The sequence below is a fragment of the Taklimakanibacter lacteus genome, assembly GCA_003576695.1.
Taxonomy (GTDB): Bacteria; Pseudomonadota; Alphaproteobacteria; order Rhizobiales; family Aestuariivirgaceae; genus Taklimakanibacter; species Taklimakanibacter lacteus.
In genome coordinates this window covers 56,804-114,474 of record QOZQ01000017.1, presented here as the reverse complement: position 1 = coordinate 114,474, position 57,671 = coordinate 56,804, and the positions used below count along the sequence as shown (strand labels likewise).

General features: G+C 63.5%; 50 protein-coding genes (1 of these 50 cut by a window edge). 21 read left to right on the top strand and 29 right to left on the bottom strand.

What is annotated here, in order from left to right:
• The 4 genes from hlyD to DT068_RS27270 form a co-directional block, all read left to right on the top strand.
• Window positions 1-440: the 3' end of a secretion protein HlyD gene (hlyD, locus tag DT068_RS27285; RefSeq protein ID WP_119393062.1), read on the top strand. Its footprint begins 568 nt before the window's first position; 440 of the gene's 1,008 nt are visible here — the last part of the coding sequence; the start codon falls outside the window, past its left edge; its stop codon occupies window positions 438-440.
• Window positions 441-446: 6 nt separating this feature from the next.
• A complete protein-coding gene (locus DT068_RS27280; protein ID WP_119393061.1) occupies window positions 447-2,168 on the top strand; it encodes an ATP-binding cassette domain-containing protein in 1,722 nt (573 codons plus the stop codon).
• Window positions 2,169-2,586: 418 nt separating this feature from the next.
• On the top strand, window positions 2,587-3,729 hold the full coding sequence (locus tag DT068_RS27275; RefSeq protein ID WP_119393060.1) for an ABC transporter permease: 1,143 nt from the start codon (window positions 2,587-2,589) through the stop codon (window positions 3,727-3,729).
• A 1-nt stretch (window position 3,730) separates the two neighbouring features.
• Complete coding sequence (locus DT068_RS27270; RefSeq protein ID WP_119393059.1) at window positions 3,731-4,837, top strand: ABC transporter permease; 1,107 nt, start codon at window positions 3,731-3,733, stop codon at window positions 4,835-4,837.
• 224 nt (window positions 4,838-5,061) lie between these two features.
• On the opposite strand, the gene DT068_RS27265 is transcribed toward DT068_RS27270, so the two are convergent.
• The 3 genes from DT068_RS27265 to DT068_RS27255 are packed head-to-tail and all read right to left on the bottom strand — an operon-like array spanning window position 5,062 to window position 8,828.
• Window positions 5,062-5,766 (bottom strand): glutathione binding-like protein, encoded by a 705-nt coding sequence (locus DT068_RS27265; protein ID WP_119393058.1) that lies wholly within the window; start codon window positions 5,764-5,766, stop codon window positions 5,062-5,064.
• 27 nt (window positions 5,767-5,793) lie between these two features.
• Window positions 5,794-7,314 carry a glycerol-3-phosphate dehydrogenase gene (glpD, locus tag DT068_RS27260; RefSeq protein ID WP_119393057.1) on the bottom strand — a complete coding sequence of 507 codons (1,521 nt, stop codon included), beginning with the start codon at window positions 7,312-7,314 and terminating at the stop codon, window positions 5,794-5,796.
• A gap of 11 nt (window positions 7,315-7,325) precedes the next feature.
• A complete protein-coding gene (locus DT068_RS27255) occupies window positions 7,326-8,828 on the bottom strand; it encodes an FGGY-family carbohydrate kinase (RefSeq protein ID WP_119393056.1) in 1,503 nt (500 codons plus the stop codon).
• Window positions 8,829-8,991: 163 nt separating this feature from the next.
• Between DT068_RS27255 and DT068_RS27250 the strand changes: the two genes are divergently transcribed.
• Window positions 8,992-9,990: an LLM class flavin-dependent oxidoreductase gene (locus DT068_RS27250; protein ID WP_119393073.1), complete on the top strand. Its 999-nt coding sequence runs from the start codon at window positions 8,992-8,994 to the stop codon at window positions 9,988-9,990.
• Window positions 9,991-10,030: 40 nt separating this feature from the next.
• On the opposite strand, the gene DT068_RS27245 is transcribed toward DT068_RS27250, so the two are convergent.
• Together DT068_RS27245 and rocD are read right to left on the bottom strand one after the other, a co-directional pair.
• Window positions 10,031-11,338, bottom strand: a complete 1,308-nt coding sequence (locus DT068_RS27245) for an aspartate aminotransferase family protein (RefSeq protein ID WP_119393055.1) — start codon at window positions 11,336-11,338, stop codon at window positions 10,031-10,033.
• 176 nt (window positions 11,339-11,514) lie between these two features.
• Window positions 11,515-12,717 (bottom strand): ornithine--oxo-acid transaminase, encoded by a 1,203-nt coding sequence (rocD, locus tag DT068_RS27240; RefSeq protein ID WP_438816461.1) that lies wholly within the window; start codon window positions 12,715-12,717, stop codon window positions 11,515-11,517.
• A gap of 128 nt (window positions 12,718-12,845) precedes the next feature.
• Here rocD and DT068_RS27235 point away from each other — a divergent pair, with 128 nt between their 5' ends.
• The 4 genes from DT068_RS27235 (at window position 12,846) to DT068_RS27220 (ending at window position 16,669) form a co-directional block, all read left to right on the top strand.
• Entirely contained in the window at window positions 12,846-13,748 is a 903-nt protein-coding gene (locus DT068_RS27235) for a MurR/RpiR family transcriptional regulator (protein WP_119393053.1), read from the top strand.
• Complete coding sequence (locus tag DT068_RS27230; RefSeq protein WP_119393052.1) at window positions 13,745-14,383, top strand: cysteine hydrolase family protein; 639 nt, start codon at window positions 13,745-13,747, stop codon at window positions 14,381-14,383. The genes DT068_RS27235 and DT068_RS27230 overlap by 4 nt, the downstream gene beginning before the upstream one ends.
• The gene (locus tag DT068_RS27225) at window positions 14,383-15,153 is read left to right on the top strand and encodes an N-formylglutamate amidohydrolase (RefSeq protein ID WP_162914500.1); all 771 of its coding nucleotides are present in this window, start codon (window positions 14,383-14,385) and stop codon (window positions 15,151-15,153) included. Before DT068_RS27230 ends, DT068_RS27225 begins: the two co-directional genes overlap by 1 nt.
• Before the next feature lie 121 nt (window positions 15,154-15,274).
• Window positions 15,275-16,669: a Fic family protein gene (locus DT068_RS27220; protein WP_368905302.1), complete on the top strand. Its 1,395-nt coding sequence runs from the start codon at window positions 15,275-15,277 to the stop codon at window positions 16,667-16,669.
• Window positions 16,670-16,708: 39 nt separating this feature from the next.
• Here DT068_RS27220 and DT068_RS27215 read toward each other — a convergent pair whose 3' ends face one another.
• Window positions 16,709-19,750: an aminotransferase class III-fold pyridoxal phosphate-dependent enzyme gene (locus DT068_RS27215; protein ID WP_119393071.1), complete on the bottom strand. Its 3,042-nt coding sequence runs from the start codon at window positions 19,748-19,750 to the stop codon at window positions 16,709-16,711.
• A gap of 231 nt (window positions 19,751-19,981) precedes the next feature.
• Between DT068_RS27215 and DT068_RS27210 the strand changes: the two genes are divergently transcribed.
• Together DT068_RS27210 and ade are read left to right on the top strand one after the other, a co-directional pair.
• Window positions 19,982-20,401, top strand: coding sequence for an Lrp/AsnC family transcriptional regulator (locus DT068_RS27210; protein WP_119393050.1), 420 nt, complete (start codon window positions 19,982-19,984; stop codon window positions 20,399-20,401).
• A 33-nt stretch (window positions 20,402-20,434) separates the two neighbouring features.
• Complete coding sequence (gene ade, locus DT068_RS27205) at window positions 20,435-22,219, top strand: adenine deaminase (protein WP_119393049.1); 1,785 nt, start codon at window positions 20,435-20,437, stop codon at window positions 22,217-22,219.
• 123 nt (window positions 22,220-22,342) lie between these two features.
• Here the strand turns inward: ade and DT068_RS27200 are convergent, their stop codons facing one another.
• The 3 genes from DT068_RS27200 to DT068_RS27190 are packed head-to-tail and all read right to left on the bottom strand — an operon-like array spanning window position 22,343 to window position 26,643.
• Window positions 22,343-23,419: an ABC transporter ATP-binding protein gene (locus DT068_RS27200; RefSeq protein ID WP_119393048.1), complete on the bottom strand. Its 1,077-nt coding sequence runs from the start codon at window positions 23,417-23,419 to the stop codon at window positions 22,343-22,345.
• On the bottom strand, window positions 23,416-25,587 hold the full coding sequence (locus tag DT068_RS27195) for an ABC transporter permease (protein ID WP_119393047.1): 2,172 nt from the start codon (window positions 25,585-25,587) through the stop codon (window positions 23,416-23,418). The genes DT068_RS27200 and DT068_RS27195 overlap by 4 nt, the downstream gene beginning before the upstream one ends.
• Window positions 25,588-25,611: 24 nt before the next feature.
• Complete coding sequence (locus DT068_RS27190) at window positions 25,612-26,643, bottom strand: ABC transporter substrate-binding protein (protein WP_119393046.1); 1,032 nt, start codon at window positions 26,641-26,643, stop codon at window positions 25,612-25,614.
• 139 nt (window positions 26,644-26,782) lie between these two features.
• On the opposite strand from DT068_RS27190, the gene DT068_RS27185 reads away from it, so the two are divergent.
• A complete protein-coding gene (locus tag DT068_RS27185; RefSeq protein WP_162914499.1) occupies window positions 26,783-27,586 on the top strand; it encodes an inositol monophosphatase family protein in 804 nt (267 codons plus the stop codon).
• Here the strand turns inward: DT068_RS27185 and DT068_RS27180 are convergent.
• A complete protein-coding gene (locus DT068_RS27180; protein WP_119393044.1) occupies window positions 27,555-28,703 on the bottom strand; it encodes a polysaccharide biosynthesis/export family protein in 1,149 nt (382 codons plus the stop codon). The two genes, DT068_RS27185 and DT068_RS27180, sit on opposite strands and share 32 nt — an antisense overlap.
• Window positions 28,704-29,037: 334 nt before the next feature.
• Between DT068_RS27180 and DT068_RS27175 the strand changes: the two genes are divergently transcribed.
• Window positions 29,038-29,520, top strand: a complete 483-nt coding sequence (locus DT068_RS27175) for an ureidoglycolate lyase (protein ID WP_119393043.1) — start codon at window positions 29,038-29,040, stop codon at window positions 29,518-29,520.
• On the opposite strand, the gene DT068_RS27170 is transcribed toward DT068_RS27175, so the two are convergent.
• The 14 genes from DT068_RS27170 to uraH form a co-directional block, all read right to left on the bottom strand.
• Window positions 29,521-30,093, bottom strand: coding sequence for a transposase (locus tag DT068_RS27170; RefSeq protein WP_162914498.1), 573 nt, complete (start codon window positions 30,091-30,093; stop codon window positions 29,521-29,523).
• Between the two features lie 8 nt (window positions 30,094-30,101).
• Window positions 30,102-31,016 (bottom strand): allantoinase PuuE, encoded by a 915-nt coding sequence (gene puuE, locus DT068_RS27165; protein ID WP_119393041.1) that lies wholly within the window; start codon window positions 31,014-31,016, stop codon window positions 30,102-30,104.
• On the bottom strand, window positions 31,013-32,305 hold the full coding sequence (guaD, locus tag DT068_RS27160; protein ID WP_119393040.1) for a guanine deaminase: 1,293 nt from the start codon (window positions 32,303-32,305) through the stop codon (window positions 31,013-31,015). The genes puuE and guaD overlap by 4 nt, the downstream gene beginning before the upstream one ends.
• A complete protein-coding gene (gene uraD, locus DT068_RS27155; RefSeq protein ID WP_119393039.1) occupies window positions 32,302-32,799 on the bottom strand; it encodes a 2-oxo-4-hydroxy-4-carboxy-5-ureidoimidazoline decarboxylase in 498 nt (165 codons plus the stop codon). The genes guaD and uraD overlap by 4 nt, the downstream gene beginning before the upstream one ends.
• Window positions 32,796-33,980 carry a urate hydroxylase PuuD gene (locus DT068_RS27150; RefSeq protein ID WP_119393038.1) on the bottom strand — a complete coding sequence of 395 codons (1,185 nt, stop codon included), beginning with the start codon at window positions 33,978-33,980 and terminating at the stop codon, window positions 32,796-32,798. The genes uraD and DT068_RS27150 overlap by 4 nt, the downstream gene beginning before the upstream one ends.
• A 208-nt stretch (window positions 33,981-34,188) precedes the next feature.
• A complete protein-coding gene (locus tag DT068_RS27145) occupies window positions 34,189-35,259 on the bottom strand; it encodes a BMP family ABC transporter substrate-binding protein (RefSeq protein WP_119393037.1) in 1,071 nt (356 codons plus the stop codon).
• A gap of 25 nt (window positions 35,260-35,284) precedes the next feature.
• Window positions 35,285-36,160: an ABC transporter permease gene (locus DT068_RS27140; protein ID WP_119393036.1), complete on the bottom strand. Its 876-nt coding sequence runs from the start codon at window positions 36,158-36,160 to the stop codon at window positions 35,285-35,287.
• Window positions 36,161-36,164: 4 nt separating this feature from the next.
• Window positions 36,165-37,250: an ABC transporter permease gene (locus DT068_RS27135; protein WP_119393035.1), complete on the bottom strand. Its 1,086-nt coding sequence runs from the start codon at window positions 37,248-37,250 to the stop codon at window positions 36,165-36,167.
• Window positions 37,234-38,787, bottom strand: coding sequence for an ABC transporter ATP-binding protein (locus tag DT068_RS27130; RefSeq protein WP_368905298.1), 1,554 nt, complete (start codon window positions 38,785-38,787; stop codon window positions 37,234-37,236). The genes DT068_RS27135 and DT068_RS27130 overlap by 17 nt, the downstream gene beginning before the upstream one ends.
• Complete coding sequence (gene xdhC, locus DT068_RS27125; protein ID WP_119393034.1) at window positions 38,784-39,767, bottom strand: xanthine dehydrogenase accessory protein XdhC; 984 nt, start codon at window positions 39,765-39,767, stop codon at window positions 38,784-38,786. The genes DT068_RS27130 and xdhC overlap by 4 nt, the downstream gene beginning before the upstream one ends.
• Entirely contained in the window at window positions 39,764-42,076 is a 2,313-nt protein-coding gene (gene xdhB, locus DT068_RS27120) for a xanthine dehydrogenase molybdopterin binding subunit (RefSeq protein WP_119393033.1), read from the bottom strand. The genes xdhC and xdhB overlap by 4 nt, the downstream gene beginning before the upstream one ends.
• Complete coding sequence (xdhA, locus tag DT068_RS27115; RefSeq protein ID WP_119393032.1) at window positions 42,066-43,544, bottom strand: xanthine dehydrogenase small subunit; 1,479 nt, start codon at window positions 43,542-43,544, stop codon at window positions 42,066-42,068. Before xdhA ends, xdhB begins: the two co-directional genes overlap by 11 nt.
• 81 nt (window positions 43,545-43,625) lie before the next feature.
• Window positions 43,626-44,552 (bottom strand): LysR family transcriptional regulator, encoded by a 927-nt coding sequence (locus DT068_RS27110; protein WP_119393031.1) that lies wholly within the window; start codon window positions 44,550-44,552, stop codon window positions 43,626-43,628.
• Window positions 44,552-44,902, bottom strand: coding sequence for a hydroxyisourate hydrolase (uraH, locus tag DT068_RS27105; protein WP_119393030.1), 351 nt, complete (start codon window positions 44,900-44,902; stop codon window positions 44,552-44,554). The genes DT068_RS27110 and uraH overlap by 1 nt, the downstream gene beginning before the upstream one ends.
• 226 nt (window positions 44,903-45,128) lie before the next feature.
• Here uraH and DT068_RS27100 point away from each other — a divergent pair, with 226 nt between their 5' ends.
• Window positions 45,129-45,665 (top strand): DUF6647 family protein, encoded by a 537-nt coding sequence (locus DT068_RS27100; RefSeq protein WP_162914497.1) that lies wholly within the window; start codon window positions 45,129-45,131, stop codon window positions 45,663-45,665.
• Between the two features lie 88 nt (window positions 45,666-45,753).
• Entirely contained in the window at window positions 45,754-47,004 is a 1,251-nt protein-coding gene (locus tag DT068_RS27095; protein WP_162914496.1) for an NAD(P)/FAD-dependent oxidoreductase, read from the top strand.
• Window positions 47,005-47,234: 230 nt separating this feature from the next.
• On the opposite strand, the gene DT068_RS27090 is transcribed toward DT068_RS27095, so the two are convergent.
• A complete protein-coding gene (locus DT068_RS27090) occupies window positions 47,235-47,708 on the bottom strand; it encodes a GreA/GreB family elongation factor (RefSeq protein WP_119393027.1) in 474 nt (157 codons plus the stop codon).
• A gap of 40 nt (window positions 47,709-47,748) precedes the next feature.
• On the opposite strand from DT068_RS27090, the gene pepN reads away from it, so the two are divergent.
• The 6 genes from pepN to DT068_RS27060 all read left to right on the top strand — a co-directional run bounded on the left by pepN (window position 47,749) and on the right by DT068_RS27060 (window position 55,081).
• Complete coding sequence (pepN, locus tag DT068_RS27085; RefSeq protein ID WP_119393026.1) at window positions 47,749-50,388, top strand: aminopeptidase N; 2,640 nt, start codon at window positions 47,749-47,751, stop codon at window positions 50,386-50,388.
• A gap of 41 nt (window positions 50,389-50,429) precedes the next feature.
• Window positions 50,430-50,768, top strand: a complete 339-nt coding sequence (locus tag DT068_RS27080; RefSeq protein WP_119393025.1) for a type II toxin-antitoxin system PrlF family antitoxin — start codon at window positions 50,430-50,432, stop codon at window positions 50,766-50,768.
• Window positions 50,765-51,274 carry a type II toxin-antitoxin system YhaV family toxin gene (locus DT068_RS27075; protein WP_119393024.1) on the top strand — a complete coding sequence of 170 codons (510 nt, stop codon included), beginning with the start codon at window positions 50,765-50,767 and terminating at the stop codon, window positions 51,272-51,274. Before DT068_RS27080 ends, DT068_RS27075 begins: the two co-directional genes overlap by 4 nt.
• Window positions 51,274-52,014, top strand: coding sequence for a carbon-nitrogen hydrolase family protein (locus tag DT068_RS27070; RefSeq protein ID WP_119393069.1), 741 nt, complete (start codon window positions 51,274-51,276; stop codon window positions 52,012-52,014). The genes DT068_RS27075 and DT068_RS27070 overlap by 1 nt, the downstream gene beginning before the upstream one ends.
• 173 nt (window positions 52,015-52,187) lie before the next feature.
• Window positions 52,188-54,506 (top strand): PAS domain-containing sensor histidine kinase, encoded by a 2,319-nt coding sequence (locus DT068_RS27065; protein WP_162914495.1) that lies wholly within the window; start codon window positions 52,188-52,190, stop codon window positions 54,504-54,506.
• Window positions 54,507-54,517: 11 nt separating this feature from the next.
• Complete coding sequence (locus DT068_RS27060; protein WP_119393022.1) at window positions 54,518-55,081, top strand: nucleotidyltransferase family protein; 564 nt, start codon at window positions 54,518-54,520, stop codon at window positions 55,079-55,081.
• Here the strand turns inward: DT068_RS27060 and DT068_RS27055 are convergent.
• From DT068_RS27055 to DT068_RS27040, 4 genes are all read right to left on the bottom strand, one after another.
• Window positions 55,062-55,667, bottom strand: coding sequence for a DUF1062 domain-containing protein (locus tag DT068_RS27055; protein ID WP_119393021.1), 606 nt, complete (start codon window positions 55,665-55,667; stop codon window positions 55,062-55,064). The genes DT068_RS27060 and DT068_RS27055 overlap by 20 nt on opposite strands.
• A 333-nt stretch (window positions 55,668-56,000) precedes the next feature.
• Complete coding sequence (locus DT068_RS27050; RefSeq protein WP_119393020.1) at window positions 56,001-56,543, bottom strand: periplasmic heavy metal sensor; 543 nt, start codon at window positions 56,541-56,543, stop codon at window positions 56,001-56,003.
• Window positions 56,543-57,004 carry a hypothetical protein gene (locus tag DT068_RS27045; protein ID WP_119393019.1) on the bottom strand — a complete coding sequence of 154 codons (462 nt, stop codon included), beginning with the start codon at window positions 57,002-57,004 and terminating at the stop codon, window positions 56,543-56,545. Before DT068_RS27045 ends, DT068_RS27050 begins: the two co-directional genes overlap by 1 nt.
• A 10-nt stretch (window positions 57,005-57,014) precedes the next feature.
• Window positions 57,015-57,614, bottom strand: a complete 600-nt coding sequence (locus DT068_RS27040; RefSeq protein ID WP_368905293.1) for a sigma-70 family RNA polymerase sigma factor — start codon at window positions 57,612-57,614, stop codon at window positions 57,015-57,017.
• Window positions 57,615-57,671: the final 57 nt, after the last annotated feature.

Here is a 57,671-nt window from a genome sequence, read left to right as displayed (position 1 = left end):
CCAGCTTCGCCGGCGCCGAGGCCAATCTCTCCGCCGCCCGGACAGCGCTCGAGGACACGAGCCTCAGGGCGCCGGCCGCCGGCGTGATCCTGTCGCGGCTGCGCGAGCCCGGCGCCATCGTCGCGACCAGCGACATCGTCTTCGTGCTCTCGCTCGATCGCCCGGTCTGGGTCAGGAGCTACATTCCGGAGCCGCAATTGGGCCTCATCCATCCGGGTCTCGAAGTGACCGTCACGTCCGACTCCGCGCCCGGCAAACCCTATCGCGGCAAGATCGGCTTCATATCGCCCGTTGCCGAATTCACGCCGAAATCGGTCGAGACGCCGGAGCTCAGAACCGACCTCGTCTATCGCCTGCGCATCATCATCGATGAACCGGACCAGGGCTTGCGCCAGGGCATGCCGGTGACGGTGCATGTGCCCGGGCCTTCCGGATCATGACGCGCCATGGAAGACTTTGTCCGGATCGAAGGGGTCAGCAGGACATTCGGCGGGGAGGCGCCGGCGCTCGACCAGATCACCGCTTCGATCAAGGGCGGCGAGATCACCGGCCTTGTCGGGCCTGACGGAGCCGGCAAGACGACGCTCATCCGGCTGATGACCGGGCTGCTCAAACCCGATGCCGGCACGCTCAACGTCCTCGGCTTCGATACGCAACAGGATGCGGCGAGCATCCAGGCGGCGATCGGCTACATGCCGCAGCGCTTCGGCCTCTATGAGGATCTGAGCGTCCAGGAGAATCTCGACCTCTATGCCGATCTGCGCGGGCTGCCGCCAGCCGAGCGCGCTTCCGTCTTCGACGAGCTCCTGACCTTCACCGATCTCAAGCGCTTCACCCAAAGGCTCGCCGGCAAATTATCGGGCGGCATGAAGCAGAAGCTGGGCCTTGCCTGCGCCTTGCTCAAGAAGCCGCGCCTCCTGCTCCTCGATGAGCCGGGCGTCGGCGTCGATCCGATCTCGAGGCGGGATCTGTGGAAGATGGTCAAGGATCTGACCCTAGAAGGCATCGGCGTCGTCTGGTCGACCGCCTATCTCGACGAAGCCGAAGCCTGCACGAGGGTGCTGCTGCTCAACCAGGGCAAGCTCCTCTTCACCGGGCCGCCGAATGAGCTCACCGCCCGGGTCGAAGGCCGCGTCTTCAGGCTCACCGGCATGGAAGGACGAAGGCGGCCCCTGCTCGCCTCGCTTCTCGACCAGCCAGGTGTCATCGACGGCGTCATCCAGGGTGAGGCCATCCGCCTCGTCACGGCGGAGAAGAGCGACAGCAAAGGCCTCGAGAGCGCTCTCGCTTCCCCCGCCAGGCTCGTCAGGACGCCACCCCGTTTCGAAGATGCCTTTGTCGACATGCTAGGCGGCGGTCCCGGCGGAAAGTCGAAGCTCGCGGAGGCGATGAAGCCGCATCAGGATGCCAATCCGCATGTGATCGAGGCGAAGGGCCTCACCAAGCGCTTCGGCGATTTCACGGCAGCCAAGGACATCACTTTCGACATCAGGCGGGGCGAGATTTTCGGCCTGCTCGGCCCCAATGGTGCCGGCAAGTCGACGACCTTCAAGATGCTGTGCGGCCTGCTCAAGCCGACATCGGGCGAAGGCCGGGTCGCCGGCTTCGATCTCAGGCGCGACAGCGCGGAAGCCCGCAACCGGCTGGGCTACATGGCGCAGAAATTCTCGCTCTATGGCGATCTCAATATCGGGCAGAATCTCGACTTCTTCGCCGGCGTCTATGGCCTCAAGGGCGAGGCGAAGCGCGCCCGGATCAGGCTGGTGAGCGACATCTTCGATTTCGCGGTCCATGCCGACCAATCGGCCAAGGATCTGCCGCTCGGCCTCAAGCAACGCCTGGCGCTCGCCTGCGCAGTCATGCATGAGCCCGAAGCGCTCTTCCTCGATGAGCCGACCTCTGGCGTCGATCCGATCACGCGGCGCGAATTCTGGACCCATATCAACGGGCTCGTGGAAAAGGGCGTCACCGTGCTGGTCACCACCCATTTCATGGATGAAGCCGAATATTGCGACCGCATCTCGCTCATCTATCACGGCCAATCGATCGCGCTCGGATCCCCCGATGAGCTGAAAGCCAAGGTCGCCACACAGGACAATCCCGACCCGACGATGGAAGACGCGTTCATCGCCCTGGTCCAGGGCTCCGAAGCGGAGGTGCAGGCATGAGAACGAGAGCTAGTACGCATGCGCCAATACCCTCGCCCCCATCGGAGGAGAGGGAGGGGCCCAATGCGGAGCATTGGGAGGGCGAGGGAGAACGCGCACAATCTCCCTCCGCCGCGCGAAGCGCGGGGAGGGTGGCCGCCCGCAGGGCGGACGGGTGGGGTCTCTCCGTCGACAAGTGTCCAACACCTGGTTTGAACCACTCGCAGATATTTTGCTTGATAGATCTTCCTCGCATAGACACCCCACCCGTCGCGCGTTCCGCGCGCCACCCTCCCCGCCTCTCGCCTTCGCGAAGCCGAGGCTTCGCTTCGGCGGAGCAAGGTCGGCGGTGGAGGGAGAATCGGCGCACGTCACTTAACCTAGCGCCTATGCCCCTAACCCCCGTGGGGGGAGAGGGGATTGTCGGGAAAAGCGGCAGATGAGTTCGCATCAAGGAAACAAAGGCTCCAACCGTGCCCGCCGTCTCGCCGCCCTGGTGCGCAAGGAGACCTATCAGGTCATCCGCGACCCGAGCAGCATCCTCATCGCTTTCGTCCTGCCGCTCATCCTCCTGTTCCTGTTCGGCTACGGCGTCTCGCTCGATGCCAACCGCACCCGCATCGGCGTCGCCGTCGAGGTGATGACGCCGCTGACCCAGGATCTCGCCGCGAGCTTCGCAGGCTCGCGCTATTTCGAGGTCAGGCAGGGGCGCGACCGGCGCGAATTCGAGGACGCGCTGGTCGTCGGCGATGTGCGCGGCATCGTCGTCATCCCGGCGACCTTCGCAACCGATTTCGCCGCGCACAACAACCCGCAAGTGCAGGTCATCGTCGACGGCACCGATCCCAACACCGCCAATTTCGTGCAGAGCTATGCGCAAGGCGTGGTCGCGACCTGGATGCGGCAGCGAGCCAGCGAGACGCCGCGCGAGACCGCCGGCATCACGGTGGAGCAGCGCTTCTGGTTCAATCCCGAGCTGACCAGCCGCTTTTTCCTGGTGCCGGGCTCGATCGCCATCGTGATGACGCTGATCGGCACCTTGCTCACCGCCCTCGTGGTCGCGCGCGAATGGGAACGCGGCACGATGGAGGCGATGATGGCGACGCCCGTCACCGCGCTCGAGCTGCTGGCCGGCAAGATCATCCCCTATTTTATCCTGGCCATGGCGTCGATGACCTTGTGCGTGCTCGTCGCCGTGTTTCTCTTCGGCGTGCCGTTCCGTGGCTCGCTTGTGGCGCTTTATGCGATCTCGGCCGCCTTCCTGCTGCCGGCGCTGGGCCAGGGGCTCCTGATCTCGGCCGCGACCAAGAATCAGTTCCTGGCCTCGCAGCTTGCCCTCCTGTCCGCCTTCCTGCCGGCCTTCCTCCTCTCGGGCTTCCTGTTCGAGATCGGCTCGATGCCGGTCATCATCCAATGGATCAGCCTGATCGTGCCGGCGCGCTATCTGATCCCGAGCCTGCAGACCGTGTTCCTTGCCGGCGACATCTGGCCGCTCTTCCTCAAGAACATCGCCATATTGCTGCTCGCCGGCCTGGTGTTCCTCGGGCTTGCGGCGCGCAGCACCGTCAAGAGGCTCGCCTGACATGTGGCAAAGGCTCACGGCGCTCATCATCAAGGAACTGCTGGCGATCCTGCGCGATCCGCGCGGGCGCACCGTGATCATCGTTCCCCCTATCCTGCAACTCCTCGTCTTCTCCTATGCGGCGACGCTCGAGGTGAAGAATGCCGATATCGTGATCCTCAACCGCGACAGCGGCAAATGGGGCCACGAGCTCATCCAGCGCATCGACGGGGCGCCCACTTTCCGGCGGCTGGTGCGCACCGATGACGAAAGGACCTTGCATGAGCTGATCGACCGCCAGGAAGTCATCGCCGCGGTGCAGATCGGCCCCACATTCTCGCGCGACCTCGAGGCGCGCCGCTCGGGCGATGTGCAGATCATCCTCGACGGGCGGCGGTCGAATGGCGCCCAGATCGTCTCCGGCTACCTGACCCAGATCATCGCATCGCTCGCCGCCGATCTGAGCACGGCGCGCGAGCGGGCGGCCGCCGTCAGCGTGGTGCCGCGCTACTGGTTCAATCCCAATCTCACCTTCATCTGGTTCACCGTGCCGAGCCTCGTCGCCATTATCGCGCTGCTGATCGGCCTCATCGTCACCGCTCTGTCGGTGGCGCGCGAGCGCGAGCTCGGCACTTTCGACCAGCTGATGGTCTCCCCGCTCAGGACGCATGAGATCCTCATCGGCAAGCTGACGCCGCCGATGATGATCGGCCTCTTCCACATCACGCTTTACGTGCTGGCCGCCGTCTTCATTTTCGGCATACCGCTGCGCGGCTCGCTTTTCCTGCTCTATGGCAGCGCCGTCTTCTACCTGGCTTCCGTGGTCGGCATCGGCCTTTTCATCTCATCGCTGTCGCTGACGCAGCAGCAGGCCATTCTGGGCGCCTTCGTCTTCATGGTGCCGGCAGTGCTGCTGTCGGGCTTCGCCACACCGATCGAGAACATGCCCGCCTGGCTGCAACCGGTGACGCTCGTCAATCCGCTGCGCTATTTCCTGGTCGTGGTGAAGGGCGTGTTCCTCAAGGACATACCCTTGAGCGAAGTCGTCCACAACACAGTGCCGCTGGCTCTCATCGCGCTCGGCACGCTGAGCGCGGCCGCGTGGCTGTTCCGCAGCCGACTGGAATGAACACGACCTACCCTCGCCCCGCTTCAGCGTGGAGAGGGAGGGACCCATTGCGCAGCAATGGGAGGGTGAGGGGCCTGTATGAAAATTGCACGCAGGCCCCTCACCCTTCCCGCCGCTGCGCGGCGGGCCCCTACCCTCTCCCCGCTAAAGCGGGGCGAGGGTGGAAGGCCCACCCGCGAGATGTGTGCACATGATATCGGCATTCGTCGGGATAAGGTGAGCAGCTACCTCACCACCGCGGCGGTCTGGCCGAACAGAACCTTCTTTTCCTCATCCGTCATCGGCCGGCCGGATTGCGGATTGATCTTCTGAACCTGGGCATAGGCGGCAATCGTCGCCGGGCGGGCGCGGATGGCCTCGAACCAGCGCTTCATATGCGGGAAGTCGTCGAGATTCTGGCCCTGGCGCTCCCAGGAAACAGTCCAGGGATAGATGGCCATGTCGGCGATCGAATAATCCTTGCCGGCGACGAAAGGACGATCGGCGAGCCTTTTGTTCAGCACGCCATAGAGACGGTTCGTCTCCTTCACATAGCGCTCGATCGCATAAGGGATCTTTTCCGGCGCATAGTTGCGGAAGTGATGATTCTGGCCGGCCATGGGCCCGATGCCGCCCATCTGCCAGAACAGCCATTGCAGCACCTCGGCACGGCCGGCGAGATCGGCGGGAATGAACTTGCCGGTCTTCTCGGCGAGATAGAGCAGGATGGCGCCCGACTCGAACAGCGAGATCGGTTTCGATCCGGAGGCCGGCTTCGTATCGACGATCGCAGGAATGCGGTTATTGGGCGACACGGCAAGGAAATCGCGCTTGAACTGGTCGCCCTTGCCGATATCGATCGGGATGATGCGATAGGCAAGCCCCGCCTCCTCCAGGAACATCGTGATCTTGTGGCCGTTGGGCGTCGTCCAGTAATAGAGGTCGATCATGGCAAGCTCTTCCGAGAGTTGGAGGGATCAGGAGGGAATGTCAGGCGGGGTCTTCACCTTCACATAGGAGGCAAGCCCGCCGATCTCAACCGGCGACAATCTGAGGCCCAGCTTGCTGCGCCGCCAGATGATGTCCTCGACACCCCGCGCCCATTCGGTGTCCATGAGGAAATCGACTTCCCGCTGATAGAGATCGGCGCCCATATGCCGGCCCAGATCGGCAAGGCTCCGAGCGCCGGCCAGCAGGTCATCGCTGCGCGTGCCATAGAGCCGGACATAGCGATCCGCCTGCATTTCCGGCAGAAAAGGGAAGCGCGATCGGAGCGTCCGGCGATAGGCTTCGATGCCGCCCGCGCCAAAATCGCCACCTGGCAATATGTCCTCGCGTGAGCTGCTCTCGGCCGGCCAGGGCATGATCGCGCACAGCTTCTGCATTGCATGTTCCGCAAGTCGGCGATGCGTGGTGAGCTTGCCTCCGAGCACGGTCAGGACAGGCGCCTTCCCGGCCGCATGGTCGATCTCGAAGGCATAATCGCGCGTCAGCGTCTTGAGATCGCCGTCGCGTCCGCCGCCCGTCTCGAACAGCGGGCGCACGCCCGAATAGCTCCAGACGATGTCGGCGCGCGTCACCGGCTTCTTCAGGAACGCATTCACCTCGGCCAGCATGTAGTCGATCTCCTTGTCGGAGATCGTGACTTTTTCCGGTGCATCCTCCCAGGGCTCATCGGTCGTGCCGATCGAGGTGAAGTCGCGCTCATAGGGAAAGGCCTCCATCAGCCGGCCGTCGCCCGTCTGCAAGAAATAGCCATGCTCGCCCTCCCATTGGCGCGGCACCACGATGTGGCTGCCGCGCACCAGGCGAAGCTTGCGGCCGACCGCAATCTTCATCTTCTCCGCCACATCGATGACCCAGGGGCCTGCAGTGTTGACCAGCGCACGCGCCTTCACCTCGACCACTGCCCTATTGTCTTTTTCGAGCGTGATACGCCACAGATCGCCGGCGCGCTCGGCTTTCACGAAACGATGCCGCGCCAGTATGTCGGCGCCACTGCGCTCGGCGCCCAGCAGGTTGGCGATCACCAGGCGGGCATCATCGCCGCGGCAATCGGAATAGACGAAAGCATGGCGATAGCTTGGCTTCAGCGCCTCACCGGCCGCATGCCGATGCAAGTCGATGGCCTCGGAGCGGCGCAGCACCTTGCGGCTGGCGAGATAGTCATAGAACAACAGACCGAGGCGGATCATCCAGCGCGGCCGCTGGCTTGCGACATAGGGCAGGACGAGACGCAGCGGCCAGACGAGATGCGGCGTGCGGCGCATCAGGATCTCGCGCTCGATCAAGGCATCGCGCACCAGCTTGAAATCATAGGTCTCGAGATAGCGCAGGCCACCATGGATGAGCTTCGATGACCGCGACGATGTGCCCTCGGCGAAATCCTGCATTTCGCACAAAGCCACCGCAAGGCCGCGGCCCGCCGCGTCGCAGGCGATCGCCGCACCGTTGATGCCGCCGCCGATCACCAGGAGATCGTAGATTTTTTCCGTCATGTGGTCCGGCTTCAGTCTTTCTTTCGGCCATAGGAGGCAATGAGGAATTCGACCGCCTTCGTCCACTCGCCATAGGAGGTCTCATAAGGCTTCGACGCGTCGGGCTCCACGATCGCGCTTGCGCGCGGCAGAGCGCGCAATTCATCGAGCGACGTCCAGCATCCCGCCCCCAGTCCCGCCATCAGGGCGGCACCGAAAGGCGTCATGGCGTCCGTGGCCGATACCGCGAGCGGCACGCCCAGCACGCTCGCCTGCATCGCGGTGAAGTAGCGCGAGCGGGTCACGCCGCCATCGACCTTCACCAGAGGGAGCTTGCTCCTGCCCGCGATCCCCTCCAGCACGGCGCGGATCTGGTAGCAGATCGCCTCGAGCCCGGCATGGGTGATATGGCCCTGGCTGGTGGCCTCGCTCAGTCCCAGAAGTGCGGCGCGCAGATCGGGCTGCCACCAGGGCGAGGCAAGTCCCTGGAAGGCCGGGATCAGCAGCACGCCGGCATTCGATCCCGCTTTCTCCGCTTGAGCGGCGACAGCGGCGCCGCGGCCTTCGAGCCCGAGGCGTTCGCTCAGCCAATCGAGGATCCTGCCGGCATACATCACGAAGCCTTCATAGGCATAGCTCGGCCTGTCGAGCTGCCAGGCAATGGTCCTGATGATCCCGTCACCCGCTGCCGGCGGTGGTGTGTGGCCGGCATTCATCCACAGGAAGGCGCCGGTGCCATAGGTGACCTTGAGTTCGCGCTCATTGTAGCAGCCATGGCCGAAGAGGGCCGCCTGCTGGTCGCCCAGCACGCCGGTGATCGGAATACGGGCGTCGAGCAACCGCTCGCTGGTCGCGCCGAATTTCGCATCGGAGCGGCGCAGTTCCGGAAATGCCGCAAGGTCGAGCCCGAACAAGGTGCCGAGCTCCTGGTCCCAGCTCAACCGTTCGATATCGAACAGCATGGTGCGCGAGGCATTGCCGGGCTCGGTCGCATAGGTCTGGCCTTCGGTCAGCGCCGAGATCAGCCAGGAGTCGACCGTGCCCCAGCGCAGCCGCCCGTCGCGCAGGCCCTGCGCGATTTCGGGGCGATGACGGGTGAGCCAGAGAAGCTTCGCCGCGGTGAAGGTGGGGTCGAGATCGAGTCCGGTGCGCTTCCTGACGAGTTGACGCGTATCGTCGCTCGTCAATGGCTGCAGCTCCTCCGCCCCGCGGCGGCACTGCCAGACGATGGCGGGCATGACCGGCGCGTTTGTCGCGCGGTCCCACACCACCAGGGTCTCGGTCTGGTTGGCAATGCCGAGCGAGACGATCTCGCCCGGCTTCAGCGCCAGCCGATCGAACAGCTCGCGGACCGCCGCCAGCACATTGGCCAGCATGAGGGCCGCATCCTGCTCGACAAAACCGGGTGCGGGCGATGTGGTGGCGATAGGACGGCTCGCCTCGCCGAGCACGCGCCCCTGCCTGTCGATCGCCAGCACCTTGGTGTTGGTCGTCCCCTGATCGATGCCAAGGATGATCTCGCGCGGCGCGGGCATGATAGACTCGGGAAGGCTCTTCGGGGCTTATGCGGGGCCGGCACCTTGCCATGTCGGCCGCCAAAGCAAAACCCCTGGCGGCATCAGCTATGCGGGAGCGGCATTGCAGATCGAAGGCCGAGCCCCCATTTTTGCCTTTCCCGCCGCCGCCCCAGGTCCCCGCATGATCGCCTACTCCCTTCTCGACCTCTCTCCCATCCCGGAAGGCGCCAGCGCCGCCGATGCGTTCCGTCATACGCTCGATCTCGCCCAGCATGCGGAAGCTTGGGGCTACAAGCGCTATTGGCTGGCCGAGCATCACAATATGAGCGGCATTGCGAGTGCTGCCACCTCGGTGGTGATCGGCCATGTGGCGGGCGGCACCAGGACCATTCGCGTCGGCGCCGGCGGCATCATGCTGCCCAATCATTCGCCGCTGGTCATCGCCGAGCAGTTCGGCACGCTCGAATCGCTCTATCCCGGCCGCATCGATCTGGGGCTCGGGCGGGCGCCCGGCACCGACATGCTGACCGCCCGCGCCCTGCGGCGCGACCTCGCCACCGCCGCCGACCAGTTCCCGCAGGATGTCATCGAGCTCCAGATCTATTTCGACGATCCAGAGCCCAACCAGAGGATCCGCGCCGTGCCGGGCGCCGGACTCAAAGTGCCTTTGTGGATCCTGGGCTCAAGCCTGTTCGGTGCGCAGCTTGCCGCGCATCTGGGCTTGCCTTTCGCCTTCGCCTCGCATTTCGCGCCTGATGCGCTCATCCAGGCGATTGCCATCTATCGCGAGCGCTTCCAGCCCTCGCAGCAGCTCGACCAGCCATATGTCGTCGCCGCTGCCAATGTCATCGCCGCCGACAGCGATGCCGAAGGACGCCGGCTCTTCACCTCACTGCAGCAATCCTTCGTACGTTTGCGGCGTGGCACACCGGGACAATTACCGCCGCCGATCGACGACATCGATGCCTTCGCCGCGCCGCAGGAAAGAGCGGGCGCCGATCATTCGCTCGTCTATTCGTTTGTCGGCGCGCGCGCGACGGTCAAGACCGGCCTCGAGAATTTCCTGGCGCTGACGCAGGCCGATGAGCTGATGGTTACCGGCCATATCTATGATCACCAGGCGCGGCTGCACTCTTTCGAGATCGCCGCTGACGTGCTTCGGGCGCTGGTTAAAAGCTGATTCATTTCAACAGGTTGAATCGGACTCTTAAGAAAATGATTCACCAGCCGGCGAAGGGGGCGATATCGGCATCGCTGACGACACCGGCTTCGACGTCACTGAGCGCGCGATCGAGAAATTCGACCGCCTCATCGACATCCTCACGCGTCAGGATGAGCGGCGGCGTCAGCTCCAGCACATTGGACTCGAGCCCGACATAGTAGAGAACGAGGCCGAGCTCGAAGGCGCGATAGACGGTCTTGGCGGCATAGCGTTTGGCGCGGTCGGCCGAGAGCTCGATGCCAATGGCGAGACCGCGGCCGCGCACATCCGTGATGATGTCGTGGCGCTGCCGGAGCTTCTGCAGGCTTGCGAAAAAATAATCGCCGACCATTGCCGCATTCAAGGCGAGCTCATCGCGCCGGATCGTATCGAGGACGGCAATGCCGGCGGCGGCCGAAACCGGATTGCCATGCAAGGTCTGCATCGCGAAGGCAGCGGCGAAATCGAGAATGCGCGCCGGCGCCACCGCGACGGCGAGCGGCATGCCGCCGCCGAGACCCTTGCCGAGGCAGATGATATCGGGCGTGAAACCTTCATGGCTGAAGGCATGCATCTCGCCACTACGGGCGAGGCCGACCTTCACCTCATCGCTGACGATCAATATGCCATGCCGGCGGCACAGTTCGACGAGACGCTTCAGGAAACCCGGCGGCGGCACGATCATGCCGCCATCCGACTGGATCGGCTCGATGAAGAGTGCGGCGACCTGATCGCCAGGGCATGTCGTCCTCAGGAGATGATCGACCAGCTCGAGCACTTTCTCGCCCGTCACATCACCCATGAATGGACGCGAGGCTGCGGGATAGGGAATGAGGGTGAGGCCCGCATGGCGCGTGGCATGCGCCTGGACGCTGTGGCCCGATATCGCCATCGATGCGGCGGTGCCGCCATGATAGGCGCCGGCAAAGCTGAGGATGCGCGCGCGGCCGGTCGCCGCCGTCACCGCGCGGAACATCGTTTCATTGGCGTCCGACCCCGAATGGCCGAGCCAGACCTTGGCGTCCGCTATTCCGGGCGCCGTCGCCAGCAGCCTTTCGGCAAGCTCTACCGCCGGCAGATTGGCGGATGAGAGCACGCTGGCGCCCGCCGGGTTGCGCACCGCTTTGGTCACCGCCTCGACGAGGGCCGGGTGGCCATAGCCCAGGCCCGCGGCCCCCCAGGCGGCCGAGAGATCGAGCAGTGACCGGCCGGATTGGTCCGTCACCCGGACACCGGCACCGCCGGTCAAAGCCGAAGGGAAGAAGCGCAGCTTCTGCAACGTGCCGATGGCGGCCGCATCGCGCTGATAGAGATCGTTCGCGGCCATCAGCTGGCGCCCGCTCTTTCCACATCCGTCATTCCGGCGAAAGCCGGGATCCATTGAATGGACGCAACCGGGCGGCGCTGCGCCGATGGAAAGAATTTATTGGGTCCCGGCTTTCGCCGGGATGACGGTTGAGGGATAGGAGAGAGGCTTTGCATAGAAGATTTGACGATCTGCTCCTAGCGCAACACGCGACCGATGCGCTCCAGCGCCCAGTCGATATCGGATTTGGTGATCACCAGAGGCGGCGAGATGCGGATCGTATGGTCATGCGTGTCCTTGCACAGGAGCCCCTCCTCGCGCAGCTTCTCGCAGAAAGGCCGCGCGCCGCCGGCATCGGGATCGAGCTCGACGGCCAGCATCAGTCCGCGCCCCCTGACATCGGCGATGATGTTGCTGCGCAGGCTCTTCAGCCCGTCGAGGAAATATCGGCCCATATTGGCCGAGTTCTCGATCATGCCTTCTTCGACCAGCACTTTCAGCGCCATGCGGGCGACGGCGCAGGCAAGCGGGTTGCCGCCGAAGGTCGAGCCATGCTCGCCGGGCTTGATCACGCTCAGCACCTCGGAATTCGAGAGAACCGCCGAGATCGGGTAGAAGCCGCCGGACAGGGCCTTGCCGACCAGGGTGATATCGGCCTCGATGCCCTCATGCTCCTCGGCCAGGAGCTTGCCGGTGCGGCCAAGCCCGGTCTGGATCTCGTCAAAGACGAGCTGCACGCGATTTCTGCGGCAGAGATCGAGCGCCTGGCGGAAATAATCCGGTGGGGGAATGATGACGCCCGCCTCGCCCTGGATCGGCTCGACCAGGAAAGCGACCGTGTTCGGCGTGATCGCGCGCTCGAGCGCCGCCATGTCGCCGAAGGGGATGACGCGGAAGCCCGGCGCGAAGGGACCGAAGCCGTTGCGCGAGGAGGGATCGGTGCTGAAACCGACGATGGTGATGGTGCGGCCATGGAAATTATCGGCGCAGACGATGATCTCGGCCTGGTTCTCGGGCACGCCCTTCTCTTCATAGCCCCATTTGCGCACCGCCTTGATGACCGTTTCGACCGCTTCGGCGCCGCTGTTCATCGGCAGCACCTTGTGCGAATTGGTCAGCGCGCAGATCTCCTCATAGAAGCGGGCCAGCTGGTCGTTGCGGAACGCGCGAGACGTCAGACTCAATCTGCCCGACTGCTCGATCAGCGCCTGGCGGATGCGCGGATGGCCGTGGCCCTGATTGACCGCCGAATAGGCCGAGAGGCAGTCGAGATATTTCCGCCCGTCGGTGTCCCACACCCAGATGCCTTCGCCGCGCTCCAGCACCACGTCCAGGGGCCTGTAGTTGTTGGCGCCCAGCTCCTTCTCGACCTTGATGAGATCGAGCGCCGAATAGTGCATCGTCATCGGACTTCCTCTAAAAGTCCCTGCCAAGCTACCAGACCCCGGCAAGGCGTCAATAAATTTTACAGATTGCTCATTTTCCATTCATTCTGTATTTTTTCATACAACAACCATGAACCCATCCCATGACCCTCAAAAGCAAGCTGATCGACAGCGCGTCTGACTTCACGCCGGCGGAGCGCAAGGTCATCCGTGTCCTCTTGGCCAATTATCCGGTGGCCGGCCTCGCCACCGCCTCGAGACTTGCGCAACAGGCCGAGGTCAGCGACCCGACCGTGATCCGGCTCGCCACCAAGCTCGGCTTCTCCGGCTTCATCGAGATGCAGCAGGCGCTGCTGGCGGAGCTCGAAGCGCATATGAATTCGGCGCTCACCATGCTGGAGAGCCGCAAGCCCGTCATGCCGGCGGAAGGGCTCTATCAATCCTATGCCGAAGCGACGATCGCCGCCCTCAAGACCAGCCAGTCCGACCTGTTGCCGGCCGATTTCAACGAGGCGGCCGACCTGCTGATCAAGGCCAAGAAGCGTGTCTTCTGCATCGGCGGCCGCTTCACCGGATTCCTTGCCGGCATACTCCACCGCCATCTGGTGCAGATGCGGCCCGGCGCCGTCTGGGCCAATGGCTCGCCCGCCGATCTCGCCGAATATGTCGCCGATATCGGCAAGCAGGACGTGGTCGTCGCCTTCGATCTCAGGCGCTACCAGCAGGATGTCGTGCATTTCGCCGAGCAGGCGCACAAGCGCGGCGCCCGCATCCTGCTTCTGACCGACCGCTGGAAATCGCCTATCGCCGCCTTCGCCACAGTGACGTTGACCGGACCGGTCGACACGATCTCGCCCTTCGACACGATGGTGCCGACCATGGTGCAGCTCGAGGCGCTGGTCGCCGCCTTCGCCGCCAAGCTCGACAAGGAGGGCCGCGGCCGGCTCGAGGAGATCGAATATTACCGGCGCCTCAACGGCGTCGTGCTCGATACGCCGAGCGAGACCACATCTTCCGCCAGCAGGAAAGCGAAACCGAAATCATGAAGCCCGCGACCATCACCCGCGATGCACCCTATAGACGGGAGGAGACCGCCCTCCTCTATGTCGATCTGCAGACCATCTACTGCACGCCGGGCCTCGATCCCTCGCATCCCGAGCTCGACGAGAACCATTATTATTTCAAGCGCCTGAAGGCGACGACGATCCCCAATGCGCAGAAGCTGCTCAAGGCGGCGCGCGCAAAGGGCATCCAGGTCACGCACACGATCATCGAGGCCCTGACCAGGGACGGCCGCGACATCTCGCTCGACCATCGCCTGTCGAACATCTTCGTGCCGAAGGGCATGCCGGAGGGCCAGCCGATCAAGGAACTGACCCCCATCGACAATGAGATCATCTTCCCCAAGTCGTCATCGGGCGTTTTCAATTCCACCAACATAGATTATGTGCTGAAGAACCTCGGCATCCGCTATCTCATCATCTCGGGCGTGATCACCGACCAGTGCGTCGACATGGCGGTGCGCGATGCCGCCGATCGCGGCTATCTGGTGACGCTCGTCGAAGATGCCTGCGCCACCTATTCGCAGGCGCGGCACGACACGGCGCTGAAGGCTTTCGGCGGCTATTGCTGGGTGAGCGACACGGAGACCGTTCTCAAGCGCCTTGAGGATATCGCCTAGTGGCCGATCAGCTCGCGCAGGATATCGCCGGCGATCCGCCGGCTTCAGAGACGGTCAATGAAGGTGGCGCATCACCCTATGTGCTCCTGTGCGAGCATGCCTCGAACCACATACCGGCACGCTATGAGGGGCTTGGCCTCGACGCCCAAGAGCTCAGGCGGCATATCGCCTGGGATATCGGCGTGGCGCCGATCGCGCGCGAGCTGTCGCGCGTCCTCGATGCGCCGCTGGTCCTGTCCGGCCATTCGCGCCTCCTCATCGATTGCAACCGGCCGGTCGGCGTCGCGACCTCCATCCCCGAGATCAGCGAGACGACCCGCATTCCCGGCAATGTGGCGCTCAGCGTCGGGGAGCGCGCTTTTCGCGAGAAGACATTCTACTGGCCGTTCCAGAAGGACGTGGCCCGAGTGCTCGACCGCCGCCAGGCCCAAGGCATGCCGACCATCGTCTTCGGCGTCCACAGCTTCACGCCTGTCTTCAAAGGCTTCGCGCGGCCCTGGCATGCGGGCATCCTGTTCCGCAAGGCGCAGCGCCTCGGCAACGCGCTGGTCGCCGCGCTGCAGGAGCCCGGCCTCACCGTCGTCGCCAACGAGCCCTATCGCATCGAGGATGACGGCGACTACACCGTGCCGGTGCATGGCGAGGCCCGCGGCCTCGATGCCGTCCTGATCGAGATCCGCCAGGACCTGATCGGCGACGCGCAGGGCCAGGCGGAATGGGCGAAGCGGCTGGCGCCGGCACTTCAGGCCTGCGTGTCAGGAAGTGCGTAGATAGTCTGTTTCTATTTTGTTCGTTTATAGGCGCAATTTTTATTGCGCATAGACCAGTAATTTGCGCATATGTCGACGTAACTGGCGCATAGATATATACGCGCCATTAATGGAGGCCGGCTTGGCCAAGCGCAAAAGAAACGAGGATTTGCGGGCAATTGAAGCCATTGTGCGCCAGCATCCCAGTGGAATCACGGCACGGGAGATTGCGAACCTGCTTGAGACCGCGACGCCGCGACGTACCTTGCAACATCGTCTCAAGACGCTTGTCGATAACGGCCGACTGATTAAAGAGGGCGAGGGACGGTGGGCGCGGTACCGTCCTCCCCCCACAAAAGCGATCTGGGATGTAACCCTTGAAAACATGGAAGTCCACGCTGAGGGGACAGTGCATCCCCTTTCAGAGAACGGACGGGAGATCCAGCACTATGTGCGACAGCCGGCGGGAGCGCGAAAGCCGGTCGGCTATCATCGCGGGTTTCTCGACTCCTACCGACCCAATGAAAGTTACTATCTGTCGGCAGAGCAGCGAACGCATCTTCGGGAAATTGGTGCACCCAAGATCACCGAGCAGCCCGCCGGCACCTACGCCAAACGAATTCTGAACAGGCTGCTTATCGACCTGTCATGGAACTCAAGTCGACTGGAAGGTAACACCTATTCCCTGCTCGACACTAAGCGCCTCATCGACCTCGGCGAGGAGGCAGAGGGCAAAGCGCGGATAGAAGCTCAGATGATCCTCAATCACAAGGATGCCATCGAGTTTCTCGTCAGCAATGCGGAAGAAATAGGCTTCAACCGTTACACGATTCTCAACCTGCATGCCTTGCTTGCAAACAACCTGCTTTCGGATCCCGATGCGCCGGGTCGCCTGAGATACATTGGTGTCGCCATCGAGGGGGCCGTCTTTCATCCCCTGGAAACGCCACAACTCATTGAAGAGTGTTTTGAGCAGATCCTCGAAGCTGCTTCGACTATAACCGATCCATTCGAGCAAGCCTTCTTCGTGATGGTGCAGCTTCCCTATTTGCAGCCCTTCGACGATGTGAACAAGCGCGTATCCCGTCTCGCCGCGAATATTCCGCTCATCAAGGGAAATCTCCTGCCGCTGTCGTTTGAGGACGTCCCGAAAGAGCTTTACACCCAGGCGATCCTCGGCGTGTACGAGATGAATCGGATAGAGATGTTGCGCGATGTCTTCATCTGGGCCTATCAGCGCTCAGCAGCGCGTTACGCCGCCGTCAGGCAGTCATTGGGAGAGCCTGACCCCTACCGGCTGCGATACCGTGCAGACCTGAAAAATGTTGTCAGCTCGGTCGTTCGCGGTTGCATGAGCAAAAAGCAGGCGACTGCTTACGTTGATACCTGGACACGAGAACACATCGAGGCTGGAGACCAAAAGAAGTTTCGAGAGATAGCAGAGAGCGAGCTTGTCGGCCTGCATGAGGGAAACTTCGCGCGTTACCAAATCAGGCCATCCGAATTTTTGGCTTGGCAAGAGGCTTGGAAACGCTAAGCAGCAGCGCAATCAGCGTTGACGCACTGGCACTCGGCTTCAGGCCACGGCCCTGGTAAAGGCGTGATCGAGGACATCGCAGAGAAGATCGGCATCGGTCTTTGAGAAGATCATCGCCGGGCGCATCTTGACGACATTGTCATAAGGCCCGTCGGTGCCGATCAGCACGCCTTCCTCGCGCGCCAGGTTGACGACGCGGTTGGCAAATTCTGTCGCGTGTTTCCTGGAGGCGCGGTCGGTGACGAGATCGAGCCCCAGAAACAGTCCCATACCGCGGACATCGCCAATGGACTCGTGGCGCTGCTGCAGGCTGCGGAAGCGCGACAGCAGATAATCGCCCATCGCAGCCGCATTGTCGCGCAAGCGGTCGCGGTCGATGATCTCCAGCACCTTGAGGCCGATGGCGCAGGACACCGGATTGCCGCCGAAGGTGTTGAAATATTCCATGCCGTTGTTGAAGGCCCTGGCGACATCAGGCGTGGTGACGAGCGCCGCCAGGGGATGGCCATTGCCGATCGGCTTGCCCATGGTGACGATGTCGGGGACGACGCCTTGCGTCTCGAAGGCCCACATATGGCTGCCGACGCGGCCTAGGCCCACCTGCACCTCATCGGCAATGCACAAGCCCCCGGCATCGCGAATGATGCGATAGGCCTCTTCGAGATAATGCGGCGGAAAGAAAATCTGGCCGCCGCAGCTCGGAATCGATTCGGCAATGAAGGCGGCGGGCCGCTTGCCGGCCTTGCGGATCGCCGCGACCTGGCGGGCGATGCTCTCGGCGAAGCGCCTGCCATGCTCTTCGGCCGGCCAGTCAGCAGGCGCGCGATAGGTGTCCGGCAGCTCGGCTTCCCAGACATGGGCTTTGCGACCTTCGCCGCCAGCGCGCTTGTATTTATAGGGGCTGATGTCGATCAGCTCGGCGCCATGGCCATGATAGGCCCAGTCGACGACGACGATGTCATTCTGGCCGGTCTTGGCGCGCATCATGCGCAGCGCCAGATCATTGGCCTCGCTGCCGGTGCAGACAAAGCTCGCCACCTTGAGATCGCCCGGCAGGGTCGAGCCCAGCACCTCGGCATAGTCGACGATGTTATCGTGCAGGTAGCGGGTATTGGTGTTGAGGCGCGAAGCCTCGCGCGCCAGCACCTCGACGATCTCGGGGTGGGCATGGCCCAGATGCGCGACATTGTTGAAACAATCGAGATAGGCCCGGCCGTCATCGGCAATGAGCCACACGCCTTCGCCACGCACCATCTTGAGCGGCTCGCGGAACGAGATGCTCAAATTGGGCAGGAGGGTACGCTTGCGGGCAGCGACGATCTCATCGCTGGTCCGCCCCGAACGTTGAAAAGTCTCGGGCGTGAGGCCGGCGAAATCATAGGCCGGCGGATAGAGCTTCGCCCACAGATCGAGATAGGCTTCCTCGCCGACGCCCGGAATGGGCTCGGCGTCATCGCTGCCATAAGCAACGAGCTGCAGATGGAGATGCGGCAGCCAGCCACCATTCTCGTCAGCATTGCCCAAAGTGCCGATCCGCTCACCGGCCTGGAGCAGCTGACCTTCCTTGAGATGCGCTGCCGTCTCATGGGAGAGATGGCCCCACAGGCTCGAAAAGCGCACGCCCGGCTCAGGCTCATGCTCGATCAGGATGACGCAGCCATAGCCCAGGGGCTCGCGCTCGATGCGCACATCGGTGACGCGCCCGGCGAGCGGCGTCATGACCAGCGTCCCGGCCTCGGCAAAGATATCGAGACCGAGATGGCGGGTGCGGCGGACATCGCGGATGAGCTTCGATTCGAACATCTTTCCGGCATAGATGGCGCGCCTCTCGCCCCAGGGCCCGATGCCGAGCTCGGCATTCTCGGCCTTGCGCAAGGCCTGCCAGGCAGTCTCGCAGGCGCCGACATCCATCGACGCGGCCGCCTTCACCAGCGGATGCGATGCGTCGCCAAACGGCACCTGGAGGATGCGGTGATTGGAGAGCGGCCGGCCCCAGATCGGGCTCAGGGCCTTGCGGTTGCGGGCGAGCCAGCCGGCAGCCTTGCCGGCGCCCGGCGCCACCTCGAAGCCGCAAGCCTGGCGCAGGATCGCCTTGGCGATGAAGGGATCGATGCGGCGGAAGCGGCGCAGCATGTCCCAGGCCGGCTTCTCGCTGATATTGAGATAGGGATTGCCGGCGACGCGCGGCGCGCGCTCGGCCGAGATGGTGACGGAGGTGACGAGCCGCATGGCGATGAGATCGAAGAGGAGATCGATCTCCTCCACATGCAGCGGCAACTCCCGGTGATAGCCCATCAGCATGTGGGCGACCGCGCCCAGAGGATCATCGGCATCGAGAATGGCATAGGCGGCAGCGACGCCAAGCTCGGCAATGAGGGTGGTGTGGAGCGCATCGCCGAAATCGATGAGGCCTGAAATCTCGCTCCCGTCATCAGAGACCAGCACATTCCAGTCATTGGCGTCATTGTGAATGACGCCGGCGCGCAGCTCATTGAGACGCGGCTCGACCAGGGTCTCGAAGCGGGTGAGGAAATAGTCGCAGATCTCGCGCTGCCCGGGATCATCGATCGCCGTCATACGGGCGCGCGAACGGCCGGCCTTGCGCAGGTCCCAGTCGAGGTCGCGATGGGCGCCCGGATGGCCGAAGCTCTGGAGAGCGCGGTCGAGCCGGCCGAGGAAGCTGCCGAAGCTTTCAAGCAGCGCCGGTGTCTTCGGCTTCTCGGCAAGCGGCGTGCCCGCCAGGTAATCGACGGCGCGGATCAGGTGGCGCTCGCCTTTGGCCCCGTCGATGACCGGCAGTTCCTCGCCCGATTTGGAGACGCGCACGGGCGGCACGGCAAGGCCCGGATCGACCTTCCTGATATGGCCGATCATTGCGACCTGGAATCGCAGCGCCTGCTCGGGCTCGGCGGCATTGACGATCTTGAGCACCGCGCCCTGGCCCGTCCCGGCAAAATGGAAATTCTGGTCGCGCTCGCTGGCGAGACGGGAAACCGGGCCGCTCAGGCCGAAATGCGCTTCCGCGATCTGGCGCGCCAGGCTTTCGCTGATTTCGGGTCCGGGATGGTTGATGATCGACAAGGCGTCCTCCGGGAGGGGTGCGTTGCGGCGGAAGATGTGCCATTCATCGGAATAACTCAACCGTCACTTCGATTGCCCAATCCGCCCTTTTGACCGGTACGGCCGCCATTTGAGCAAATCCCGCCGAAGTTGCAGACTTCGGCGATAAGGATTTGCTCCAATGTTATTTGTCGAGCCTTCTTGACCCCTTGGGATCGAATCGGCTCGATTCGATCCCAAGGGGAAGGCTCGATGACGCCTGACGAAAAAGACCGCGAAATCCTGAGTGTTTTGCGCGACGATGCGCGGATCAGCGCCAAGGCGCTGGCGGCCAAGGTGGGGCTTGCCCGCTCAAGCCTCAGGGACCGGATCGCGCGGCTGGAGAAGGCCGGCATCATCCGCGGCTATCGCGCCGATATCGCCGATGCCTCGCTCGCGGCCTTTGCCTGTCTCCTGGTGAAGCTCAAGCAGACGCCCTCCCCGCAAGTGGTGAAGCGGCTCGAGCGTCTGCCGGAGGTCACACGCTGCCTGTCGCTGGCCGGCGAGATCGATCTTCTTATCGATATCAGGGCGGAATCGCTCGCCCGGCTCAATCAGATCCGTGATCAAATCTCCAACTTCCCTGAAGTGGCTGAAACGACCACTGCCGTGGTCCTCAGGCAAGAGATATAGACATACCGAACGCACTGGAAGGACAATGAATTCATGAAAGCCTGGTCAGAGACAGCGTCCGAGCTCATCGATGTCGCCATGGGGCGAAAACCCGCCGACATGGTCATACGCAAGGGGCGCTGGGTGAATGTGCATTCGGGCGAGATCATCCCCGGCACCGATATTGCCATCATCGGCGGGCGCTTTGCCTATGTCGGTCCTGATGCGAGCCACGCGGTCGGTCCCAAGACGAAGATCATCGAAGCGCAGGGCCGCTATCTCGTGCCGGGCCTGTGCGACGGGCATATGCATGTCGAAAGCGGCATGGTGACGGTGACCGAATTTGCCCGCGCCGTCATCCCGCATGGCACCACGACGATGTTCATCGACCCGCATGAGATCGCCAATGTGCTGGGGCTGCCGGGCGTCAGGCTGATGCATGATGAAGCGGCGGGGCTTCCGATCAATGTCCTCGTCCAGATGCCAAGTTGCGTGCCGAGCGCGCCAGGCCTCGAAAATCCCGGCGCCACGCTGGGCGTCGCCGAGGTGAAGGAAGCGATGGCCTGGCCCAATATCATCGGCCTCGGGGAGATGATGAATTTTCCGGGCGTCATCGCCAAGGATGCCACGATGCTGGGCGAGATCGCCGCCACCCAGGCGGCGCATAAGACAGTCGGCGGCCATTATGCCTCGCCGGATCTCGGCCTCCCCTTCCATGCCTATGTGGCGGGCGGGCCTGCCGATGATCACGAAGGCACGCGTGTCGATGATGCAATTGCGCGCGTTCGCCAGGGCATGCGCGCCATGCTGCGCCTGGGCTCGGCCTGGTATGATGTCGCGGCCCAGATCAAGGCGGTGACCGAGTGCGGGCTCGATCCGCGCAATTTCATCCTGTGCACCGATGACAGCCATTCCGGCACGCTGGTCAATGACGGCCATATGAACCGCGTCTTGCGCCATGCCATCGCGCAGGGACTGAAACCCATCACCGCCATCCAGATGGCGACATTGAACACCGCCCAGCATTTCGGCCTCGAACGCGAGCTGGGCTCGATCACGCCCGGCCGGCGCGCCGATCTCGTTCTCACCTCCGATCTCGTCGCGCTTCCCATCGAGATGGTCATCGCCCATGGCAAAGTACTGGCGGAGAACGGCAAGCTCACCGCCGACATACCGGCCTATGCCTACCCCAGGACGGCGCGCGACACGGTGAAAATGAAGCGCAAGCTCACCGCCGAGGACTTCGACATCGCGGCACCCAAGGGCGCCAACCAAGTGAAGGCCCGCGTCATCGGCGTCATCGAGAACCAGGCACCGACCAGGGCGCTCGAATGCGAGCTGAAAGTGAGCCAGGGCCTGGCTGAAATGGACCGCGCCCGGGATGTCTGCCAGATCGCGCTGGTCGAGCGCCACCGCGCCACCGGCCAAGTGACGAATGCCTTCGTTTCGGGCTTCGGCTACGACAAGGATTGCGCCGTGGCGAGCACGGTCGCGCATGACAGCCACCATATGATCGTCGTCGGCACCAGCAAGGACGACATGGCGGTCGCCGCCAACAAGCTGGGTGAAGTGGGCGGCGGGATCGTGGTGGTGAGCCAGGGCAAGATACTGGCGCTGGTCGAGCTTCCGATCGCGGGGCTCATGTCGGACGAGCGGGCCGAGATCGTTGCCCAAAAGGCGCAAAGGATGGTCGAGGCCATGGCCGAATGCGGCTGCACCCTCAACAACGCCTATATGCAGCACTCGCTGCTGGCGCTGGTGGTGATCCCTGAATTGCGCATCTCCGACATCGGCCTCATCGATGTGACGCGCTTCGCTAAGTCGGAGCTGTTCGCCTAGCGACCCTCTGTCCGTCATCCCGGCGAAAGCCGGGACCCATTGACTAAGTTCACGCGGGTGGCGTTGGGCGCGCGGAAAGAACTTAGGGGATCCCGGCTTTCGCCGGGATGACGAAAAAGGAGGTCAGCTCCGCTCGACCAGCGCCAGCTGCGCCGGGTCGAGTTGCATATAGACGCGTGCGCCGGCGGTAAAGCGCTTGCCGACCGGCTGGATGACGAAGATCGATTGCCCGGCCGCATCGAGCGTATATTCCCAGTGCGAGCCCAGATATGTGGCGCGCGCCACTTTCGCCGGAAGGCTGTCACTCTTGGCCGCCTTGCCGTCGAGCAGCACCCCGCTCGGGCGGATGACCAGGAAGACTTTATCTCCGCTTATTCCATTGGCGGGTAGAACGAGCTTCGACTTGCCGAGGCCGACGGTGACCTTTTTCTTCTTCCGGTCGCGCGCGACGATCTCGCCCGGCACCAGATTGGCGCTGCCGATGAAATCGGCGACGAAGGCATCGGCCGGGCGCTGATAGAGGTCGGCAGGTGTTCCTTCCTGCGCGATCCGGCCCTTGTTCATGACGACGATCTTGTCCGAGACGGCGAGCGCTTCTTCCTGGTCATGCGTCACATAGACGGCGGTGAGGCCGAGCTTGAGCTGGATCTCGCGGATATCCTCGCGCATCTTGCGGCGCAATTTGGCGTCGAGATTGGAGAGGGGCTCGTCGAAGAGGAGGACCTGCGGCTCGAGCACGAGCGCGCGGGCGACCGCGACGCGCTGCTGCTGGCCGCCGGAGAGCTCCGAGGGCAAGCGGTCGTCGAAGCCGGTGAGGCCCACCAAAGCCAGCCCTTCCTGCGCCTTGGCGCGCTGCGCCTCGCGCGACAGGTTCGATTCACGCAGGCCAAAGGAGACGTTCTCCATCACCGTCATATGCGGAAAGAGCGCATAGGACTGGAACACCATGCTGACATCGCGCTCATTGGGCGGCAGCAAGGTGACGTCCTTGCCGCCGATGAAGACGCTGCCCGATGTCGGCATTTCGAGGCCGGCGATCATGCGCAAGGTCGTGGTCTTGCCGCAGCCCGAAGGTCCGAGCAGCGTCACCAGGGTGCCCGGCTCGATGAGAAGATCGATATCATCGACCGCCGTCACGGCGCCAAAACGCTTGGCCACCGCCTGCAGCCGCACCGCCGCCGACCTGCTTTCGATGCTCATGTGGTACCCCTTCCTATTCCGAGCGCAGCCGGCGCCGTGCGGCGCGCGGCGCGGCGCTGCTCGCCCACACCCAGCTGGATCAGCCCGATCGCCAGCAGCATGAACAGGATCAGCACCGAGCTATAGGCGATGGCGACGCCGAAATCCGACACTTCCACCCGCCCGACAATATAAGCGGTGGCGAGATTGTACTGGGCGCTGACCAGGAAGATGACGGCGCTGACCGAAGTGATGGCGCGCACGAAAGCATAGACCAGCGAGGCGACGATGGCGGGCCTCAACAGCGGCAGCACCACGCGCCGGATGGTGGCGAAGCTGCCATGGCGCAGCATCAAAGAGCATTCATCGAGGCTCTTGTCGATCTGCGCCATGGTGGCAAGACCGGCCCTGATCGAGACCGGCATGTTTCGGAAGACGAAGCAGATGATGAGAATGAGACCGGTTCCGGTGAGCTCGATCGGCGGCACGTTGAAGGCGAGGATATAGCTGACGCCGATCACGGTGCCCGGAATGGCGAAGCTCAGCATGGTGATGAATTCGAAGGCCGACTGGCCGATGAAGCGCTGGCGGTTCAGTAGATAGGCGGTGAGAAGGCCGATCACCGCGGTCAAGGGCGCGGCGATGGCGGCGAGCTCGACGGTGGTGAAGAAGGAGGGCCAGGCGCGCCCGCTCCACAACAGACCGTGCTCGGTCCAGTCGATGCCGAAGGCCGTGACATAGTGCTGGAGGGTCGGCGTGTTGTCTATGCCAAGCGACTTTACGAAGCCGCCGATCAGGATGATGCCATAAAGGAGGATGGTGAAGGCAAGCCACGGCATGGTCGCCCAGTAGACGAGGCGCTTCACGCCAACCGGCAGCGGCGCCGGCAGGCCTGAATCGCCCTTGCCGGAAATCGTCGTATAGACCTTCTTGCCGATCCATTGCCGCTGCAGGACGAAGGCCGACAAGGTGAGGAACAGCAGCGCAATGGACAGAGCCGAAGCGCGGCCCGGATCGTTCTGCGAGCCGACAATGGCAAAGAAGATGTCGGTCGACAGAACATCGTAATTGCCGCCAAGCACCAGCGGGTTGCCGAAATCAGCGAGGCTCTCCACGAAGCCGATCAGGAAGGCATTGGCGAGGCCGGGACGCATCAAGGGCCAGGTCACCGTCTTGAAGGTGCGCCAGCGATTGGCCCGCAAGGTCTGCGCCGCTTCCTCCATCGAGGGGCTGATGCCGTCGACGACGCCGATGAGCACCAGATAGGCGATGGGCGTGAAGGCCAGTGTCTGCACCAGGAGCAGGCCGAAGAAGCCATAGATCCACCGGCTCGGTGGAATGCCAAGGAACTCGTTCAGGAGCCAGGTCGCCATGCCGTTGCGGCCGAACAGCAAGATGATGCCGAGGCCGATCACGAAAGGCGGTGTGATGATCGGCAGGATGGCCAGGAGGCGCAGCAGGCCCTTGGCGCGGAACCCGGTACGCTTGTGGAGAAGCGCGAAGCCCAGGCCGAGCAAGGTCGTCGCCAGGCCAACGGCGACCGCCAGAATGAGGCTGTTCCAGGTCACGCTCCACACATCGGCCGAGAACAGGCGCTCCGCCAGCGCGACCAGGGAATAGCCGCCTTCGGGCGTGAGCGCGGCTTCGACGAGAATGAGCGCCACCGGAAAGAAGACGAAAAGGCCGATGCAGGCGACAACCACGGCAATGGAGGAGACGAGGAAGACGTCGCCCCTCATATAGCCCTTGAGGGCAAGGCCCGCCGAAAGGAGCAGCAGGCAGGCGGTTCCGACGACGAAGGCGCCGCTGCCCATGCCGATCTGCGGGCTCGCGGGGCCGAACAGGGTTTCAAGGCTCGAGAAATTCCAGCCTTTGAGGCCGAGGGCGAAGCCCTGCAGCAGCAGATAGGCGAGCGCCAGGCCGCCGCACCAGGTGATGACCCAGGATCGCGGCCCCGAGGAGCGGAAAACCTCGGTCAGCGCGAGGGCGAGCAGGACCGGCACCGGCCACAGCCAGTGCCGGCCATGCGCAATCATCTGCACCATGCCCGAGGCATTGGCGCTTTCGGTCGGGGCGGCGAGCCACGCGAAGGACCAGAAGCCCGCCGCCACGCCATACCAGGGCAACGCCACGAGGCCCAGCCAGGCAATGATCAGCACCAGGAGTATGTGGCGCGATTGCCGGGACATCGCGATATGGCCGACGTGGTTTCGCTACTTCGCGCCGATCTCCTTGTCCCAGCGGCCCAGCAGGCGCTTGCGCTCGGCGGACGAGCCGAATTTCGCGAAGTCATAGTCGATGAGCTTGATATCGGCCATCTTCGGGGCCTGTTCGGGGATAGGTGCCTCCATATTGGAGGGGTTCTGATAGGAGTTGGCCTGCGCCGCGAGCTTCTGCGCCTCCGGCGTCAGCGCCCAGTCATACCATTTCCTGGCGCTGTCCATATTGGGGGCGCCCTTGACGATGCTCATCGAGCCGATCTCGAAGCCGGTGCCCTCGCAGGGAGATACGTTCTTGATGGGCGCGTTCGAGGTGATGGTCGGCGTCACGATGTCATGCTGGAAGGCGATGCCGACCAGGGTCTCGCCGCGCGCCGCGGCCTGCGCCGGGGCGGCGCCCGACTTCGTATACTGGTTGATATTCTCGCCGAGGGCTTTCAGATATTTGAAGGCCTCGTCCTCGCCCATGATCTGCACGAGGGTGGCGATGAATGTATAGGCGGTGCCCGACGAATTGGGATTGGCGACCTGCACCTCGCCCTTGAATTCGGGCTTGATCAGGTCGGCCCAGCATTTGGGCGCTTCCAGCTTCTTCTGCTCGAGGAGATCGGTGTTGTAGCCGTAGCCGAGCGCGCCCAGATAGATGCCGACGGTGCGCTTCTGGGCCGTCTCATGCTGCTTGACGGCCCAGGGATGAAGCTTCGCCAGCATGGGGGAGTCGTAGGCTTCGGTCAGCCCCTCCTCAGCCGCCTGGAGATGCGGGTCGCCGGTGCCGCCCCACCAGACATCGCCCTTGGGATTGGCGCTTTCGGCCTTCACCTGGGCATAGGTCTCGCCCGAGCTCTTGCGCGTCATGGCGACAGTGATGCCGGTCGCCTTCTGGAACTCGTTGACCATGAGCTGGCACCATTCCTCCTGGACCGAGCAATAGACGGTAAGATTCCCGTCGGCGCGCGCCGGACCTGAAAGAATCGTTGCGCCGGCAATGGCCAGCGATAGGAAAAAGGCCTTGGTTGCTTTCTTCATGAGGTTCCTCCCTGGTGCCCGCTCCGGCCCATCTTTATGGTTGCCGGATGTGCTGTCCTCGGCGAATTATGACAGTTGTGTGACAGATTGGACCAGTGGAAATGCCTTGGCTAGTCGAAATTTAGGAGTTCCCGTGGACGTGGATGAGATCGAAAAGCGCTATTGGGCGGCGCAGGGCATCGTGCGCTCGGCCGGCCGGCTCGCGGCCGAGCACTATCACCGGCGCCAGGAACTCGCTGTCGAGCGCAAGGGCACCCAGGACCTGGTCAGCGAGGCCGACCGCCAATGCGAAGACCTGATCGTCGGCGCCCTCAAGGGCCTGTTTCCCGATGACGGGTTTCTCGGCGAGGAGCGCGGCCGGCAGAATGACGGCGCCAGGGCTACCTGGATCATCGATCCGATCGACGGCACCGCCAATTTCCTGCGCGGCATCCCCTTATGGTGCGTTTCGCTCGGCCTCCTCACCGAGGGCGAATTCGTCATCGGCATCATCTACAATCCCATCACCGAAGATCTTTATGCCGCGCGCCGCAACAGGGGCGCCACCCTCAATGGCAAGCCGATCAAGGTCAGCGATGTGGCGGCGCTCGAGGAGGCAAGGCTCGGCATCGGCTTCAGCTATCGCCAGCCGGTGGCCGCGCATGCCGAAGCGATCGGCAGGCTGCTCGACTCGCATTGCGAATACAGCCGGCTGGGCTCGGGCGCGCTCGGCCTCGCCTTCACGGCCGATGGCCGCCTCGACGGCTATTTCGAGGCGCATATCAATGTGTGGGACGTCGCCGCCGGACTGTGCATCATCAAGGAAGCGGGCGGGCGCGTGAACGACTTCCTCGGCGGCGATGGTCTCGCCAAGGGCAACGCCGTCCTCGCCAGCACGCCACGCCTCTATGCGACCCTCGAAGACCTTCTCATCACAAGGCGTTCGCCGAATTCACGGTCCTGATGGCGGCACTTGGCGGCGACAACGCAGAACCCAGAAGCCCCAGGAACTTCTGCAGCGACACCGTCGAGGCATCGGCCACGTAGATCACATCGCGGTCGCGCATGGCGATCGACTGGGCGAAGAAATACTGGTTCGGATCCTTGAGGTTCAGCCGGTAGATCACCGGCACGATGTCGCCCGAAACATTGACGGGCTCGGAGGCGAAGCGTTCCGCCACGGCGCGCTTCTCGAAGCGGAACAGGAACACGCCCGAGGCATCGGCGCGAATATCCGACAGGCCTGATGTCTTGCCGACCGCTTCCATCAGATTGAGATCGCTGACGCCGAATTCCACGACGCCCTTGCGCTCGACCGCGCCAAAGGCCGAATAGGTCCTCGGCCGTCTTTCGACGCTGATCTGGTCGCCGGGGCGCAAATAAATATTGTCGGATGGCGTCTCGAGGACATGATCGAGATAGGACGAGGCGATCTCGCCGCGCCGCGTGATGTTGACGACCGTCTCATAGGGTGGAGACGACGCGCCGCCCGAGCCCGCGATCACATCGACCACCGTATCGCCACGCAGACTCAACGGATAGAGGCCGGCCTTGCCGACGCTCCCCGTCACCGTGACCATCGAGGCGACCTTCTCCTTGCGCGCCACATGCACCTGCGGCTCGACCGCCTTGGCCTCGAGCGCCTTGGTGATGGCCGCTTCCAGCGACTGGGTCGTGCGGCCGGCGGCCCTGATCGAGCCGGCATAGGGGATGGTGATGGTGCCCTTGCCGCTGACCTCGATATCGGGAATGTTGCCGCGATCGGCGGTGCTGGTGCTGGCGAAGACGCCGGTATTGTCGGCTTCCCAGATCGTGACACTGAGAATATCGCCCGGCCCGATCAACTCGCCGCGCGCCGGCTTGCCCTTGCCGAAGCGGTCGCCGAAGCTCTGCACGTCGTGACGCGCAAGATAGCTGGCGACATTGCGATCGACATTGACGAGCGCGAAGCCCGCGGTGTTCTTCTCGAGATAGGCTTTTTCGATTTGCTTGCTTTGCGGCCCTTCACTCGGAAGCGCCGAACAGCCGGACAACGCAACAGCGAATATGGCCGACAAGGCCACGGACGTTTTTAGACGCATTACCTAACTTTCCCCTCGATTGGTGAACCATGGAACTCAGCGCCCGTCCCAGCGCTCATCGGTTCCCCAACCCACTAACTTGATAACATCACAATTTAGCGAGGACCACCCTTCTTTTCACTCGCCCGTTACGTCAGCCGACCCGATCAAAATTCACAGTCAGCAATTTCAACAGCTTGCAGCTTCTAGTGAGTCAATGTGACGTAAATTTGCGCAATTGGCGATTTTGCATGCGCAGTTCCGTGTTCGTGACATGTCAGCCACAGCGGCCTTATGGTCTTTCCCAAGGTTAGCATGTAGTTTCGCACGCATTCCCATTTCGAGACTCACCGCCATGACGCGACTGCTTGCGATCGAACCTCTCACCCGCGCCGCCTTCTCAGGCTTCGGCGATGTGATCGAAATGGAAGGTGCCAATCACTACCCGATCAATCAAGGCTTCGCGGAGCGCTTCCACGACCTCGCGCGAATCGATACGGGCACAGAGGACGGCGAGACGATCATCAGCCTGTTTCGCGGCCGCCCGAGGCCCATGCCGATCGAGATCGGCTTCGTCGAGCGTCATCCGCTCGGCAGCCAGGCCTTCTATCCGCTCCAGGATCACGACTGGCTCATCGTCGTCGCCGAGGAAGGACTGCAAACGCTCCGAGCGTTCCGCGCCAGCGGCCGGCAGGGCATCAATTATGCTCGCAATGTGTGGCACTATCCCCTCCTCGTGCTTGGGCAGGAGAGCGACTTCCTGATCATCGACCGGAAGGGCCCGGGCAACAATCTCGAGGAGGCTCAGCTTCCCGAGGCTGCTCGCCTCGTGCCCTGATCACCAGCGCGCCTTGCGGCCGCGCTTTTTCGGCTTCAACGAGCGACCGAGCTCATATTCGATGCGCGTGTAGAAATCGGCATCGCCGGCGGGCCGGCCGGTGCGCGTCGCGGCGCGGATCATCGCGACATGACGGTCATCGGCCGGGCAATCGAAGCGCGTCTCGCCGATATGCCATTTCCAGTCGGAGGGTTTTTCGACCAGACGGGCACGCACCGGGTTGAAGCTCAGATAAGCGATGGCCGACGCCGCATGCGCGGCATCGAGCGGACAGGACAGATAGCGGCCGCGCCACAGGCCCTGGGGTCCCAGCCCCTTGTAGCGGGCGAAGAGACGGCGCGTCTCGCCCATCATGCGGGCCAAGGCGTCGCCGGTCGAGGGAATGGCAATGAGATGCACATGGTCCGGCATCAGACAGGCCGAAACCAGATTCGCGCCGCGCAGGTTGCGTGCCAGTATGTCGCGATACTCGCCATAGTCGGCATCATCGGCGAAAAGCGTGAGGCCGGAGCGCGCCCGCTGCACGATGTGATGCGGGATGTCGGGAAGGACAATGCGCGCAAGCCTGGCCACGGCACCATTCAGCCTTGCGGAAACTGCTTGTGCCAGTGGCGGGCAATGTCGATGCGGCGCGGGATCCACACGTGCTCATGGCGCTGCACATATTCGATGAAGCGCTGCAGGGCCAATGCCCGGCCGGGACGGCCGATCAGGCGGCAATGCAGGCCCACCGACATCATCTTGGGCGAGCCGCGGCGGCCCTCTTCGTAGAGGCAATCGAAACTGTCCTTGAGATAGGCGAAGAACTGGTCGCCGCTGTTGAAACCCTGCGGCGTGGCGAAGCGCATGTCATTGGCATCGAGCGTATAGGGAATGATCAGATGCCTGCCGCCCTGCGGCCGGTCGATCCAGTAGGGCAGGTCATCGGCATAGGAGTCGGATGAATAGAGGAAGCCACCCTCCTCCATCACGAGCCTGGTCGTGTTCATCGAGCAGCGCCCGGTATACCAGCCGAATGGCCGCTCGCCGGTGAGCTTGGCATGCAGGCGGATCGCCTCATTCATATGCACGCGCTCGTCGGCTTCGGTGAAGTCGCGATATTCTATCCATTTGAGGCCGTGGCTTGCGATCTCCCAGCCAGCCTCCTTCATCGCGCTCACCTGGTCTGGTGAGCGCTCAAGCGCCGTCGTCACGCCATAGATGGTGAGCGGGATCCTGGCGCCCGTGAATATCCGCCACAGGCGCCAGAAGCCGGCCCGCGCGCCATATTCATAGATCGATTCCATGTTCCAGTGGCGCTGGCCGGGCCAGGCTTGCGCGCCGACGATCTCGGACAGGAAGGCTTCCGATGCCGCATCGCCATGCAGGATGTTGTTCTCGCCACCCTCTTCGTAATTGAGCACGAACTGCACCGCCACATAGGCGCCGCCCGGCCATTTGGGGTCGGGAATGGCCCGGCCATAGCCCTTCATGTCACGCGGATAGGAGCTGCTCATGCCAACTTTCTTTCATGCATTTTCTTGCCGGCAATATAGGTCGCGCGAATGGCCCGGTCATCGCCCAGGATCGCCAGCGCGAAGAGCCTGTCCTCCAGCGTCTCGGACAGTTCCTGCCGGCTCGCCAGCACCGGCGTCGCCTTGGGGTCGATCACCGCGATATCCGCCCATTTGCCGGCATCGAGCGCGCCGATCTCCTCATCGAGGCGCAGGACACTTGCATTGCCGCGAGTCGCCAGGTGAAACAACTCGAAGGCTGAAGGCTTGTAACCGGTGAGCATCTGCACCTCGTAGGCGGCGCGCAAGGTCGAGAGCATGGAATAGCTCGAGCCGCCACCGACATCGGTGCCGATCGCGAGGCGCACCGGCCGTGAACCTTGTCGCAGATGCGCCATGCTCATGAGCCCCGAGCCCAGGAACAGGTTCGAGGTCGGGCAATGGGCCACTACCGATCTCGTTTCCGACAAGCGCTGGCATTCGCGCTCGGACAGATGGATACCATGAGCGAAGACGCTGCGCTCGCTCAACAGGCCGAAGCGATCATAGACATCGGTATAATCCGTGTCATTCGGATAGAGCGAGCGGATGCGCACGACCTCGCCTATGCTTTCCGACAGATGCGTCTGCATCAGGGCATCCGGCAGTGACTTCAGGAGCTCGCCTGAGACTTTGAGCTGCGCTTCCGTCGAGGTGACGGCAAAGCGCGGCGATACGACATAGCGCAGACGTCCCTTGCCGTGCCATTGCCGATAGAGCGCTTCGCTCTCCCTGGCGCCTGCTTCGGCACTGTCGCACACGGAAGCCGGCACGTCGCGGTCCATCATGGTCTTGCCGGTAAGGATCGTCATTTGCCGCCTGGCCGCTGCGGCAAACAAGGCAGACGCGCATTCCTTGTGCACCGAGGAGAAGACCATGGCCGAGGTTGTGCCGTGGCTGACCAGGCGATCAAGGAACTTCTCCGCCGCGGCGGCGGCATAGGCTGCATCGCCGTAGCGTGCCTCTTCCGGAAAAGTGAAGCGGGTGAGCCAGTCGAGCAGATCCTTCCCCGGCGCCGCCAGCATGCGGTATTGCGGAAAATGAATATGGGCGTCGATGAAGCCCGGCATGATCAGGCAGTCGCCGAAATCATCGACGGGCACAGCGCGATAGGCTTCCGGGAGATCCTGGCGCGCGCCGCGCCACAGGATGCGACCGTCATCGCCCGAGACGACGGCGCCGTTCGGCACATGCAGGCACTCCTCGGCGGTCACGCCGAAGGTCACCAGCTCACCTGTCACGATGCGGGTCATGCCGATATCCTGTCTTCCAGGCGGAAACGGAATATCCGGGCAATCTGCGCCAAAGCGGTCGCAAATTCCACTTCCGGACTGTTGGCGATGCGCGCCGCGAAAGCACCGAGAATTTGACCTTTGGTCGCGCCCTTGACCGCGAAGATGAAGGGAAAACCGAAACGCTGCTTGTAGGCCTCGTTCAAGGCGGTGAAGCGGTCAAACTCCTCGGGGGTCAGCCGGTCAAGCCCGGCACCTGCTTGCTCGCTGGAGGAGTCCTGCGTGAGTTTCGCTCTGGTCGCGAGGTCGGGATGGGCCCGGATCAGGGTAAGCTGCGCCGTTCGCGGCGCCTCGTGCATCGCCGTTTCGAATGCCGAGATGAGATCCTCGCGCGTCGCGAAGGGATGCCTGTGCCATGCGGCCTCGGCAATCCAGGGCGAATGCTCGGCGACATCGCCGAGCGTGGCGACGAAAGCCGCCTGGGACGTGGCATTGAGCTCGGCAAGCGATGTCATTGGCTGCTGAGCCAAGCGCCCAGCTTGGCGCGCTCCTCGTCCGTCATGCCGGTCTCATTGCCGAGCGGCATGGATTTGTTGCGCACCGCCTGGGCCTCGATCTGCGCGCGGTAGCGGCGCAATTCATCGAGGGTCTCGAGCGCCACACCCTTGGGCGCTTCCTTGAAACCCTGATGCGTCGGCTTAAGCGCATGGCACATGGTGCAGTGCCTGGCGGTGACGCCCAGGACTTCCGAATCCGATACGACCAGGCCTTCACCGATCGTCCGAACCGGCTCAGTGAGCCACAAAGCGGCGGCGAGCGCGCCGAAGATGATCGGCAAGGTCCAGGCGATCTCCTCCATGCCGTCGCCCACCTCATGGCGCACCAGGAAATGGCGCAAGGCAGCGCCGCCGATGACGATGAGACCGACCAGGATCCAGGCCTGCGGATGGTTGGTGATCATCGGATAGTGGTTGCTGATCATCATCAGCAATACCGGCAAGGTCAAATAGGTATTGTGCAGCGAGCGCTGCTTGCCGGTGACGCCGAAGCTTGGATCGGGCGCCTCCCCCCTGATCAGGGAAGCGGTGATCTTCTTCTGGTTCGGAATGATGACGGCAAAGACATTGGCCGCCATCATCGTGCCGATGAAGGCGCCGATATGGATGAGCGCGCCCCGGCCGGAAAAGACATGGGTGAAACCATAGGCAGCGATGAGGATGAGGAAGAAGACGGCGAGCGCGAGCCAGCCCGGGCGATGGACGAGAGGCGAGCGACAGAGCGCATCATAGATGAACCATCCTGCCGCCAGGCTCGTGAGCGAGATCGCGATCGCCTGCCAGGGGCCGAGCGGCAGCACCGCCGGGTCGATCAGATAGGCCGTCGCGTTGAAATAGAACTGGACGATGAGCAGCAGGAAACCCGTCAGCCAGGTGAGATAGGCCTCCCATTTGAACCAGATGAGATCGGGCGGCAGGTCGGCGGGCGCCACCGAATATTTCTGCACATGATAGAAGCCGCCGCCATGGACCTCCCAGGCCTCGCCATAGACGCCGGCCGGAAGGCCTGAGCGGCGCTTCAGCGAGAAGTCGAGAGCGACGAAATAGAACGACGTGCCGATCCAGGCGATGCCGGCGATCATATGCGCCCAGCGCAGCAGGAGATTGAGCCAGTCCGCAATAAATGGATCGAGTGTCATCTAGCGCGCCCCCACTACCCTCACCCTGAGGTGCGAGCGCAGCGAGCCTCGAAGGGTGTGTTGCAGCATGCTCGCTTATCCTGATGGATGCTTCGAGGGCCGCTTCGAGGGCCGCTTCGCGGCCACCTCAGCATGAGGGTACTTAGAGAGGAGACCGGACATCGGCCTTGCGTCCGACATCCGGCCTTTTACGTTCATGCCACACTCTTTATTTCGGCAGCTGGTCGTCAATGCCCTTCACATACCAGTTCATGCCGAGGATATCGCCGTCGGGCAGGCCCTTGCCGGCCTCGCCGACGACGGTGCCGTCCTGCTTGGTGATCGGGCCGGTGAAGGGATGAAGCTTGCCGGTCTTGATCGCTTCCGCGGTCTCGGTCGCCATCTTCACCACGTCATCCGGCAAATTGGTATAGGGCGCGATATTGACCGTGCCTTCCGCCATGCCGTCCCATGAGGATTCCGACTTCCAGGTGCCGTTCAGCACGTCGTTGATGCGGCGAATATAGTAAGGCGTCCAGTTGTCGACGATCGCCGTATATTGCGCCTTGGGCGCGAACTTGATCATGTCGGACGCCTGGCCGAAGCCATGCTTGCCCTGCTCCTCGGCAACCTGGAGAGCCGCAGTCGAGTCGGTGTGCTGCACGATGATGTCGGCGCCCTGGCTGAACAGCACCTTTGCCGCATCGGCTTCCTTGCCCGGATCATACCAGGTGTTGGCCCAGACGATCTTCACCTTGAAATCGGGATTGACCGACTGCGCGCCCAGCATGAAGGCATTGATGCCGGCGACGACCTCGGGGATCGGGAAGGATACGATATAGCCGGCCGTGCCCGTCTTCGACATCTTGGCGGCGATCTGGCCGATCACGTAACGGCCCTCATGGAACTTGGCATTGTACGTCGTGACATTGGGCGCCGTCTTGAAGCCGGTCGCATGCTCGAATTTCACATCGGGGAATTTCTTGGCGACCTTCAATGTCGGCTCCATGAAGCCGAAGGAGGTGGTGAAGATGATGGCGCAGCCTTCGCGCGCCAGGCGCTCGATGGCGCGCTCGGAATCCGCCTCCGCGACATTCTCGACAAAGACAGTCTGGACCTTGTCGCCCAGTTCCTTCTCGACGGCGAGGCGACCCTGATCGTGCTGATAGGTCCAGCCGAAATCGCCGATCGCGCCGACATAGATCCAGCAAGCCTTGACCTTGTCCGCGGCCGAAGCCGAGCCCGCGGAAATACCCACGGCCAGCGCCAGGGCGGCCGCATTTAACAGAAGTTTCTTCATATGGTTCTCCTTACTCCCTGCATTATCATCGATCAGGCACGAATGGCTGCCCGAGGCTTGCCGGCGCATTGCCGCGCGTCAACCGCCGGCTCGCCGAAATCACCACCAGCGCCAGTATGGTGCCAAGATAGGGCAAGCTGTTCAAGAATTGCGGTGGAATGCTCCAGCCGCGCGTTTGGACGACGAAGGACAGGATGGATATGGCGCCGAAGAGATAGGCGCCGATGGCGACGCGCCAGGGCAGCCAGGAAGCGAAGACGACCAGCGCCAGTGCGATCCAGCCGCGCCCGGCCGTCATGTTCTCCACCCATTGCGGCGTGTAGACAAGCGACAGATAGCCGCCGGCAAGACCGGCGCAGGCGCCGCCGAACAGCACGCAGCCATAACGCACCCAGATGACACGATAGCCCAGCGCATGGGCCGAGCTGTGACTGTCGCCGACGGCGCGGATGATGAGGCCGGCCTTGGTGCGGAACAGTACAAAGGCAACAACGGCGGTGAGGATGAATGACAGCGGAATGAGCATGTCGATGCCGAGCCATTTGGGCAGCCGGACGCCCGGCTCACCGACGAAGGATTCGCCGAGAAGGCCGGAAAGGCCGAGCCCCAGAAGCGTCAACGACAGGCCGGTCGCAACCTGGTTGGTCACCAAGGAAAGGGTGAGAAAACCGAAGAGCAGCGCCATGGCCATGCCGGCGAAGATCGCCGCGATGACGCCGAGATAAGGATTGCCCGAGAGGAAGGCGGCGCCAAAGCCCGCGACCGCGCCCATCACCATCATGCCCTCGACGCCCAGATTGAGGACGCCCGAGCGCTCGACCACCAGCTCGCCGGTCGCCGCCAGCAGCAAGGGCGTCGCGGCGGTGACGATGGTGAGAAAGACGGCGAACCAGACATCCATGGGGTCACTCCGCCGGTTGCGTTGCGGCTAAGGCTTGCGGCTTCAGCCAGCGGAAACGATAGAGGATGAGCGTGTCGCAGGCCAATATATAGAAGAGCAATATGCCCTGGAACACCTTGGCGATGCGGTCGGAGAGGCCGAGCGACACTTGCGCCGCCTCGCCACCCAGATAGCTCAAGGCAAGCATCAGGCCGGCGGCCAGCGCGCCCAAAGGATTGAGGCGGCCGAGAAAGGCGACGATGATCGCCGTGAAGCCATAGCCCGGCGAGATCTGCGGCTGCAGCTGCCCCACAACGCTCGCCACCTCGGTGATGCCGGCGAGGCCGGCAAGGCCGCCTGACAGCAGGAAGCAGAACAGGATGGTGCGGGGGCGCGAGAAGCCGGCAAAGCGGGCGGCGCGCGGCGCATTGCCGACAACGCGCACCTCGAACCCCTTCAGCATGCGGCCCATCACGAAAGCGAGGACCAGCGCTGCGAGCACGGCGAAGACGGCGCCCAGATGAATCGATCCCGACAGCATGGGCAGAAGCTGCAAGCCCTCGAAGGTGATCGTCTTGGGGAAGTTGAAGCCTTGCGGGTCGCGCCATGGGCCACGCACCAGCCAGTCGAGCAGAAATTGCACGACATAGACCAGCATCAGCGAGGTGAGGATCTCATTGGCATTGAAGCGTATCTTGAGCAAGGCCGGGATCGCGCCGTAGATCATGCCGCCCAATATGCCAAAGAGCAGCATCATCACGAGCGTCAGCGGCGATTGCCAGGCGGGGAACAGGACGAGGATCATTCCGCCCAGAATGGCGCCGAAAGTGAACTGACCTTCAGCGCCGATATTCCAGACATTGGCGGTGTAGCAGACCGCAAGACCGACACCGATGAGCACCAGCGGCGTCGCCTTCACCACCAGCTGCTCGAGCGACCATATTTGCGTCAAGGGCTCGATGAAATAGACATTGAGCCCGTGCAGCGGCTCGATGCCGCGCAGCGCGAAGATGACGGCGCCGGTGATCACCGTGAGCAGGATGGCGAGAAGCGGTGACAGCAATGCCATCCGCCGGGAACGCTCAGGCCGCTTCTCAAGCACGAGCTGCATGGCGCTCCTCCCGCATCTCATGCTCGCCCGCCATCAGGAGGCCAATCTTCTCACGCGTCAGTTCGGAGGCCGGATAGGCTTCCGACAACTGGCCGCGCGAGATCACCGCGATGCGGTCGGCGATCTCGAATATCTCGTCGAGATCCTGGCTGATCACCAGGACCGCCGAGCCCGCCCGCGCCAGGTCGATCAGGGCCTGGCGAATGGTGGCCGCCGCTCCCGCATCGACGCCCCAGGTCGGCTGGTTGACGACCAGCACCGCCGGGTTGCGGTCGAGCTCGCGCCCGACGACGAATTTCTGCAAGTTGCCGCCCGATAGAGCGCGCGCCTCGGGATCGGGCTTGCCCTTGCGGACGTCATAGGACTTGATCACGCGCTCGGCGACATTGGCGGCCGCGTCGCGGCCGATGGTGCCGGATCGAGTCAGATCCTTGTCGGAAGCATAGCGCGTCAGGATGACATTCTCGGAGAGCCGGAAGGCCGGCACGGCGCCGTGGCCCAAGCGCTCCTCCGGCACGAAGGCCGCACCCATCCGGCGCCGCGCCGTGATCGACAGACGGCCGCAGGGCTTGCCGTCGATCAGCAGCGCCTCATTGCGGGCGAGCGGCTTTTCGCCGGAGATCGCGTCGAAGAATTCCGACTGTCCGTTGCCGGCGACACCGGCAATGGCGACGACCTCGCCGCCGGCGACACTCAGCGAGATGTCGCGCAAGCCGACGCCGAAGGGACCATCCTGCGCCAGGCTGAGCTTGTCGAGCACCAGGCGCGCAGGCCCGGATCTGGGTTTCGCCTTGGGGTGCACGACATGGATATCGCTGCCCACCATCAGCCGCGCCAGGCTTGCCGCCGTCTCCTTGCGCGGATCGACGCAGGCGACAACCTTGCCCTGGCGCAAAATGGTCGCCGACTGGCAGAGCCGCTTCACCTCTTCGAGGCGATGCGAAATATAAAGAATGGAGCAGCCTTCCTTCGCCAGCCGCTCGAGCACCAGGAAGAGCTGGTCGGCCTCCTGCGGGGTGAGCACGGCGGTCGGCTCATCCATGATCAGGAGCTTGGGCTCCTGCAGCAGGCAGCGGATGATCTCGATGCGCTGACGCTCGCCGACCGAAAGATCGCCGACCGTGGCCGACGGCTCGAGCGGCAGGCCATAGTCCCTCGAGATCGTCCTGATGCGCTGCGAAAGTGCCGCGATGTCGAAGGCGCCCGGCAAGGCCAGCGCGATATTCTCGGCGACGGTCAGCGCCTCGAACAGCGAGAAGTGCTGGAACACCATGCCGATGCCGAGCTTGCGGGCTTGGGCGGGGGATCCGATGGTGACGGGCTCTCCCTGCCAGCGCAATTCGCCCGAGGTCGGCTGCAGCGCGCCATAGATGATCTTGACCAGCGTCGACTTGCCGGCGCCATTCTCGCCGAGCAGCGCATGGATCTCGCCCGGCCGCACAAAAAGCGAAACATCGTCATTGGCGCGCAAGGTGCCGAAGATCTTCACAATGTGAAGCGCTTCAAGAAGATGGTCTTTGCCGTCCTTGTCCGTCACCCACCCTGGCCCTTTTTTTGGTTCATTCTATAGGGCGTTTGCGCGTCTGCGGGAAGATTCCGGCCGGTTCTCAACATCTCATCCCGCTCCAGAAGCTCCGCCACGGCAGAGGCGGCAATGATCGCCGGTTCCTTCGCGCGGATGCCGGAGAGGCCAATGGGGCATTTGAAGGCGGCGAAGCGCTCATCTTCTATGCCCGCCTGACGCAGGCGGCTCAGGAACCGGGCGCGCTTGCTGGCGCTGCCGATCAGTCCGACATAGGGAAAGCGCTCGTCACGCAAGGCCCGCTCGGCGATCGCGAGGTCGAGCGCATGGCTGTGCGTCATGATCAGCAGGAAGGTGCCGGATGGCGCCGCGCCAAGCTCGGCGACGGGATCGAGCACGGCAACCGGCACGACATGGGCCGGCATGGCGGCGGGGAACGCATCGGGGCGGGTGTCAATCCAGCGTGTGGCGAAGGGCAAAGGGGCGAGCGCCAGGATGAGGGCGCGCCCGACATGGCCCGCGCCGAAGAGATAAAGCGACCGTCTTTCCTCGCCAAAATGCTCGACCATGATATTGCCGGCCTGCCGGGGCCCGGCTGTGATGATGCGGAGAACGTGATCGGATTGCAAATGACTCTCGGTGGCAAAAGCGCCCAAAGATTCGGCATTTGCCAGTTCCCGTGCCGCCTCCAGCGCGGTCATGTCGAAAACTTCCGTCAGGAGCTCGACCCGCCCGCCGCAGCACTGGCCAAGCTCTGGCCCCAGCGCATGGGCGGTACGGGTGAGCGAGCGGCCCCGCGCCATCTTCTTCTGCGCTTCGGCAAGTGCACGCCATTCAAGCGCGCCGCCTCCGATCGTGCCATGGAACCCTCTCACGGTGAGAACGAGCCTGGCACCCGCTTCGCGCGGTGCTGAGCCTTCGGTGCGCCAGACCGATATCATGGCGCAGGACTCGCCTGCCTCAAGCGCCTGAACGACATGGGGCCAGACCTTCATGGCGACATGGCCTTTACCGCCTTCATGATCGCTTCCGGTGTCGCCGGCGCTTCGAGCGGCGGCATGCAGCCCGGCTTCAGCGAGGCAATGGCATCGGTGATCGCCGAGAAGACCGACAGCGCCAGCATCAAAGGCGGCTCGCCCACCGCCTTGGAGCGGTAGATGGTGCTGGCCGGGTTGCCGGCCGAGGCGAAGAGCTTGACCCGGAAATCCTCCGGCACGTCGGAGGCGCAGGGGATCTTGTAGGTCGAGGGCGCATGGGTGCTGAGCCGGCCTTGCGTATCGAAGACCAGCTCTTCGGTGGTGAGCCAGCCCATGCCCTGGACGAAGCCGCCTTCGATCTGGCCCAGATCGATCGCCGGATTGAGGGAGCGGCCAACATCATGAAGTATGTCGACGCGATCGACGCGCATCTCGCCTGTCAGCGTGTCGATCGTCACTTCCGAGCAGGACGCGCCATAGGCGAAATAGAAAAACGGCTTGCCCTTCACCTTGTCGCGGTCCCAGGTGATGCCGGGCGTCGCGTAGAAGCCCGTCGATGAGAGCTGGATACGGGCCTGATGAGCGCGCCTGGCAAGCTCGGCAAGGGTCACGCTCTGATTGCCGATGATCACCCGTCCCTTGGCGAAGCGGATCTGCGCTGGCTTCACCTTCCATTCGCGCGCGGCGAAATCGACGAGCCGCGCCTTGATGCGTGCCGCCGCCTCCTGCGCCGCCATGCCGTTGAGGTCGGAGCCCGAGGAAGCCGCGGTCGGCGAGGTGTTCGGCACCTTGCCGGTCGTCGTTGCCGTGATCTTGACACGCTCCGGATCGATGCCGAACTCCTCGGCCACCACTTGCGCCACCTTGATATAGAGGCCCTGCCCCATCTCGGTGCCGCCGTGATTGAGATGCACCGAGCCATCGGTATAGAGATGGACGAGCGCGCCCGCCTGGTTGAGATGGATGAGGGTGAAGGAGATGCCGAATTTGACCGGCGTCAGCGCCAGTCCCTTCTTCAGGACCTGGTTCTTCGCATTGAAGGCCCTGACGGCCTCACGCCGCGCGCGGTAATCGCTGGTCTTTTCGAGCTCGGCCACCACGTCGTGGATGATATTGTCCACGACCTTCATGCCATAGGGGGTGCGGTCGCGGCCCGGCGCATAGAAATTGCGCTTGCGCACATCGAGGGGGTCGAGCTCCAGACGATGGGCGATCTGATCCATCATGCGTTCGGCCAGCATCATGCCCTGCGGTCCGCCGAAGCCGCGAAAGGCCGTGTTCGACACCGTATTGGTGCGCAGCCGCCGCGATTTGATCCGAACGGCCGGATAATAATAGGCGTTGTCGGCATGAAACATCGCCCGGTCATTGACGCCGAGCGACAGATCGGCCGAATAGCCGCAGCGCGCCAGAAGGGCCGCATCGACGGCGGTGAGCCTTCCGGTCCTGTCATGCGCTGCCCGATAATCGATGCGCAGGTCATGGCGCTTGCCGGTCATGATCATGTCATCGTCGCGGTCGAGCCGGCATTTGACCGGGCGCCCGGTGATGCGGGCGCCCAAAGCGGCCAGCGCCGCCCATTGCGCCGCCTGGCTTTCCTTGCCGCCGAAGCCGCCGCCCATGCGCCGGCACTCGCAGGTCACGAAGGCGTCCGCCACTTTCAGCATCTTGGCGACACAATGCTGCATTTCGGTCGGGTGCTGGGTCGAGGAATAGACGAGCATGCCGCCGGCTTCTTCCGGCACCGCCAGCGCCACCTGGCCCTCGAGATAGAAATGCTCCTGGCCACCGACATGGAACGAGTCGGAAATCGTCGACTTGGAGGCGGCGATCAGCTTGCCCGGATCACCGCGCCTGAATTCGTAAGGCGGCAGGACATCCTCAGTGCCCTGCTCCAGCGCATCTTCGACCGTGATCGCAGCCAGTTCCCCGGCGATCTCGATCTTCGCCAGCCTTGCGGCGCGGCGCGCGGCATCGCGCGTCTCGGCGATCACGGCGAAGACCACCTGGCCGTGGAACAGGATTTCGCCATCCGCCAGGATCGGATCATCGCCCATGGCAGGGCTGCAATCATTGATACCCGGTATGTCGCCGGCGGTGAGCACCGCGACGACGCCCGGAAAGGCGCGGACTGCGGAGAGGTCGCATACAGTGATGCGGCCCTTGGCCCCCAGCGCCGCATAACCCGGCGCCACATGCAGCGTGCCTTCAGGTTCGCGCATGTCGTCGATATAGACGGCCTTGCCCTGGACATGCAGCTCGGCGGAGTCGTGAGCGAGCGCCAGCCCAACCGTATCCGTCGCGATCCGTTTCACTTTAGCCGGCATGGGCGAATTCCCTCATGCCGGTGATGCGCGTGTTACGCGTCGCCTCGCCCGCCATCTCGGTCAAGGCCTTGATGAGCAGATTGCGCGCCGTCTCGGACCGATAGGCGGCACTGGCGCGGTGATCATCGATGGGCTGGAAATCCTCGGCAAGCCTGTCAGCGGCCGCGGCCCAACCCGCCGGGTCATCGAGCGACAACGACTTCACGGCGGTTTCGGTCTTGAGCGCACGCTTGGGCGTCGCCGCCATGCCGCCATAGGCGATGCGCGCTTCGGTTATCCGGCCCTGCGCGATGCCGAATTTGAACGCACCCAAGACCGAGGAGATATCCTGGTCGAAGCGCTTGGTGATCTTGTAGCAGCGGAAGGCCTCGCCGCGTTTCAGCATCGGAATGCTCACACCGGCGACGACTTCGCCTGGCGAACGATCCTGCTTGCCGTAAGCGATGAAGAAATCCTCGATCGGCAGTGCGCGTGTTTGCCTGCCTTTGCGCAGTTCAAGTCCGGCGCCGAGCGCAATCAATGCCGGCGGCGTGTCGCCGATCGGCGAGCCATTGGCGATATTGCCGCCAACCGTGCCGGTCGCGCGCACCTGTTTCGAGCCGATGCGGCGCAGGAGCTCGGCAAGATCGGGATCGATTGCGGCAAAGCTCGGCTCGGCCTCGGCATAAGTAACGGCAGCGCCGATCCTCACGCTGTCGATCGTCTCGACGATCTCGCGCAGCGAGCGCATGCGGCCAAGGAAGATGATCTTGCGGATCGGCCGCAGCTGCTTGGTGATCCACAGGCCCACATCGGTAGCGCCGGACAGGATCACGGCATCGGGATGCTTTTCGGTAAGGCGCGCCAACGCTTCGTCAAAGGCAGGTGCTGCGAAGAACTCCTCGTCATCGCCGATGAAGAGATCGGTGCCATCATCGAAGCCCGCGAGCGTCTGGGCGATCTCAAGCCTCGCTTCCGACCAGGCATCGTCGGGCTTACCCGTGCAGGCGGCAAGGGCCGCCTCGACGATCGGGCGGTAGCCGGTGCAGCGGCAGAGATTGCCGGCCAGCTGATCGACGACCATCTTACGGTTGGCAACAGCGCCCGACTGATAGAGCGGGAACAGGCTCATCACGAAGCCCGGCGTGCAGAAGCCGCATTGCGAGCCATGATGATCGACCAGCGCCTGCTGGATCGGGTGCAACTTGCCGCTCACGCTCAGATCATCGACGGTGACCAGTTCCTTGCCGTCAATCTGGCCGAGCAGGAGGATGCAGGCATTGACCGGCTCATAGACGAGCCTGCCGTCCTTCAGGGAACCCAGCGCCACCGTGCAGGCGCCACAATCGCCCTCGCAGCATCCTTCTTTAGTGCCGCGGGCGCCCTCTTCCAGCCTCAGATAGTCCAGCACAGTGCGAATCGGTGCGACAGCGGTGAGTTCAACGACTTCACCGCGGCGAAGAAATCTGATGCTGTTCCTCGCCGTCATGGCTTTCTCCAGACTGCTGTCGAATAGCCTAGCATTGCCGCTCCTGTACGAAGAAGGAGAATAAATGCCACAGTCCGTGCGCTATTTTCGTACATTCTCCTTTGCCTGGAAGTGCTTCACCGCGCGATCGAGAAAGGCGCCGGCCGCAAGGCCTGCGGCACTGCCCCTTCGATGTACGATGGTCAGCCGGTCGGGCGGGATGCGGCGATTGGCGAGCGGCACGAAGACCAGGCTGCCGTCGGCGATTTCCTGCTCGATGCCGATGCGCGTCTGGAAGGCGATACAGCGGCCGCGCCGGGCAAGGGCCGCCATCAGGCGCAGCGAATTGCACTCGAAGGCATGCGGCGGCTCGATCCTGGCCGCGGCCTGCAGTTTGTCGAGAATGCCCCGCAGACTCAAACCCCGCGCCGGCCAGGCGACGGGATAGGCGAGGCAATGGGAGAAGAGCAGTCTGCGCTCGCGCGCCAGCGGGTGGTCGCGCCGCATGATGGCGCCCAACGGCATCTCCTTCGTCAGCCTGACATCGAGACCCTCGAGCGTCGCCGGATTGAAGGTGAAGCCGAGATCGGCATCGTGGCTGCGGACGAGGTCGGTCACCGCATCCGAGCCCGCGACCGTCACGGCGATCTCGATGCCCGGATAATCGGCGGCAAAACGGGAGAGGAGATCGGGCAGGGCCGAGACCGAGATGCTCTCGACAGTCGCGATGCGGATGCGGCCGCGCTTGAGGCCGCGCAGCGCGTCGAGGTGATCGAGCGTCGCTTCATGGACCTGCACCGCCGATTTGAGCCCGCCGAGCAGCACTTCGCCCGTGGCCGACAGCGTCAAGCCGCGGCCATGGCGCTCGAACAGAGGCAGATCGAATTGCTTCTCGAGCAGGATGATCTGGCGGCTGATGGCGGAAGCGGCGACATTCAGCATCTGGGCGGCGCCGCGCACCGATCCCGCCTCCGCCACCGCGGCGAAATAGCGATAGGCGATGGGCAGCAGGGACTGGGGACCCGGCATCAGCTGCCGCGATAGGTCGAATAGCCATAGGGCGAGAGCAGCAGCGGCACATGATAGTGCTCGGCCTTGCTGGCGATGCCGAAGCGCAGCGGAATGACATCGAGGAAGGGCGGCTCGGACAAGGCTACGCCATTGGCCTTCAGATAGGCGCCGGCATGGAAGCGCAATTCATACTGGCCGACCTTGAGGTCCTCGCCGTCGAGGAGTGGCGCATCGACCCGGCCATCCTGGTTGCTGACCACGGTCTTGATGAGCGAGGGCCCGTCATCGAGCGCCCACAGCTCGATCTTCAGACCCTTGGCCGGCCGGCCGAGGGCCGTATCCAGAATATGCGTCGTCAATCGCCCCATGCGCGCCTCCAGAAGGTTGCCGCCTCGGAGGTTAGACGGAATCCGGGAAACGCGGAAGGCGCCCAATCGGAGGTGTTCCGTTCAAAATGTGAGTTTCCTCACCGCTTTTCCCCTGTTGCCGATGATATCGTTCCCGGCACGTCGAGCAATCTCCACGATAGAGGAGAGCAGGATGATGAAAGCTTCACTCCCGGCGCTCTTGACCCTTTTCATTCTGACAGGATCCATGTCCGCGAACGGCCCTGCCCTTGCGAGCGAGACGTCTGAGGAATTCGGACACCGAGCTACCCCCGTTTACAGGATCGCGTTCGAGGCACGGCCCAAGAGCCGCCAGCCGTCCGCCCAGATGCTGCGCGAGATTTCGTCCTGGCTCATTGTCGAGTTCGGGCTCTCAGTCGATGCGCTGCCTGACATCGAATTCGCGTCCAAGGCGCGTCTCGGCGGCCTGCGGTTCCGCGGCGTGCCTTCCGATCACATGGACGAGGGGCATGATGTCCTCGCCGTCTATGACGATGAGGCCCGCACGATTTATCTGCCGCGTGGCTGGACCGGCCATACGGCAGCGGAAACCTCGATCCTCGTCCATGAGCTCGTGCATCACGCGCAAAACCTCTCCGGCGACAAGGCCGAATGCCCGCAGGCCAGAGAGAAGCTGGCCTATGACGCGCAGGAGCGCTGGCTGGCAAAATTCGGCAACAGCCTGGAGAAGGAGTTCGCCATCGATCCCTTCACACTTCTCGTTCGCACCAATTGCGGGCTCTGAACGACCAGGACAGGGTTCTGAGGGGAGCCTTGACGGCAAGGGCAAATGGATCGAAGAACGGGGCCCCTCTCCCGGATCACTCTCCTCCATGCCCCCTTCCCATATCACCATCATCGGCGCCGGCATCATCGGCATATCGACCGCGGCGTTCCTGCAGCGCGCCGGGCACAAGGTCACCGTCATCGACCGGGTGGCGCCGGGCGAGGGCTGTTCCTTCGGCAATGCCGGCGGCGTCGCCTTCGCCGAGGTGGTGCCGACCATCCGTCCACGCGTCCTCCTCAAGATCCCGGGCTGGCTGCTCGATCCCCTGGGGCCTCTCACCATCCGCTGGTCCTATCTGCCCAAGGCGCTGCCCTGGTTCCTGGCCGCCGGACGCAATGCGCTGCCCCACCGGGTGCGCCGCATCACCGCCGGGCGGGCCGCGCTCGGTCTGCGGGCGGTAAGCGATTTCGACACCTTGCTGCATGCGGCGGGTGCGACCGATCTCCTGGTCAAGAAGGATAGCCTTCGCCTCTATGACACCGAGGCGCAGTACCGGGCGGAAGAACCCGAGCGCATCGTCAAGCGCGAGCATGGCTATGACATGACCCGCCTGTCGCCCGGCGAGATCGCCGAGATCGAGCCTGATCTGGCGCGCGACTTCGCCTGCGGCGCCTTTCATGGCGGCTGGTACTATGTGCGCAACCCGAGGACCGTCGTCACCACGATCGCCGAGCATCTGGTCCGCAATGGCGGCGAGATCCTGCAGGACGAGGTGGTCCAGGTCACGCAGGACGGAACGCGGGCAACAGCCCTCACACTGAAAGCCGGCGGCGAGCGCAAGCTCGACCGGCTGGTGATCTGCGCCGGCGCCTATTCGAATTTCTTCGCCCGGCAGTTCGGCGACAAGGTGCTGCTCGAAGCCGAGCGCGGCTACCATCTCGTCATCCCCGATCCCGGCATCACGCTCGGGCGCTCGCTCACTTATGTGGCATCACCCATGGCCATGACGCCCATGGATGTGGGGCTCAGACTCGCCGGCACCGATGAATTCGCCGGCCTCGATGCGGCGCCGAACTGGAAGCGCGCCGATGTGCTGTGGCCCTTCGCCAAGCGCTGCCTGCCCAAATTGCGCGCCATCGACGAGAATGCGTCGCGCTGGATGGGGCGCAGGCCCGGCACGCCCGACGGCCTGCCGGTCATCGGCCCGTCGCGCAAGGTTTCAAATGTCTGGTACGGTTTCGGCCACAGCCATATGGGCCTGACCTGGGGCCCGACCACCGGCCGCCTGTTGAGCGAGATGCTCAGCGGGGCCAAGAGCAATACGGATCTCTCAACCTTCCGTGTCGATCGGTTCTGACGTGTTCAGCATGACCTGCGGTCTTTTACCCTCGCCCCGCTTTAGCAGGGAGAGGGAGGGACCCATTGCGCAGCAATGGGAGGGTGAGGGGTTTGCTGGGAAGTTTACTCGATACTTTGATCAGGAGTGTATGGGCGGGAAGCAAAACTGTAACAACCATGCCCCTCACCCTTCCCGCCGCTTCGCGTCGGGCCCCTCCCCTCTCCCCGCTGAAGCGGGGCGAGGGTAAGTCAGATCGCCGTGATCGCGGTCACTTCACCATTGCCGCCGGGCAATTCCGCTTCCTCGCCGACTTCGAGGCCGAGCAAGCCCCGCGCCATCGGCACGGTATAGGCGATCAATCCCTTTTCGAGATCAGCCTCGTCCTCGCCGACGATGGAGAAAGTCTGCTCGCGGCCGTCATCGCGCTTGATGGTGACGCGCGTGGCGAAGGCGACTTTCTGCGGCGCCTTGGGCGGCTCGACCGGCTGCGCGGTGGCGCGGCGCTGCGTCCAGTAGCGCAGATCGCGCGAGGCGCGCGCGATACCGGCGCGATCGGTTTCATGCTGGGCATGCGCCAGAAGCTTGCGGGCCGTCTCGATCTCTTCGTCGATGAGCGCAAGACCGCGCGGGGTCACGAAGTTCGGATTGGGGCTGATCGGATGCTCCGGCAGTTCCTCAACGGCATCCTGTCCATCTTGCTCTTTGACGAAAGCCCGGCTCATAATCGACGACTCTCTTTCAACCCCCAAGACACTATAGCATATGAACAATATAAGCCCGCAGACCGTTTATTTGAAGGATTACAAGCCGGTTCCCTATCTGGTCGACGCGGTTCACCTTGATTTCAGCCTGAGCCCCGAAGCGACCCGGGTCGCCTCCCGCCTCACTTTCAGGCCCAATGAAGCGGCCGGCGCACCCGATGCACCCCTGGTGCTGGACGGCGAGAAGCTCGAGCTCAAATCGATCAGCCTAGATGGCAAGCCGCTCGATCCGTCACGCTACAGCGTCAACGCCACGAGCCTCACCATCGCCCAAGTGCCGCAAAAGCCCTTCACACTCGAGGTCGTCACGATCTGCAAGCCTGCGGCCAATACCGAACTATCCGGACTCTATGTCTCGAACGGCATCTTCTGCACGCAATGCGAGGCGGAGGGCTTTCGGCGCATCACCTATTTCTACGACCGGCCGGACGTGATGGCGCGCTACAAGGTGCGCATCGAGGGTCCCACCGCGACCTGCCCGGTGCTCCTGTCCAACGGCAATCCCGGCGCTGCCGGCGCCATCGCCGGCACCGACCGGCATTTTGCCGAATGGGACGATCCGCATCCGAAGCCTTCCTACCTCTTCGCCCTCGTCGCGGGCGATCTTGCCCATGTCGCCGACAGCTATGTGACGAGCTCGGGCCGCAAGGTGGGCTTACGCATCTATGTCGAGAAGGGCAAGGAGGACCGCTGCGGCTGGGCGATGGAGTCGCTCAAGACCTCTATGCGCTGGGACGAAGAACGCTTCGGCCTCGAATATGACCTCGACATCTTCATGATCGTCGCCGTCTCCGACTTCAATATGGGCGCCATGGAGAACAAGGGGCTCAATGTCTTCAACGACAAATACATACTGGCCCTGCCCGAGACCGCGACCGATGTCGACTATGTCAATATCGAAGCGATCATCGCGCATGAATATTTCCACAACTGGACCGGCAACCGCATCACCTGCCGCGACTGGTTCCAGCTCTGCCTCAAGGAAGGCCTCACCGTCTTCCGCGACCAGGAATTCACCGCCGATATCCGCTCGCGCGCGGTGAAGCGCATCGCCGATGTGAAACGATTGCGCGGCGACCAGTTCCCGGAAGATGGCGGGCCGCTGGCCCATCCGGTCAGGCCCAGCTCCTATATCGAGATCAACAACTTCTATACGGCGACCGTCTATGAGAAGGGTGCCGAGCTCTGTCGCATGATGCTCACCCTCATCGGCCGCGACGCCTTTCGCCGCGCGATGGATCTCTATTTCGAGCGCCATGACGGCGAGGCGGCGACGGTCGAGGATTTCGTGCGCTGCATGGCCGATGCGTCGGGCCGCAATCTCGACCAATTCTTCACCTGGTATGAGCAGGCCGGCACGCCGGAGGTCACCGTTTCGGAAAAATACAATGCGGCGAAAAAGACCTATGACCTCACCCTCGAGCAGGTGACGGCGCCGACGCCCGGCCAGCCGGCCAAGGCCGCCTTGCAGATCCCGCTCGGCATCGGGCTCGTCGGTCCTGATGGTGAGGACATGCCGCTCGATCTCGAAGGCACTGGACTGCTCAATGAGCCCCTGATCGAACTCACCGAGGCCAGGAAGACGTTCCGCTTCCGGAACGTCGCCAAAAAGCCGGTGCTGTCGCTCAATCGCGGCTTCTCGGCACCCATCAGGATCAAGGGCTGGGCCAAGCTTGCCGATCAGCTCTTCCTGATGAAGCATGACAGCGACACCTTCAACCGCTGGGAGGCGGCGCAGTCGGCGGCCCATGCGCTGATGCGCGCCCGTCTCGCCGGCAAACGCTCCGTCTCGGACGGCAAGTCCTTCATCGCGGCGCTCAGCGCGGTGCTTGCCGATGACGAGCTCGACGATGCCTTCAAGGCATCGATGCTGTCCCTTCCCGGCGAGCAGGAAATCGCCACGCTGATCGGCCGCGATGTCGATCCGGGCGCCATCCATGAGATGCGCGAAAGTCTGCGCGCCGAGATCGGCACCAGCCTGAAGAAGGTGCTGCTCGATTTGTGGCGCAGGACGGAAGCGAAAGGCGCCTACCGGCCCGATCCGCCGGAGACCGGGCGGCGGGCGCTGCGCTATGCGGTGCTGTATGCGCTCGCGGGCGGCGATCCGGCATTGGGCGCGAAGCTCGCCATGGAACAGCTCGCCAGGCCCGGCAATATGACGGACGAGATCGGCGCCCTCTCGACCCTGGTCACGCTCGACCGCCCGGAGCGCGATGAGGCGCTTGGCGCCTTCCACCAGCGCCACAGGGACGATCATCTCCTCGTCGACAAATGGTACGCGCTGCAGGCTTCGGCGCCGCTGGCCCAGACGAACCGGCGCGTGCGCGAGCTGATGAAGCGCCCGGACTTCAAGCTGACGACGCCCAACCGGGTGCGAAGCCTCATCGGCGTGCTCGCCATGGGCAACCCCTTCGCCTTCCATGCGCCGGATGGCGAAGGCTATGCGATCCTTGCCGACACGATCCTGGCCCTCGACAAGATCAACCCGCAAGTGGCGGCCCGCATGGCCACCGCCTTCCGCAGCTGGGCCACGCTCGAGGAGAAGCGGCGCGGTCTCGCCCGGGCGCAATTGGAGCGCATTCTCGCCACCCCCGGCCTGTCGCGCGACCTGTTCGAGATCGTCTCCAAGTCGCTGGGATAGACTTCCTTGACTTACAATGCAAATGCATTACATTCCGCTTCATGCCCAAGAACGCGAAGCTTCTCGAAATCCCGGCGACCATCACCGATCGCGGCCAAACGACCGTTCCGGCGGCAATTCGCAAGATGCTGGCGCTCGGCAAGCGCGATCGCGTCGTGTTTCGCGGTCTCGCCGATGGTACCGTCGTCCTCGCCAAACAGGAGAGTGCTGAAAAGCCCGATCCGGTAATCGGAAAGTTCCTGGCATTTCTGGCCAAGGACATGGCGGCTGAGCCCGCGCGGATAAAGCCGGTTTCGCGCGATCTCCTGGAGCGCGGCAGGAAGCTGGTCCGCGGTGTGACTGTCGATCTCGACGAGGCGCTGCCGGACGACGAGGCGTGACTGACGCGCCTGTCAAGATCAATGGATGGACCATCTATGCGCATCCACTGTTTCTCGACCAGCTGGAAACATTGATTGCGAAAGTTGAAAAAGCGCGCGCGAAGGATGCCAGGGGCTACAGGAAAAAGCGGGCAGCGAAATTGCTCGCGGCTGTGATTAAGGTTGCCTTCGAAGACATTCCCAGTGATCCAACACGCGACATCTATCGTCAAGGCGATACGCTCGGGAATGACTACAAGCATTGGTTCCGAGCGAAGTTCCTGCAGCAGTTCCGCCTCTTCTTCCGCTACCAGCGTTCTGCTGAAAGCAACACGATTGTCCTCGCATGGGTCAATGACGACAATTCATTGCGCGCATATGAGAGCGATGCGGACGCCTATGCCGTCTTCCGCAAGATGCTTCAGCGCGGCAACCCGCCCGACAATTGGCCATCACTGCTCCGAGCTGCATCAAGCGCCGAAGCTGGAGCAAGACTAAAGCGGCTGCAGGTGAAGACGGGAAAATGATGCCCATCATACGCATCGCTGCGGCGCAGACCGTCGAATATCGCGAGAATGTCGACGCCGCCTTGCGGTGCATCAGCGACCTCGCCCGTCGTGCCGATGCGGAAGGGGCTGCCTTACTGTGCTTCCCGGAAGGCTTCCTGCAGGGCTACCTGACCGATGAGACTTCGGCGCGGCGGCATGCGCTCGATCTCGGCTCGCCCGACTTCAACCGCATTCTCGACCGGCTGCCGAAAGCCGGACCGATGCTGGTCATCGGCATGATCGAGAGCGACGGTGGACGCCTCTTCAACACCGCCGTCGTCGTCGCGCACGGCCATCTGGTCGGCCGATACCGGAAAGCGCATCTCTTGGATGGCGAACGGGCATTCTCCGCCGGAGACGGAAGCCCCATCTTCGAAGTCGAGGGCCTGCGTTTCGGCATCAATATCTGCTACGACACGAACTTCCCCGAGGCGCCGCGCAGGATCGCCGAGCTCGGCGCATCGCTCGTCGTCTGTCCCTCCAACAACATGATGCAGCGGCAAAGAGCCGAAGCCTTCAAGACCCTGCACAATCTCGTCAGGGGCGAACGCTGCCGGGAAACTGGACTCTGGCTCCTCTCCGCCGATGTGACCGGCGAACGGGATGGAAGCGTTGCCTTGGGCCCGACCGCCGTCATCAATCCGCAGGGCCAGGTCGTGGCTCAGCTCCCACTCGGAAAAGCTGGACTGCTGGTGTTCGATATGCCTTGCGGCGACTGACCCAACCACCGCCCATCCGCCTTAAAATTGCTCGTTCTTTCAATAGAATAGCTGCCACCTGTTTCCGGCTGGACAAATCATTCCACTTACGAATCAATAGGCGGTGATTCGTGAGGTGGGTTGGTTTGGGGGTGCGGATTCCCGTTGAATGAGCGCCACGCAGGGGGCGGTACTTGGGCAGCAAAGCACAGTTGGGCGGACTTTACTTCAAGGAGCGGGTGCTCCGCTTGCCGCTCCCCTTGCCCGGCTGGGCCCGGATTACCATAGGTGAGCGCTCGCTTCGCATCCTCATCACCATCCTCGTCTCGCTCTTCCTCGTGACTCTTGCTCTGGCGCTCATCCTGCAGCTGGCGCAAAGCCGGATGACGCATCTGACCGAACAGAACCGCCAGACGCTGCTCTATGCGACGGCGGCGGCCCAGCACATCAAGCAGGCGGCGCGCACCCAGATCCAGTCGGGCTTCACGCCGAAGCCCTTCACCCAGGACGATCTCGACGCGGCGCTGCTGCCCGAAGCGCAGCGTGAAGGCCGCATCTTCGCATTCGTCAATGCCTCGGGCGTGATCACGGTCGCCTCGAAAGCCGACGGCTCCATCGCCGGCCAGACCATCGGCGATGTGCTCAGCAATCGTTTCATCACCGAAATCAACATCAACGACACCGAGATGGCGCGCATCACGCTGACCTCCGGCGAGGAAGCCTATGTCGGCATGAGCGATCTCTCGCCGCTGCCCGGCAGCCTCCTCGTCATCCAGAAGCGCGCCGATGTCATGCGCGCCTGGAAGGACAGCGTCATGCAGGTGAGCGTGCTGTTCGGCGTCACCTTCCTCGTCCTCATGATGCTGGGCGGCGCTTTCCACTGGCAGGCCGCCAAAGCGTCGGAAGCCGACCGCACGCTGACCGTCGCCACCGAGCGGCTCGACAAGGCGCTCGACCGCGGCCATTGCGGCCTGTGGGACTGGGACATATCGCGCGGCCGGATCTTCTGGTCGAAATCCATGTATGACATCTTGGGCCTTGAGGAGACCGGCGAGTTCCTCAATTTCGGCGATGTCGCCGATCGCATCCATCCCGAGGACGCGCAACTCGAGGAAGTGGTCGAGGCGCTGCTGACCGGCCAGAAATCGGTCTTCGACCACGAATTCCGCATGCGCCATGTCGACGGCAACTGGGTGTGGCTCAGGGCGCGCGCCGAGCTCTCCAACGCGCCGGAAGAGGTCGAGCCGCATCTCGTCGGCATCGTCATCGACATCACCGCGCAGAAGCTCGCCGACCGGCTCAACCAGGAAGCGGAATTGCGCCTCAAGGATGCGATCGAGAATATCTCGGAAGCCTTCGTTCTGTGGGATGCCGAGAACCGCCTCGTTCTGTGCAACACCAAGTACCAGCAGTTCCATTCGCTGCCCGCCAGCGTGTGCACGCCGGGCACGCCTTACGAGCTTGTCGCCAAGACGGCCAAGGAGCCGGCGGTGCGCCAGCGCATGCCGATCCACAGCCGCATCGCCGGCGAAGGCAACACTTTCGAGGTGCAGTTGGGCGACGGGCGCTGGCTGCAGATCAATGAGCGGCGCACCAAGGATGGCGGCTTCGTCTCGGTCGGCACCGACATCACGCCGCTCAAGCAGCAGGAAGAGCGCCTGTTGTTGTCCGAGCGCGAATTGATGATGACGGTGCGCGACCTGCAGAAAGAGCGCCTCCTCGCCGAGCAGCAGTCGCAGCGCCTCGCCGACCTCGCCGACAAATATTCGCGCGAGAAGACCAGGGCCGAGGCCGCGAGCCGGTCGAAGTCGGAATTCCTCGCCAATATGAGCCATGAGCTCAGAACCCCGCTCAACGCCATCATCGGCTTCAGCCAGGTGATGGAGAACCAGATGTTCGGTCCCGTGGGTGCGGGCAAATATATCGAATATGCCCGGGACATCCATTCGAGCGGCCAGTTCCTGCTCGATGTCATCTCGGACATCCTCGACATGTCGAAGATCGAGGCCGGCCGCCTCAAGCTCGAATTGCAGAAGGCCGATCTCTCCGAGATCGTGAAGGAGACGCTGCGCCTGGTCGAGGCGCGCGCCCAGGAGGGCAAGGTCGAGCTTGTCTGCCATGCGCCCAAGAAGCTCAAGGCCGATGTCGATACCCGCGCCGTCAAGCAGATCCTGATCAATCTCACCTCCAATGCGGTGAAGTTCACGCCGGAAGGCGGGCGCGTCACGCTGTCGGTCAGGCTCGATGGCGACAATGCGCTGATCACCATCGCCGATACAGGCATCGGCATTCCGCCCAAGGATATCGAGAAGCTGGGCCGGCCCTTCGAGCAGGTCGAGAACCAGTTCACCAAGACCAAGGGCGGCTCAGGGCTAGGCCTCGCCATCTCGAAATCGCTGGTGGAACTCCACGGCGGCGAGCTCACCATCGCCAGCGAGGCCGGCAAGGGCACCACCGTCACCGTCAGACTGCCGGCGGTCGCGGCAAAGCCCGCGCATTCGGCGGCGGCTTAATATCTCCTCTCATGCGCAATGCCGATCTCGAGCAGCACCTGGACGCCATCCTGCGACGGGCGCCGCTTCGCATGCAGGTGCTGGAGATGGTGCGATCCCTGGCTCTGCCGGACTGGGCGGTGGGCGCAGGTTTCATCAGGGCGGCGGTATGGGACGAGCTTTGCGGCTACCGGATCGCCTCGCCCGTCGACGACATCGACGTCCTGTATTTCGACCCGGAGCATTGCGACGCGCGCGACGATGAAGCCCAGGAAAGCAAACTCCGGGACCTGGCGCCGGCTTTGCCCTGGAGCGTGCGCAACCAGGCGCGCATGCATATCCGCAACGGCGATCCTCCCTATGGCTCGACGGCGGATGCCTTGCGGTTCTGGCTGGAGACGCCGACCTGCATTGCCGTGCGTCTCGGCCAGGCCGGCCAGCTCGACGTCATCGCACCCTATGGGCTTGCGGACCTCTTCGCCATGACCATCCGGCCGACGCCCAGCGGGCACCGGCGCAAGGCGGATTACACAGCACGCATCGAGCATAAGAGATGGCATGAAAGCTGGCCGAATGTCACGGTCGAGTATCCATGATGTGCGGGTCGTCGAGGGCGATGCGCATCCGGTCGCGCACGCGCCGGCGCAGGCCGTCCTTGCGCTCAGGATCGATCCGCAGCCGGCCCGCCGCCTGAAGAACATCGAGCCGCGACCGTGACAGGCCGAGCTCGGTTGCGAGCAGACGGTCCAAGCGCAAGCTGGCCGGCAACACCACGCGCAGCTCGATCTCCATTCCGGCGGCCCGATCCTCCACCCTTTCGAGCACCTCCTTGCTTATTTCCATATCGGCGAATTCCTCGATCCGCTGCGCCCGGCGGCGCAGATCATCGACATCGAATTCGCGCATTCTGACCCAACCGGGCTCGCTGAAATGCAGCGCGTCCAGCGTGGCGGCATCGATGTCGCCGCGATTGCGGCGCTCGAAGAGCGGGCGGTTCCAGGTCTTGTCGCAGGAAAGACATTTATAGATCAGCCAGGCATCGAGCCTTTTGCCATTGGCGTTGAGGCGGATCCGGCCGCTCGACTGGAAAGGCCTCGGACCGCCGCAGCTGCTGCAGGCGATCCAGGGCTGCGGGGGAATAAGGGGCGTGATGGTCCAACGGACCCGAAGAAATGCGCACATGCCGGCTTGGACTTCCGATCTGGAAGTTCACAAGGCGGCGGCAGGAGAAACCCTTTGCGGGCGCAGGTCAGGCGGTGATTTCGGATGATGGAAGAGCTGAGGCGCATGTCACAATGCCGGACCGGTCTCAGACCACCACCCGATGAACAAATGCCCGAGATGGGACAGCGCGCAGCCATCCCTCCCTCGGGCGGGTGAATACAGGCGAGACCGGTCTTTACGTCGGCAAAACGGAACCTCGATATGCCAAGCTCTTCGCTGGCCGCATTAGCAGGTGGCGGAGGAAAGGGGAAGCATTCCAGAGCGTCGGTCCGATTCTCTAACGAACACGGCTCACCCGCCATCAGGCGGCGGGTTGTCCTTCTTCCGGTTGCGGCGCTGCTGCATGCGCTCGAGGCGCTCGCGCACATGCTGGGCGAGGAGCAGGCGCTCCTCGGGCTTCAGCTTCTGCACGATCTGCAAGGTGACGAGCGTGCCGCTGTCGACCATGTCGGTGCTGAGCCTGGTGAAGTCCGCGATGGCGCTCGTCGCCAGGGCCTCGTCATAGGGATTGCGCTCGAGCGCCTCGGCGAAGCGCAGCGCCGCCGCGCGCATCTGGCCGCGCGATTCACGGAAGACCTCGCGCCGGCTCTTCAGCAGATCGAGGAACTCGCGGCGGCGCTCCTCAGGCAGATCGGACAGGAAGCGGCGCGGCAGGAGCTGGGTGAAGCTCGCGCCTGACCAGCGCGCGAGCCGCTCGGGGTAGAAATAACGCATGCCGGCGGCGCCCGCGATCAGCAGATTGGCGGCGAGCGAGGCCACCAGCAGGAACATGGTCCAATGCGGCCAGTTGGCGAAGCGGCCGGCAGGCGGCGGAGGCGCAGGCTGATCCGCCATCAGCTTTCGCCCTCCAGGAGAACGGTCGCATCATCGATGCCGGTGAGGACGATCGGGTCATCGATCTCGACCACCTCGCTGTCGCCGAGCCTGGCGGCGAAATTCGTGGTGCCGAGGAAGATGCCGCAGGCGAAAGAGGCGGCGAGGGCCGCCGCAGCCCCCCAGGACCAGATCGAGCGCTGGCGCTGGCCTTGGCCCCGGCGGGCGGGGTCGAAGGGAACGACATTGAGGGCCGGCCGCGCCTGCCCTGCCCGCGCCAGAAGGCGGCTGGCGGCGCCTGCCGGGATCACAGGGGCTGCGGCCTTGGCCAGCACCAAGTCGATTTCCCGAGCTTCGGCAAGGAGTTGCGGCTCGCTCTGGATCGCAGCCTGAAGGCGGGCACGTTCGGCCGCGGGCCAGCGGGCCGGGTCCGCCCCATAGGCGGCCAGAACTTCTGCCAGTCTTGTCTTCAGCGCGTCCATTACCTCATCCTCATTGGCTCATCCCGCCGATATCGGCAAGGAGGTCGCGCCAGCGATCTTTAAGATCGGCCTTGAGCGCCCGGCGGCCCCTCGCCAGGAGCGATTCGATGGCCTCGACGCTGATCTCCATGGCGGCGGCGGCCTCGATATTGCTCATATTCTCGAAATAGACGAGTGAGAGGGCCAAACGCTGTCGCTCCGGCAAACGTGCCAGAGCGGAATTAATATCTGTGGCCGACCGGTCGCCCAGGACCTGGTCGAGCGCATCGGGGCCGGAATCGGCGATTTCCGGCTGGTCGTCGAGGTTGGAGGCCTGCTTGCGCCGGGCCCGGTCGATGGCGAGATTGGTCGCCACCCGCATCAGCCAGCCCCTCAACGCCGCCCCCTGGCGCAGCTGGGACGGGTTGTTCCACAGCTTCAGAAAGGCTTCCTGAACGATATCCTCGGTATCCGCGTGGCCTGACGTGACCCGCCAGACCACGCGGTAAACGATGTCGTAATGCCGTTCGACAAGCCCGGCGAACGCCTTCTCATCGCCAGCGGCGACGGCAGCAAGGAGGGCACTGTCCGGGTCATTGGACGGGCCAGTCTCAGTGTTGCGTGCCGACACGTCTCCCGGTCGCTTCCTTTCGCCCGGCATGAACATCCGCGCTCATGCCGGCTCGTC

Excerpts from the sequence above, each read along its gene's own strand:
- DT068_RS27055 (WP_119393021.1), bottom strand. The coding sequence starts at position 55,667 with ATGTGCGCATTTCTTCGGGTCCGTTGGACCATCACGCCCCTTATTCCC.
- DT068_RS27090 (WP_119393027.1), bottom strand. The coding sequence starts at position 47,708 with ATGAGCCGGGCTTTCGTCAAAGAGCAAGATGGACAGGATGCCGTTGAG.
- DT068_RS27280 (WP_119393061.1), top strand. The coding sequence starts at position 447 with ATGGAAGACTTTGTCCGGATCGAAGGGGTCAGCAGGACATTCGGCGGG.
- DT068_RS27110 (WP_119393031.1), bottom strand. The coding sequence starts at position 44,552 with ATGCCGGGTCCCCAGTCCCTGCTGCCCATCGCCTATCGCTATTTCGCC.
- DT068_RS27245 (WP_119393055.1), bottom strand. The coding sequence starts at position 11,338 with ATGGCCGCGAACGATCTCTATCAGCGCGATGCGGCCGCCATCGGCACG.
- DT068_RS27135 (WP_119393035.1), bottom strand. The coding sequence starts at position 37,250 with ATGCAGCTCGTGCTTGAGAAGCGGCCTGAGCGTTCCCGGCGGATGGCA.
- DT068_RS27080 (WP_119393025.1), top strand. The coding sequence starts at position 50,430 with ATGCCCAAGAACGCGAAGCTTCTCGAAATCCCGGCGACCATCACCGAT.
- DT068_RS27045 (WP_119393019.1), bottom strand. The coding sequence starts at position 57,004 with ATGGACGCGCTGAAGACAAGACTGGCAGAAGTTCTGGCCGCCTATGGG.
- DT068_RS27175 (WP_119393043.1), top strand. The coding sequence starts at position 29,038 with ATGACGCGACTGCTTGCGATCGAACCTCTCACCCGCGCCGCCTTCTCA.
- guaD (WP_119393040.1), bottom strand. The coding sequence starts at position 32,305 with ATGACCCGCATCGTGACAGGTGAGCTGGTGACCTTCGGCGTGACCGCC.
- DT068_RS27230 (WP_119393052.1), top strand. The coding sequence starts at position 13,745 with ATGAAGCCCGCGACCATCACCCGCGATGCACCCTATAGACGGGAGGAG.
- puuE (WP_119393041.1), bottom strand. The coding sequence starts at position 31,016 with ATGAGCAGCTCCTATCCGCGTGACATGAAGGGCTATGGCCGGGCCATT.
- DT068_RS27250 (WP_119393073.1), top strand. The coding sequence starts at position 8,992 with ATGATCGCCTACTCCCTTCTCGACCTCTCTCCCATCCCGGAAGGCGCC.
- DT068_RS27195 (WP_119393047.1), bottom strand. The coding sequence starts at position 25,587 with ATGTCCCGGCAATCGCGCCACATACTCCTGGTGCTGATCATTGCCTGG.
- DT068_RS27270 (WP_119393059.1), top strand. The coding sequence starts at position 3,731 with ATGTGGCAAAGGCTCACGGCGCTCATCATCAAGGAACTGCTGGCGATC.
- xdhC (WP_119393034.1), bottom strand. The coding sequence starts at position 39,767 with ATGAAGGTCTGGCCCCATGTCGTTCAGGCGCTTGAGGCAGGCGAGTCC.
- DT068_RS27200 (WP_119393048.1), bottom strand. The coding sequence starts at position 23,419 with ATGAGCATCGAAAGCAGGTCGGCGGCGGTGCGGCTGCAGGCGGTGGCC.
- DT068_RS27070 (WP_119393069.1), top strand. The coding sequence starts at position 51,274 with ATGCCCATCATACGCATCGCTGCGGCGCAGACCGTCGAATATCGCGAG.
- DT068_RS27150 (WP_119393038.1), bottom strand. The coding sequence starts at position 33,980 with ATGACACTCGATCCATTTATTGCGGACTGGCTCAATCTCCTGCTGCGC.
- DT068_RS27235 (WP_119393053.1), top strand. The coding sequence starts at position 12,846 with ATGACCCTCAAAAGCAAGCTGATCGACAGCGCGTCTGACTTCACGCCG.
- ade (WP_119393049.1), top strand. The coding sequence starts at position 20,435 with ATGAAAGCCTGGTCAGAGACAGCGTCCGAGCTCATCGATGTCGCCATG.
- DT068_RS27210 (WP_119393050.1), top strand. The coding sequence starts at position 19,982 with ATGACGCCTGACGAAAAAGACCGCGAAATCCTGAGTGTTTTGCGCGAC.
- uraH (WP_119393030.1), bottom strand. The coding sequence starts at position 44,902 with ATGGGGCGATTGACGACGCATATTCTGGATACGGCCCTCGGCCGGCCG.
- DT068_RS27255 (WP_119393056.1), bottom strand. The coding sequence starts at position 8,828 with ATGCCCGCGCCGCGCGAGATCATCCTTGGCATCGATCAGGGGACGACC.
- DT068_RS27050 (WP_119393020.1), bottom strand. The coding sequence starts at position 56,543 with ATGGCGGATCAGCCTGCGCCTCCGCCGCCTGCCGGCCGCTTCGCCAAC.
- DT068_RS27265 (WP_119393058.1), bottom strand. The coding sequence starts at position 5,766 with ATGATCGACCTCTATTACTGGACGACGCCCAACGGCCACAAGATCACG.
- DT068_RS27190 (WP_119393046.1), bottom strand. The coding sequence starts at position 26,643 with ATGAAGAAAGCAACCAAGGCCTTTTTCCTATCGCTGGCCATTGCCGGC.
- DT068_RS27145 (WP_119393037.1), bottom strand. The coding sequence starts at position 35,259 with ATGAAGAAACTTCTGTTAAATGCGGCCGCCCTGGCGCTGGCCGTGGGT.
- xdhA (WP_119393032.1), bottom strand. The coding sequence starts at position 43,544 with ATGACGGCGAGGAACAGCATCAGATTTCTTCGCCGCGGTGAAGTCGTT.
- rocD (WP_438816461.1), bottom strand. The coding sequence starts at position 12,717 with ATGCACTATTCGGCGCTCGATCTCATCAAGGTCGAGAAGGAGCTGGGC.
- glpD (WP_119393057.1), bottom strand. The coding sequence starts at position 7,314 with ATGACGGAAAAAATCTACGATCTCCTGGTGATCGGCGGCGGCATCAAC.
- DT068_RS27100 (WP_162914497.1), top strand. The coding sequence starts at position 45,129 with ATGTCCGCGAACGGCCCTGCCCTTGCGAGCGAGACGTCTGAGGAATTC.
- uraD (WP_119393039.1), bottom strand. The coding sequence starts at position 32,799 with ATGACATCGCTTGCCGAGCTCAATGCCACGTCCCAGGCGGCTTTCGTC.
- DT068_RS27095 (WP_162914496.1), top strand. The coding sequence starts at position 45,754 with ATGCCCCCTTCCCATATCACCATCATCGGCGCCGGCATCATCGGCATA.
- xdhB (WP_119393033.1), bottom strand. The coding sequence starts at position 42,076 with ATGCCGGCTAAAGTGAAACGGATCGCGACGGATACGGTTGGGCTGGCG.
- DT068_RS27180 (WP_119393044.1), bottom strand. The coding sequence starts at position 28,703 with ATGCGTCTAAAAACGTCCGTGGCCTTGTCGGCCATATTCGCTGTTGCG.
- pepN (WP_119393026.1), top strand. The coding sequence starts at position 47,749 with ATGAACAATATAAGCCCGCAGACCGTTTATTTGAAGGATTACAAGCCG.
- DT068_RS27140 (WP_119393036.1), bottom strand. The coding sequence starts at position 36,160 with ATGGATGTCTGGTTCGCCGTCTTTCTCACCATCGTCACCGCCGCGACG.
- DT068_RS27275 (WP_119393060.1), top strand. The coding sequence starts at position 2,587 with ATGAGTTCGCATCAAGGAAACAAAGGCTCCAACCGTGCCCGCCGTCTC.
- DT068_RS27060 (WP_119393022.1), top strand. The coding sequence starts at position 54,518 with ATGCGCAATGCCGATCTCGAGCAGCACCTGGACGCCATCCTGCGACGG.